Here is a 56,900-nt window from a genome sequence, read left to right as displayed (position 1 = left end):
GCCCAGAAGTCCCGCCAGGATGAAGAAACGCGCGCCGCGCGTCAGCAGCGACAGCACCACGAACCAGAAGAGATCGTAGTGCGCGAAGCCCGACGTGATGGTCACGAGCTTGAACGGGATCGGCGTGAGTCCCTTCAGGAGGATCACCCAGTGTCCGTATTCGGCGTAGGAGGCCTGGAAGGTCGCGGCCTTGTCGGACAGGCCGTAGACCCGGAACACCCATTGCCCGATGGAATCGAACAGCAGGGCGCCGATGGCGTAGCCGACGAGGCCGCCCGCCACCGAGGCCAGGGTGGTGATGAGGGCGTAGAACCAGACCCGGTCCGGCCGGCTCACCGCCATGGGGACCAGCATCACGTCCGGCGGCACCGGGAAGAACGAACTCTCGGCAAAGGCCACCGCGCCGAGGGCGTAGGGCGCGGAGGGCTTGCCCGCGAGCGCGAGGATCCACTCGTAGAGGCGACGGATCATGGAAAGTCCGAGAGGGCTGGAAGGGATGGGCGGCGCCCTTTGACCATACGGCGCCGTTCCTGGCGAGCGCACGTGCACCGCACTGCGAAGAAATCGCCTCTGGCCGAAACCGGGAAGGTGTGCGATGAGGCGAACGCTGCGGGCGTGGTGGAACTGGTAGACGCGCCGGACTCAAAATCCGGTTCCGCAAGGAGTGTCGGTTCGATTCCGACCGCCCGCACCACTCGGCTCCCTTGACAGCTGCGTTTCGATCCGGGGCACCCCGGCGCTCCTTAACCCATCGCACCGCGGCGAGCGACTCGCACGGGACAGGCAGACGGTACCGATCGCGCCGAGCTGCCAAACACAGGTCTCGGTATCGTCGAGGATCAGCCGCTGCAGCCCCTGGTTAGACGTAGGCCCGGGAACGGACCACACGGTTCATCGCCGGTATCGCCCACTTGCGAACCGAGTGCGATGCACCGAAGGCCACCTCCGTATGGAAACCGATCGCCCCGGGGCTGCCCTGAAGACGCGTCAGCCTGCCTTCGATGAGTCGCTTTGCCGGAAGCCCAGCGGGATCGAGCGACGCATCGGCTGGTTCGGACGGAAGTGCCGCATGGGGGGGCCGCTCCCAAAGGCAATTGATCGACTCCCTGCCAGGATCATTCTCGGCATGCCTCCGCACTGGCGCGCTAGACGAAGCGAGGGCGGCCGGGAGCCGATCCGGCGCCGGGTTTCCGTGACGGACAGTCTGGTCGGGTTCGACCCTTGACCGACCCGTCATGCCAGAGCGATCCAAGCGAACATAGTGGGCGCTGGCGCCTATAGACGCCTCACGATTCGGCGCGCGATGCCGATACAGGGGGGGCAGCCTTGTCGCTAAGGGTGAATAGACGTGTCGAGGGGAAACGGACCTGCGGCGCGGGGATGCCGTAAATCCGTTTCCGTCCCGGATTTCCCTCTTAGGCGACGAGCAACACGTCGTGACCCTGGCCCGTGAGGAAATCGAGGTTGGTGACGCCGATGAGCTGGAAGGTCTCGCTCAGTCCACCGTGGGCCGCATCCGCCTTGATCGTGTAGAGGTCGATGCCCCCGGCTGCGTGGCTCAGCGTGGCCCCCGTGCCGAAGCCGTAGAACGCCAGTTGGTCCGCCGGCTCCAGGCTCGACCCCACCCTCACGAAGTCCATGACCCTGTCGCCGTTGGTCTCGCCGGCGCGGAACACGAAGGTGTCGGCCCCGCCGCCGCCGGTGAGCACGTCCTTGCCGCCGCTGCCGTCGAGGATGTTGGCCGCATCGTTGCCGATCAGGATGTTGGACTGGAAGTTGCCCGTCCCGTTGATGGCCTCCCGACCCGTCAGCGTCAGGTTCTCCAGGTTGCCCTGCAGCTTGAACGTCACGGAGGCCAGAACGGTGTCGGTGCCTTCCCCGGCCAGTTCGATCACTCGTTCGGTCGAGACGTCGACGATGTAGGTGTCGTCGCCCGTGCCGCCGTAGAACGTATCGAAGCCCGTGCCACCATCCAGCGTGTCGTTGCCGGCCCCGCCGTAGAGGGTGTCGTTGCCCGCGCCACCGGAAAGATGATTGTCGCCCGCATTGCCGATCAGCACGTTGGCCAGGGCGTTGCCGGTGCCGTTGATGCTGGACGCGCCGGTCAGGGTCAGGTTCTCGACCCCGGCACTCAGGGTGTAGGAGACCGAGGCCTCGACCGTGTCGGTGCCCTGATTGGCCACTTCGATGACCGTGTCGCCGGCATTGTCCACGACGTAGGTGTCGTTGCCGGTCCCGCCTGCCATCGTGTCGGCCCCGAGGCCGCCGTCGAGGCGGTCGTTGCCGGCGCCACCGTAGAGCTGGTTGTTGCCCGCGTTGCCGATCAGGACGTTGTCGAGGTCGTTGCCGGTGCCCTTGAGATCGGCCGTGCCGGTCAGGGTCAGGTTCTCGACGTTGGCCCCGAGCTCATAACTGACGGAGGACAGCACGGTGTCGGTGCCCTCGCCGGTGGCCTCGATGACGACATCGCCGCGCGCGTTGACGACGTAGGTGTCGTCGCCGGTGCCGCCGACCAGGGTGTCGTTGCCGACGCCGCCGTCGAGAGTGTCGTTGCCGCCGAGGCCGACCAGCCGATCGTCGCCGGCGCCGCCCGACAGGGTGTTGGCGGCGTCGTTGCCGGTGAGGACGTTGGCCAGCGTGTTGCCGGTGCCGTCGATGGCCTGCGGGCCCGTGAGCGTCAGGTTCTCGACGTTGGCGGTGAGCGCGTAGGAGACCGAGGACAGGACGGTGTCGCTGCCCTGGTTGGTGTACTCGATGACGACGTCCCCGGCATTGTCGACCACGAAGGTGTCGTTGCCAAACCCGCCGTACATCTTGTCGGCACCCAGGCCGCCATTCAGCGTGTCGTTGCCGAGGCCGCCGGTCAGCGTATTGCTGACGATGTTTCCGAAGATCGTATCGTTACCCGAGCCGCCGATGGCATTCTCGATGAGAGAGGCGATGTTGTCTTCGTACAGGAGGGCATTGGCAATATTGCCGATCGCCTGATGCCCGGCTCCGAGCAAGGCCAGCTGGGCTGCGGAAGTTACCGTCCATCCCCCGGGCGATAGGTCGATGCTGAGATCCGTACCATAGCTCGAGAAATCGTAGGTATCGTTCCCACCACCATCCCAGATCGTCTTGAAAATCCGGTTTTCTGATGGAGTGGAAAATCCCTTTCCATCAATCGAGAGCTGGCCCGTTGTGGGACTCCATCGGTATGAATTGTCGCCAGCGTTGATATTGTAATTCGCTCCATACATGTATTGCAGCGCAGCAATATCATACATCATCAGTGATTGCGGGAAGCTATTGGGTTCATTGTAAGCAAATCTTCCATCCGACCCTACATAGGAATTGTAGGTCATGAGGGAGTATTCGCCCGAATTATGCTCGTAGGTCATGGCGCCGAAGACATCGGTTTCCTGACCGTGTTTTAGGCCAAGCGCATGTCCGATTTCGTGGAAGATCGAATAAAGCGCATAATTTCCAACGACAGGATAATCATACCACCCATTCGTGTTTCCATACCAACTGTCGCCGGCCTGGGGAGTATTGCCTGGATAGTAGGCCCAGGCGGTCGGAGGCGTATCCGACATGGCAAAGCGCAGATCGCCGCCGCCTCCGCCGACTTCGGTAAAGGCGACATTCGCCACCGAAGCAACGTAGCTCAAGATGCTCCGGACAGCCTCCTGCTGCCAGTTGCTAAATGCCTCAAAGTGATTGTTCTTCTCGCCGGTGTATTCGTACTGTGCGGGGTCCGTCGGGAAACTGAACGCGATCTGAGATTTCGTCCAGCGCAAGCCTGACAACAATCCGTCGACATCTTGATTGCCGCTTGCTGAGACAGACGTGGAAGTATTGGCCAATTTACCCTCCAGCCACAGTAAATTTGATTTTGTTCATATTATTTTATTAATGCTTGTGTTTGATTTTCGCGAAGAATGAAGGCAGGGAATGCGATTGAGGTTGCCGAATCGATAAACAAGTCTGCACCAGATTGCATCCTCGGAGAATGTCCAGGCGCGTTTATCCTAAAGAATGTGATAACCATGCTTCGCTTGGTTGGGCTGCGCAGATCTCGCTCCGCTGCCGGCCAGGTCGGATCCGGGTGTATTGCGGCCCGTACCGTCCGCATGACTGGCGTCTCATTTTGACACGAAATTTTGCTTAAGCATTTTCCGGTCGAGATATTCAGGGTAGTCTTGTTTGTTCTGAGTTCGTTGCATGAATTGTTTTCTCACTGAAGCCAGTATTCGCCGATCGGGAAATGGATGATGGCGGCGGATCTGCTCCGCCACCGCGCTGCGCCACCGGTCGGCCTTGGTTTGGCTTGGATGCCGATCGAAACGGCAGCGGTCTAGGATTTCGCGATTTGTTCCGTATCGTCGTCTCAATGCTGCTCATCCTCTCCTGTGGGATGCCTCCGGATGCGGTGGCTCGGCCAACGGTACGTCGCGTCCATCTCCCGCTTCAGAGCACGACGGGGGTTTCGGACGAGGGCGATCCTGCCCGCGCCGGAGGTCATCTCGAGGCGGCCCATGCCAGAGCGGAGGCAGCAATGAATGTCTTTGATCGAAGGATCGCGTCGCGGGCCCGCCGCGCCGTGCTGTCGATCTGTGACGGCTGTGCTTCCCCGCGCCGGAGCGTCGAACCGTCCCTCGAACGCATGGAAGCGAGCGCTCGGACTGAGGGCGAGATCGTCGACGATCCAGCCCAGGCCCCCCTAGATTAGCAATAGGGTTACCGGGTGACCTGCGCCGGATCAATCCTGACGCGATCCGGCCGGGCTCGTCCGGGGGGTGCGGTGATTGGCGGCCAGGAGGCCTCGTTCGCTAGGGGCGCCAGTCCACGATTTGGACCCTGTCCCGCAGCCCCTTTCCAGTTCCGCCAGTCACGCACTTCGGCCGAGTCCAAATCGGATGCGAGGCGACCGATCGACTGCTCGCGCTTGAACCGTCAAGCCAGGCTCGTCTGTTCCAGCGCGGCGGTGCTCTGAAATGGCCCGTCAACTTCTTCGGCGGTCCGCGGCCGAACCGCTGCGCGAATCCGGGGCTACCACCAGCGCGTACTGTCGATCGTGCCTTGCCGAAAGGCTTACCCAACCCCGTTGCGCGGCGCCCCCGCATGGGCTACCAGAGCCACACGGTCAGCACCCGTAGCTCAGCTGGATAGAGCGTTGCCCTCCGAAGGCAAAGGTCACACGTTCGAATCGTGTCGGGTGCGCCAACAAAATCAAGCACTTAGCCTCTGATGGTCTGCTTGTCTCACACAGTGAGCCCACATAGCCGTGCTTGTGGAACGTCATGTGCCCTAGCTCGCTGATTTGGAGAGGCCCTGCTACCGTAGGACAAGTTGTCCCGGAGCACCCTACCGATGCGCGCTCTCACCTTCGCCCTGCCCATCATCCTCGGCCTTGCGGTTCCGGCCCTCGCCCAGGCGCCAACCCCCTCGACAGCGCAAAGCGCTCAGCGTGAGCGGATGAAGAGTTGCAACGTCGATGCGGGCTCGCAGAAGCTCTCCGGCAGCGCGCGGAAAGGCTTCATGGCCGACTGCCTCGCCGGCAAGACAGCGACGCCAGCGAAGGAACTGACGCCGCAGCAGGCCAAGATGAAGAGCTGCAACACCGACGCCTCGGCCAAAAGCCTCAAGGGAGCCGAGCGCAGGACTTTCATGAGCACCTGCCTGAAGGGGTGAGGCCGAGCGGCGGCGGGTTGAGGCAGCGAGCTTGGGGCTGCGACCAGCCTTAAGTCGCTGGGTAATGGGTCTCATCGGTTAGTCTGTGCCTGCCTGTCGTTCGAGCGCTCGATGCCGCCAGCGATCAGGTGCGGGCGCATCGCACGGCGGCCGCTCACTTTGTCGACGACGTCATGCGGCTGGTCGATGGAACGCTTCGCTTCCTAGAGCCAGACCAGAGCATTTGGGAGGCACGCCGCGTGGTCCTCGAGAGGCTGGAAGGCATCTCGCTTCTCGTGGACCCAGAGAGAGGTCCGAACACCGTGGGGGCGACCATCGGACAGTAACCCCGTGCCCTCTCGACAGCCCGTGCTCATGCCATTGAAGCGATCGATCACCTGCGGACGAGGAACCTGGGCCAAGGCCGAGTGAACGCCGCTGGCGACCGGGTTGGGCTCGGGCAGGCAGGCGCGCTCATCGGCTGACGGATGCTATCCGCGATACCTTTCATGCCACCGGCATGCACAAGCGTGCTATTTGGCACCATGCCTCGCTGGTTTTTCCTCCTCTTCACCGTTGCACTCGGCCTGTCGGTTGTCGGTGGCGTGCTGATCTTCCTCCGATCACCGACGCCGGTCGACCAGACCTCGAACTGAACCCTCCGGCGCGGGCTTTTCGCTTCGCGCAAATTTGCGCCGGTAACGCGGCGCGGTGCCGCTGCGGGCGTTTGGTCGGTGAAGCGCCGGTCCACCGTGCTACCCGTGCTGGATGGCTGATTCGAAAGCGACCACGGGCGAACTCTACAAGGCGAAGACGCTGACCGAGGTCGACGTTCAAGCCGCGGTCGACGCCTACATGGCGGATCCGGCGGTGACGGCCTTCCTGTTCGGCGACGGCTACCAGATCGACCTCGCCGAGGCCGTGAGCAGCCATGAATGGGCGAAGGTGACCCTGGCGAATAAGGACACCACCGATCACCTGCGCCGAGCTGCGGTGCGCACCGCGATCCTGCTGGCCCGGCCGGAGAAGCCGTGAATGCCGGTCAGAGGCCGTGTCTCCTCAATCCCGGACTCCGATCGCTGGTCTGTCGACGTCGAGGTGCACCCAAGCGAACCGAACCATTGGCGTTGGGTCATCCGTCTAAACGACGAGCTTTTGTGCTCCGGAGGATGCTACCGCTCCGCACGTCGAGCACAGCTCGTGGCCGCCGGCAGTCTGAGGGTGAGGAAGGCCATCCACTACGGCCAGCCTGACCTGCAGGCAAAGGAATGACCATGACGGACCACACCATTGACGAGACCTTGCTACGGCAGGCTGTTCGCTTTTTGCTCGAGCACGGCGCTTCAATCGATATGATCGGTGACACAGATGTGCCCGTCTTCGAGATGGCGGGCGAAACCGTCAGCGCGAGCCAGGTCATCCTGCGAGCCTATGCGGCCGGCATGGGAGACGCGGCTTAGGCGTGCGCCGTCGGCAGCTCCGTGACCTGTGTGGTGTAGCGCGGGCTGCGCATCTCGAACTTCGTCGACCAGATCCGCTTCTCCGTCAGCCCAGCGCGGGCTGGCACAACGGCACCCCGGCCGAAGCGTGCGTTGCAGGCGTCCACGGCGGCCATCATTAGTGCGTGTCGTGAGAACGTCGACCTCAAGCGCAGCCCGAAAGCCGATCCCCTCCGGTACTGGGACTATGACGTCGGCCCGCCCGCGATCACCTGCGTGGTCGAGACGTGGATCCAGATCAAGGACGGGCGGCAACGTAGGGGCGGAGAGAACGGATTAGAGCGCTGAGATGAGCAGCACGACACATTGCTGCAACTTATGCAGTGCTGTGGGGAACGAGCGCTCCTCAGGCGGCTTCGTACGCACTGTCAACGGTTGTAAGCGACTCGTTCACAGACAATGTGATAGCACTTCGTTCAGGGTTTCTTTTTGGGCAGACATCCTTGCTGTTTCGCCCCGGCGGCAGGAGCGCACAATGAGCTGGCAGGCAGATCAAATTCAGGGCGTGCTGTTTCCTCTTCAGGGAAGCAAGCACTCCGACGCAATGGAGTTGTGGAAGGTAATTTCTGGGGGGGACACTCCAGAAAATTACCAGAAACAAGGTGGAATTATCTCGGGCGGATCTAATGCTAGTGGTTTAATCGGCTCCTTCAACTGTATGATTAATTCTCAGGTGGGCCGAATAGACTTTTTTACAACGCCTATTATGCCAGATGAAGACTTCGACTCTCCGCCTCAAATCGAAAACCTCGACCAAGCCTTGGATAGCCATTGGCAGATGATGTCGCAGCTTCTGAAAGCGGCGAAAGTGACACGAATTGCAGTAGTTCTGAACTTCAGCGAGCTCTGTGCCAGCCCCGAAGACGCTGTTGTTCGACTGACCGAAAGGACGGGAGTCGAATTTCCTAAAGAAAGCAGCGATAATCTCTACCAATATAATCTACCTAAAAGTTTTTCTAAAGTAGCACCACATAGAATGAATAGACTTTTTACTTGGTCAACTGCAACACGGCAGCTGGTCAGCGCTGTTATAAACACGCAAAACTCGCAAGCATCAACTTTCCCAACTAAAATATTCCATGTGGCAAGTTTCAAGCTCGATTTGAACTCAGCGACCGTCAACGATATTTCTGATACATCCCTGCCAATGCTGGCTGAGATGATGGGTGAAGCCAAATCATTGATCAACGCTCATGTCGAGATAAGCTCATGATCAATCGCGCAGCTCCAGGGGGAAATGCTGCTGCGGGTATACCGCGGTACGTCTACTCATTTGCGTCGCACTCAAGCGGAGGTGTCGTGCTTAATGAGGCCGTGCGGGATCATGTGACTTTATTGGTTGACTCGACGAGCGAGAAGACCTTTGCGCGGCCTCTCATGTATATTACGGTTGTCCCTTTCTCTGAGCCCCCCGCTGCAAGCTCGGAAATAAATCAAGCCGCCCTCTTACAATACCAGTATATCGAAGAAGAATTGCGCGAACTTGAGACAGAGGGGCTGGAGGCATCCGATCTTGAAGCTGGTGCGATCACAACTGCTAAGGCAATTGTAGCCAGATTAAAGCATCGCCAGCTTGCCCCACCAGAAATTTCCTGGACCGGCGGTGAAGCAATAATCATGCTTTGGGTGCTGAATGAGAAGAGGCTCGCTCTGACCATAACGGACGGGGAATTTGGCTACACTGTTCGTGTTCCAGGAAAAACGCTAGAAAGAAAATCGAATATTGCAGTCGAGGATTTTGATCTCGTAAGGGTACGTTAATATGCCGATCGACGGGGAGGATTTTCTGTCGAGGTGTATAATTTTCTCGAAAGCGTTCAGAGGCGCAATTCATGTAGACGAAGTCTTATTTGTTTTTGGTGCCAGCGCCCAAGATGGGGCTTCTCATGAATCTGCAGTGCTGCGCAGTCTCGCTCCCGAAGATGCCGATGTTCATCGCGTTGGGTGCAAGATTGCAAGTTTTCAAAACGAACGTATCGGTAATCCGCCACCGGGAAAGAAGCGCAGGTACTATTGTGGATTTAGAACTGCAAATGTTAGTAAACTAGTTCTAACTGGCGACGGTTACGAAGTCCGTCTTACGCTCGATGGTGAAGGTGGCGAGCCCTCACATGTCGACGTTGCTGTGCACATATTCTCAGATGATAAAAATCAGCGCGCTGTCATCAAGACGGATGCCGGGTTGGCACTAGCGGAGGCCTTTGGCCCGGTTACAGAATTCGTGTGTGAGGAAGACACCGCGGATGCCGAGCATCCATTGATTAGAGACCCAGATTGTTTAAGGCGTGGGATTCCACAGGCTTCTACTTACTTGGCTTGATCCGCGCAGCAGGCTTGGATCAAAATATTAGATTGAAGAACTAGCCGTTTTTTGCAGTAAAACAATGAACCAACAAGATGTTCGGGCGCACGCTGATAGATTAAGGCTGCTGGATGGCTGTTCCGAATATAAAAATCCGCCGCGGCCGAGCCGGGCGGGTGATGGGTCGCGTAAGGGCCAAGGCGACGACGCCTATGAGACTTTCGAGGCTGCGGGGCCACGGCGCACCACGGGCATCGTCGTAATTGTCGCCCCGGCTGAATCACGAACGACAATCATCCATTTGTGAGCATCGACCTCATGTTCTTCGAGCTCATCCATCTCCACCATGACCGCTTTGGCCTGCAAAAGAGCGTCATTGAGATCGAGGGCCATCACACCTGTTTCGTCGCTAATCATAGTCGCGCCGTCGGTAAGATCGAAGTAGAAACGTTCGGCCAAAACTGCCCCCGTATTCGTTTTGCACCTATCTCAGGGGCACCTACGGCTCGCTTCAAGCGAAGGTTTCAAAGCCGGTATTATGCATCATAGAAAACCCGCCTCGGATTGCTCCGGGCGGGTGAAGTCAGATGATGGGTCCCTGGAAGGGGAGACCTGATTCGTAGCAGATCGACTGCTGGGCGCTTCCCTCATTTGTGGGATTAGGTCGGCGACGATCGTAGTACGACCCACACCGCAGGTCTCCGAAGGCATTCAGCGCATGGCCGAGTATCTGATCGTCTTCGCTGCTGGCATCCTGCTGGGCATTGCGATCCGCAGAGGATCGGGCGGAAGCCCTTAGACTTGTTGGGCACGGGGAGCCCACAGCAGCTAGAGCCCAGCCGGAAAGGCGTCGATGAACCGCCAAAGGAGGGATTTGGATCGTCGTAGGTCGGTGCCAGAATGCACCTCGCGATTGAGAGGGATTCGCGACGGTCTTCGTTTACGGCTTAGCGGTCTATGTGGGCCGTCCGAAGTTTCGGGTGGCGAAGGGATCCTGTGACGTGAGAGCCCTGTACTTTTTGCGGGTTGTTCTGTTGGGAATGGTGATGGCCGCGACACCGGTACAGGCCAACCTGGATCCCTCGCGCGACGTCCTCTGGCTGGCCCTCCAGGGCTGCCTTCTGACGAAGATGACCACAGGTCGCGCCTTTCCTTGCCTTGCAGTCGACCTCGGCGACAAGGACCGCCCCGGAACGGCCGTGCTCCGCGCGCCTGGGCAACCTACCCATACCGTTGTCATGCCGACCGCAGCGGTGGTTGGTCTGGAGGCACCTCCGCTCCAGCAAGCACCCGGAAACGCCTATTGGAAAGCGGCGCTTGCTTCCCGGTCCCACGTGGTCTCAGCACTCAAAAGAGGTCTATCGGTTGAGCAAGTGGGCATAGCGGTGAACGCCGAGAACGGACGGACACAGGATCAACTCCACATCCATTTGGACTGCATCAAGCCGAATGTCCGCGCTGCCCTACAACGCCATTCTCATCACATACGAGAGGCCTGGAAAGGGTTTCCAGTGCGCCTCGAGTGGAGTTACTTCATGGCCCGGCGGATCGATGCGGCGGAGGTAAACAGCTTCAATCCTTTCGCCGCCTTGATGCAACTGCCCGGTCGCGAACCCGATCTGCGTATGACGAGCTTCGCGATCATCCCCGACGCACAAACTGATCGTGGCAAGAATTTTATCATGCTCGCGTACAGGGCTCCCAAAGCCCATGCCGAGATGCTTCTTGACCATAGTTGCGCGGCCATTCAGAAGACAGAATCACAGTAAGCTGAATCACAGAAGCCGATTTGAATGTATCAAATCAGAATGGCGTGCCTCCGATCTTGAACCGGGTCGCCGTTTCGTCGCGCTTGAGCGGCCAGAAGAAACCCGCCACAGCTTTCGCTGAGCGGGTGAAGGTAGAGATGGGTGCCCTCGGGGGGAGGGGCTCCGTTCCGTAGCAGGTCGAGGGACCATCACCTTTCACATTTGAGGGATCAACCAACGCAGCGGATGTCCCGCATGACGCGCGTCAGCCCCTAGATCGCTTCGACCATCTCGCGGTGCTCTTGGTGGCCGTCCTAGGCGAGGCGCTGCCCGTGCTGCCGGCGCCTCATGGATGGTTCGCCGCGGCGTGGTAGGACCTTGGGATGCGTTCCTGGTCCTGCCTCCTCGTCATGCTCCTGGCCACGCCGGCCCTGGCCGACCCGATCGTCGGTCGCGCCTCGGTGATCGACGGCGACACGCTGGAGGTCCGCGGAACGCGGATCCGCCTGCACGGCATCGACGCGCCCGAGAGCGCGCAGCTCTGCAAGGACGCCGACGGCAAGGACTACCGCTGCGGCCAGACGGCGGCTCTCGCCCTGTCCGACCACATCGGCAAGCGTCTTGTAACCTGCGATCCGCGCGACACTGACCGCTATGGCCGGGTCGTCGCGATCTGCCGGGCCGAAGCCGAGGATCTGAACGCCTGGATGGTCCGGCAGGGCCACGCCATCGCCTACCGACGCTATGCCGAGGACTACGCCAACGCCGAGCTCACGGCGAAGGCGCTGCGTCAGGGCATCTGGGCCGGCACGTTTCAGGAGCCGTCCGAGTGGCGCCGAGAGAAACGGGCCGGCGGCGAGCACGCACGGCCCGAGAGCGTCACGCCGCCGAGCAAGGCGAGCGGCTGCAACATCAAGGGCAACATCTCGGCCGGCGGCGAGCGGATCTATCACCTGCCCGGCTCACGCGACTACGAGCGGACCCGCATCAACGACCGAGCGGGAGAGCGCATGTTCTGCTCGGAGGATGAAGCGAAGGCAGCGGGCTGGCGCGCATCCCGAGGCTGAACAGTGGCCCGTTCTCTGCAAATTGTACGCTATCCGACAGGGCTCTGCTGTGCCAAAGGACATGAAGGTTGAGGCGTGACTGTTTGGCCCCAGCCTCGTAGGGCTGAAACACTTCGGCGATCCTTAGGCTCTGCAGGCCGCATGACCATCGTTCCCACTCTGCACTTCAACACCGATGGTCTTGATCCAGCCGATGCCTTTGCAGCATGGCGGGATCTGATGGCGCCGATCATTCGGGTCGAGCAGAGTGAAGGGGCCGCCCCACCGCGTGGCAATCTCTCCTGCACGATGCTCGGCGACATACTCGCCAGCCGGATGGTTTTTACACCGCAGCGAATGATTCGAGACCGCCGCCACGCAGCGGTGACGCCGGATCATCTGACCTTCATGCTCTACGTCTCTGGGGGGCTGACGGGCGAGATTGCAGGCTGCGCGGTGACGCAGCAACGGAACAGGGTGATGGCCGCCGACATGGGCCGGGAGCTCGATGCGCGGGGCGCGCGCTCCAGTGCGATCGGGCTGACGGTGCCGCGTCGGCTCCTGGCAGATATCGATATCGAGCGCATTCCGATGTTCTTCGATCGCGAGCGCAACAGGCTGCTACTCGCACGCCTTTACGCGCTCTATCGGCATCTGCCCTCGACACGAGTTGAGAGAGCTGAGGAGATTGCGGCCGAGCTGACTGGGTTCGTCCGTCGCCTTCTCGATGGCTCCTCGGCGTCGGACGTCTTGCGAGGTCACGAACTCGACGCGAGCGTCGTGGAGATGGCCGAGCGCCTGATCGACCTACACCTGGCCTCGTCGCAGCTCTCCCCAGAGTGGCTTGCAGAACGATTGGGAACGTCACGGACGTCGCTCTATCGCGCGTTTGAGCAAACTGGCGGGGTCATGCACCGCGTCTGGGAGAAGCGGCTGGAGGCGATCCGGACAGCGCTCAAGGATCCGCTTGAGACCCGGTCGATCACGCGTTTGGCGAGCGAACTCGGCTTCAAGACTTTGGCCCACCTCAGCCGTGGGTTCCGAAGCCGATACGGGGTGGCGCCTCGTGAATGGCGCCACACCCATGTCGAGCACGCGGCACTGACGCTTGAGAGTTCCCCGGCCCTGGCGCACGATTGGTACGAGCGTCTCGGCCGGAGCTGAAGCCTCAGTGAAGTCGGCGGGGGCTGAATCATACGACTGTCGTCGCAGCCTCGCCCGCGTTACGCAGCCTTCGCGCGGCCCCGTCCCGACGATTGCTCGTCCGCGCCCCGATCAGCGGTCCGGCCGAGGCCGATCGACTTCGCAAGCTCGGAACGACGCGCAGCGTATTCCGGGGCGACCATCGGATAGTCGGCAGACAAACCGAAGCGAGCTCGGTAGCTCTGCGGATCCAGACCGTGGGTGCTGAGGTGTCGCTTCAGGGTCTTGTAGGTCCTGCCATCAAGGAAGCTGACGATGCCCTCGGGTGTCACCGACTTGCGGATCTGAGCTGCCGAAGGCTTTTCGACCTCGAACTCAGCTGCGGCTTTCGCGGTCCCGTTGTCGAGACCGCTGAGAGCGCCGTAGACGTTCCGGATCAGGTCTGGCAGATCGGAAGGACGAACAGGGTTGTTCGACACATAGGCAGAGACGATATCGCCGGTCAGATCAAGGAAATCAGTCGATTGGAAATCTAAATTCTCAGTCATAATGCTCTTTGATTTCTGCGCCCCCGCAATGGTCATATCGATGATCTAAGACCAGTAATCAAGCGAAGGCATCCACTTTTGCTCGATTACATGTCTGACGTGCACTCAGCGGATAGTTCGCCTCAGCGAAGTTCTCGAATTCTCAACGGCTGAGCGGCCAGAGGGTCGTCGGCTATGGCTGCACCTCCAAGCCACGCCAAAACGGCGTCGAGCGTGCCGAAGGTGTGGTCGACCTTGCTGAACGGATCCGGCCGTCTGGCCAGCGGTGGATCGCCCAGCAGTTCGGCATGCCAGACGGGGGCGTCGCTGCCAGTCGCAACATCGCGAACCACGCCGCCGACGATCTCGCCGTCGAGATAGAGATCGTAGCTACCGGGCGCGAGGCGGTGCAGGCTGTAGGTCATCGACCGCCTGGCACTTCCCTCAACGAGGCTCACGGCGAACAGCCGCCACCTGCGGCCGCTCCTGTTCGTCGTGGGCCTCGTCGAACAACCGAATGGCTGTGGTGGCGCGCGCCCCGAAGGCCGTCTGCAGTTCCCGGCGCTTGGCCGAGTAGGTCGCGGGATTGTAGTCTTCCAGGAGACGGGCCGCGAGTTCCGGGTTCTGAACCACCTCGTCGCGCAGCCGCGATATCGAGCCGGACTGGATCTGCGCCGACTTCCTGCGCAGGTACGTCGCCAGGAGATCAATGCCCGCGATGGTCGGCGAGAGCTGGCCGCGGTGGACGCTGCGCAGACGGCTTGAGATCGAAGCGGCTGACAAGGCGGCGTCATAGCCGGCCCTCATGCCCTGCGCCGTACCCGAGGATCCGGGCCGCCGGGCGCGGGTGGCGCTGTTCGAGCCGGCCAGCGCATCGAACACGTCCGTGATGTCCCGGAGCTGCTCCGGCTTGTCGCGGTACAGCACCTCGGCCACGGCCTTTGTCTGCGGGTCGTTCAGGAAGTCATTGCCCCGCCGGCCGCTGATCTGCTTCGGCTGGTTGACCCCGCCGTCGACCGTGGCCCGGTCCTTCAGCGCCTTCCAGAACGCCGCTCTGGCGTGCTCCGGGTTCGTGCCGGCCGTCGCCAAGAGCCGCTCGGCCGCTTCCGCCGGCTTGGCCGCGCCGAGCACCGTGCGCATCGAGCGAACCGTCCCGGCCTCATCGTAGCGGAGATAGGCGGCCTCCGGCGAACGGCCCGGGGTCGTGAGATCGCGCCGGGTCGCATCGGCCGCGCCGCGCGCTTCCGCTGCCGTGCGGCTGGCCTGGCCGCCGGCGGCGATCTCGTCGCGCAAGCCGGGCAGCTGGTCGAGCAAGGTCGCGTGCCGATCCAGATAGGCGCTGAGCTGGTCCGGCCGGTCGAGCAGGCCGCGATCCCTGATGTTGGCCAGGAACTGATCCCGCAGAGCTGGACGCACGCGCGCATCGCCGCCAGCCTCGCGCATAAGCTGTTGGAGATCGGAGAGGCGGCCTTCCTCGGACTGCGCGAACCGGGGCGCGACGCCGCTGTCGGGCACATCGTAGACGCCCTGGCGCTCGCCGAGCACCTGCGCCACCGCGTTCTGCGGCCGCTCGAACCGATCGGCGAAGTCCCGCCGGGCCGCGCGCGCCGCATCGTACTGACCCCGCAGGCCCTCCGGGACGGCCTGGTCGAGGTACTCGTCGAGCGCGGTCACGTGCTGGTCGATGATGCGGGCTTCGGCCGGGCGGTTGGCCGTGCGTGCGGCGCGCGCATCGTCCGTCAGGGCCGAGCGCAGCCCCGTGACCTCCCGGAGCGGCTGTCGGCTGTTGCCCGGCGCCGGCTCGCGGGTGATGGGGCGGCCCGAGGCGTCGAGAATGCCGGTATCGACCGGCCCGGCGGCCTCGGCCGGCCCGATCAGCCGATCCGGGATGCTGGCTTCGGCCGGGCGGAAACGCTGGCGCTCGGCCACGCTAAGGCCCTCGTCAATCCCGCTGAAGCGCTCGGCCAGCGGCGCCACGTCCACACTCGCGGTCGCCCGATTGATCGGCTCGTAGGCCTGCCGCACGCCGGCGCGGGCCTCGTCGGCCGCGCGCGCCAGGGCGGCACGGATATCCGCGCCGCGCGCTTCACCCGTCATGGTGGCGGTCAGGCGCTGCGCGTGCTCGTCGAGGGTCCGCTGCGCGATCTCGGCCTGAGTCTCGACCGCGGCAACTTGCCGGTCGACGCCGCCCTGCAGATCGGCGCGAAACTGGCCGGACGAGCCGGTCGGCGCCAGCTCGGCCATGCGGTCGCCGATGGCTTGCTGGTTCGCGGCGCGCCTCACCGTGTCGAGGCCGGGGTTGGCGGCCGTATGGCCGAACACGTAGGCGGCCAGCCCGGGGTCGCCGGACCGGTCCGCGATGTCGGAGCGATAGCCCGGGATGGTCGATTCCGCAGCCGCTGGCCGCCGGAGCTGGTCGGCCAGCGGCTGCGCATCGATGGCGCCGCGGTCGATGCCGCTGGCGACCTGCGCTTGCGCATGGCCGGAATTGGCGATGATTTCGTGGGCGACGGCCTCGCGGGCGACGTCGTCGGCGAAGCGCGTCGAACCGCGCGCGGCCGAGGCGAGCGAGCCGACGGCGCCGAGGATCGGCTTGGCCATGGCGAGGGCACTGACGCCGGCGGCCGAACCGGCCAGATCCGAGATCGGGTTCACGTCGTCGCCGGTGACGGCGCGGGCGGCTTCGTTGGCGATGCCGGCCCCGGTCCCGGCCGCACCAGCGCCGAGGGCCTCGCGCGTCAGCATGCCGGACGGGTTCGCGGCCGCGGCCTCCACCGGGCCGTAGGCCAGGGCGGCGAGCGGGTTCTCGCTCGTTGCCAGCGCCCGAGCGCCCTGAACACCGAGGCGGCTACCCGCGACGAGCGCGCCGGCCGCGGGAACGGCCGAGGCGCCGACTTCCTGGCCGACGCGGTTCACGATGCGCTCGGCCGTGCCTTGCGGCTGGTACTCGCGGGCGCCGGCCGCGCGAGGGCCGGCCTGGATGATGTCGGAGGGCAGGAGCGGCTTGTCGCTGATCGGCCCGAAGGACGGCACGACCTCGCGGCCCATAATCTTGTTGACCAGGGCGCCGTTGATGTTGAGGAGCCGCGGCGCCTGGTTCACCGCCTGGACCGGCGCGTCGGCCAGCATGTTCAAGCCGGACACCACGCCTTGTGCGCCGGCCTTCGCCAGGCCGCCGACCGTCGACAGGAAGCCGCCGGCCTCGGCCGGGGCCGCGGGAGGCGTCACACGTGGCGTCGGGCCGCCGAACGTGTCGCGCATGGCCTTCGACATCACATCGTCGGACGTGCCGGCCGGGAACTCGACGATGCTGCCGTCGGGCGCCTCGACTTCGATGATGCCGGGGGCCGGCGGCATCGCTGCGGCCGGCGGTGTCGACAGGATCTCCCTGATCTCGTCGTCAGTGGCATCGCCCGGAACGCTGATGCGACGGCCTTCGAAGTCGATGAGGCGGGCTGGTTTGGACGCCGCTGCGGCCTGCGGCGCGTCGGGGAATTCGGCGAAGGGGTCGACGGGCTTCGCGGGGGCCTGTGGAGCGTCGGGAAGGGCGCTCCATGGATCGGCGGAATGGGCCGGGGCCGGTGCGGATGCCGGCCGGCCCATGATCCGGTCAACGAGGAGCCGGTTCAGCGCCGGATCGAAGGCGGTTCGGGCGTTCGTTTCCATCACGCGGCTCCTTCGTTGCCGAATGCTTGATGGATCCCCGCCAGCAGATCGTTTCGGCGACGGCTGGCCCGCTCCCGGATCTCTTCGACCAGGGTCATGCTGCGCGCATCGTTCCGCAGCAGCGCGGCGTATGCGAGGAGATCGGGGAGAACATGCGGATGCCGCTGCACCCGTGACGCGTCCGTTTCCGCCCAGTAGATGACCAAACCGCGGGCGGCGTTCATGCCAAGCCGGATCTTGCCCCGGTCGTAGCTCGCCGGCAGATGCTCGATCGCGCCGGCCAGCGCGTTCGCCATGACGCCGAGCAATTCGTCCCGGTCATCTCCCGACGGCCGCAAGCCCTTGCGATCAAGCACATGGGACCGGAGGCATCCGAGTGCGTGGTCGAGAGCCCAGGGCAGGTTGTCGCCACCGGCGATCTGCATCAGGTGCTTGCGAAGGTCGAAAACCTTGTAGTCGAGCTCCTCCTCAGCGCGAGAGGGCGGCGCCGGCTCGTCGAAGTCCGGATCGTCCGGGCCTTCCTGGAAGAGGGCGTCTGTCGCGAAGCCTGCCATTGGCGATCGGGCTTTCATCCGAAAATTGATGCCAAACCGTATGGGCGCCATGTGCGCGATAATAGGCGGGATCTATGGGCTGGAATTCGCGCGCATGGCTGCCCTTATGATAGTCGGCGCCACTGGAGAGCCGAGTTTTTCGGCGGCGGCATTTTTCGTTGGCCGTCTGACGCGGTTCTCGGAACGCCGTTGTGACCGGTACCCAAGGGTGGGGTCCGGCTAGCCACCACCGGGTCAGCAAGGCAACGCAGCCCATTGGCCCAGCGTGTCGGCGGGCGCACAATGTCGGCTTGCCACAGGAGATCGACCCGATGTGCCTTCCGGCCGACATGCGCGCCCTTGTCCTTCGCTCCACCCTCGATGCGGTCGCCGAGACGATTCGCCAGGTCGAACTCACGCCCGCGCTGGCCGTGCGCCTCGCTGGGGTGCTGGATGATGCGCGGCTAACTGCAATTGAGCTTGAGGATGCACTACGGCCCATCCCGGCTGCGATTCTGGCTCCGATCCCACCGAGGCCGTCAAAACGCCTCGTGGGTCACAGGGAGCCTGGGTCGAACGTCATCGCGCTCCGAGCCGGATAAATCCGATCATTTTGTAATGCTCTCAAAAGGGCTTTACCCCCCCTGCATCCATATTGTAAAGCTGTTGCCACAAAATTGAGGGTTACAGCCAATGACCACCTACGGCTACAAGCGGGTGTCGACGGACGGTCAGGAAGACGGCACGTCCCTTGATCACCAAGCCATGAAGATCACTGGCCTTGCCATGATGCAGGATCTGGGGAGCGTGACGTTCTTCGAGGATGTGTGCTCCGGCTCCATTTCGCTCGGTGACCGCGAGGGTGGCAAAGCTCTCCTGTCTGGTCTGAAGGCCGGTGACAATGTCATCGTGACCAAGCTGGACCGCGTGTTCCGCAACGCCACCGATGCTCTGTCCCAGGCCGACTGGTTTAAGGCGAACGAGATCAACCTCTACCTGATCGACATGGGAACAGAGCCTGTGACCAACAACGGCATGAGCCGGATGTTCTTCGGGATGCTCGCCCTCATGGCCGAATTCGAGCGCGAACGCATTCGGGAGCGCACCTCGGACGGCAAGGCGGCCAAAAAGGCTAAGGGGGGCCACATCGGCGGGTCCCGCCCTTTCGGCTATGATGTCGTCGGTCAGGGCAAGGAGGCCGTGCTGGTGCCCCGCGTGGGCGAGCACGAATTCATCGCTCAGATCATCGAGCGCAGGAAGACCCATAGCCTCCGTGCAATCTCGGCTTGGCTCGCAGAACAGGGTGTTCGGCTGTCGCACGTGGCCGTCGGACGGGTCATCTCCGGCGCCGAGGGCTGAAACGCGAAAGGGGCGCCGGTCAGGGCGCCCCTCGGGTCTCTATTCCGGCAGGCGCCTATGCCGGGAACAGCACGCGCTTGCATCCGTGGCGCTGCGCCATCTGCATCAGCTCCAGGATCAGCGCGCGAGGGCCGACGACCTCGATAAGGCGCCATGTGCCGCCCCCGTGGTCGGTGGCGACATCACACACGGGATGCGGGAGGCCGGCAGCTTCGCCGAGGGCGTCGGCCTCGGCCGTAAATGCCGGGGCCTGGTCCTGGTGGACGAGCACCTCAATCGAGGAGTTCGGGGACGGCTCCTCCCCGTCCAAGTCAGGGTATCCGGGGACCAGATAGCCCGGGTACAGGCCGCCCGCGGTGAGGGGGTGTGTGAGTAGGTCGAGCGTGTTCGACTGCGCTGCGAGGTGCAGCACGTTGCTGTTGGTGCCCATGATAGATCGTGACTCCGGGAACCGCGTTTCAGGCGGTTGTTGCAGATCCGGGGTTTGAAACACCGGTCACGTCGGCCCTTGCACGCCTTTAGGCTTTCGCCTTGGACATTCGCGTGAAGACCCCGGACCCGCAGGTTCGTTTATGTGACCGCGAGGTGTTTCAGACCCCTTAAAACTACTTACATCACAGTTTATCAGAATGGAACCACAGTCATATGTCTATTTTGTCCATCGACACATTGGACATATGCTTGCGTGACTCTCGGAAGTGGAGGCTATATGCAAGCGCTTTATGAGCCAGATCGTTCTCTTGACGCTTGACGAGGTCGCGTCGCGCCTTCGTTGCACCGTGGCGAAGGTTCAGCGCCTCTGCCTCGATGGTGATTTGACGTTCCTGCCCGGTCGACCGCTGCTGGTGCCGGAGGAAGCTTTGAACGCTTACATCGCGGGCAAGCTCAGACACGGCTGCGAGAGTGCCTCACCAGCTATCCCCGATATCAGATCAGCCGAAGACATAGCTTACGATGAGGTGGAGCTCACGCTCCAAGCTATGGCGAAGCGCAATGGAGGTAAGCTATCCTCGACGCCACAAATCAGAAAAATGATCGAGCCCTTCATGCATCGTCCAGGAATGGTACGAGCTCGAAGGCGCGGCATGATAGCCCGGTATGAATTGGAGAAACAGGAGGCGGCGTCAGCACAGAAAGAGGCCGCAGCTCGGGTGAAAGCGGAAAAGGCGGGGCGCGATCCTAACGCAGAACCGAAACGCCGTAGCAGAAAGACGCGAAAGCCGCGGAGTACGCGCCGTCAGTCGAAAAGGTCCGATCCGCCCTCATCTTGATCAAGGGGCGCCTGGCCCTGCAGCAGGGCGATTAGTGCCTCCGTATCCTGCAGCGTCATCTCGGAAATTGGCTTGTCGCGATCGGGCGCAGGCTTGCCGTCGTAGCCGCCGACGTACAACAGCGCCTTGAGGGCCGAGGCCTTCGCGGTCGCCGGCGCACGCGTGTCGCGACAGATCGCGACGGCGGTTTCGTAGGCGAGGAGCGCCCCTTCCGTCTCCATCCGTTCCCGAAGGTGCCGGCGGACTTGTGCCGGCGTCATCTCATGCGTGTGCTGGCTCATCCGAATATCCCTTCGCTGTATGTCACTGCGATCTGAATCGCCGCCACGGGTTGCTCTCGCTTCAGCCGCGCGACCAACCCTTCCACCTCGGCGATCTTTGCGGCGTTGGCGCCCGGCGCCTCCGGCCGCGCCAAGATCTCGGCGATAGCGTTGTCCTGCGCCGCCCGGTATCGCGCCGCCGACCGTGCGCTGGCCGATCCCGGCTTGTGCGTGCGTCGCCAGCGGTCGTAGCGCTCCCGCTGTTCTGGCGTCATCGCAGCGAGACGCTTCGCCAGCTTCCGTGCCCGCCGGCTCACGTCGGTCAGCTTCCGTTCGAACCGCTCTGTGTCGACCGGTGGGAGTTGGGTGACGTGCCATTGATCCTGTCGAGGGCTTGCGCCGCCATGGAGCCGGCACCGGCCCGAACCGTTCGCCATTGGCGGGTTCTGGCAAGGCTGGCCGTCCGAACGCTTAGTGGCTTCGCACTTCGGCCTCGACCTGTGGAGGGCGTTGAAGCGTAGGCATGCGGCCCGACCCATCGCCCGGAAGCGGGCCGAGCGACGCCAGGCAATTTGGCGAGGCGATGCAGGCGCGTTCGTCCCGAAACCCCGCTTCACGTTGCGGCCCCGTGAGCTATGCGACTTTCGAAGATCCTGCCCGGCCTACGATTACATGGGAGGGCGCGCGATAGCGCCTCCCCTCTCTGTAAGAGTCCCATCGTTCGCATGACCCCCATCGTTGAAATCATTGAGCTTTTTTCCGATGCAAATTGACCTCCGCAGCTCGCATGGCTCGCATCGCCCCCTCCAGCGCAAATTGGTCAACAATTTCAACGATGAGGGTCATGCGAACACGTCCGATTTCGCATCGTTCGCATCATCCGCATTGCCTGAGTAGCGATGCGTTGGCTCGGCTGTTTCGACCGGGCTTAAGGCGACGTGCCACGGCGCTTTGACGCCTACGCCGCTCTGGTAAGCACGCAGCCGGACATTTTGTCCGTCAACTGTGACTGTCATCTCGGCGCCGACGGCCCTGGTGACCAAGCCTATGATGTGAGAGCGATCCTTGGATCGTGAGACGCCAACCTGACAGAGGCGCTCGCACAGGTCGGACAGAATGTCCGTCAGACGCACGTCGGATCGATCATGCATCACGTGAACGACGGCTTGCCCGATTCGGTCGGCTCGGTTGCGCGCCTCTGCCGTTGGATCAGGTTGGCCTACGTGCGGGCGGCTAGACGCAAGGTCGACCAACTCCAGAACCGGAGCGTAGTCGCCCATGAGAACCGGATCATCGCTGAACAGGTCGCTCGCCGTCGGCATGCTCAGGCGCCCATTTCCGACCGGGACGGACATGCGCCTATAGATAAGCGGCGTGGTTGGTTTGCGGCTGTGGCTCACCTTCGCGAAGGTGAGACATACAAAGTCATGGGGTAGGCCGCCGAGCGCCTCAGCCTCTTCCTTACCCACGTGGGTCAGCGTGGTCATGCTCCGGAATTTACCCGCCTGCGCAAAGGCGCCGCGGCCGGCGCCCATGTCGCCCGCCTTTTCACGCGTTGTCTTGGAAGTGTGATGAACAAGCTGAATCGAGATTTGCAGGCGTGCGGCCATACGCGCGAGCTCTTGCGTCAGCGCGTTCATGTCATCGGTGTCATTCTCTGAAAGCCCGCGGGACAGGCTGACCTGGGGATCTAGAATCACCAGTTTGACCCCGTGCTCCTTGATGTACGCTTCGAGTTCGCCGGCACCCGGAGCGCGCTTCACCGGTGAGTTCGCACCGCCGCCTTCGCGATGCACGATCACGATCTCACCGTGATCTAGGCCTGACCAGAGGATGATCGGGTGGCGCAGTTCTTCGACACCGAAACGGTTCATTGATGCAGTGAGCCGGCGCTGCATTTCGGCGTGGCTGTCTTCCGCGTTGTAGACCAGCACGGGGCCGCTGCTGCGGAGCTTCAAGGGCGAGCTGTTACCGGTGCCACAGAGGTGTTTCCCCTCGCCGGTCGCGACGGAGAATGCGACCAGCAAGGCAAAGGTCGATTTGTTGATCGCAGGCTCGCCAACGAGCTGTGCAACGTCGCCGAGCGGCAGCAGCGGCTCGATGAGCCATTGCCGGGTTGGAATCGTCGAAACGTCAGGTTTGCGCGTGATCGGCAGTGCTTTGGGAGGTGGCGCAGCTCCCGCGTTCAAATCCGGTGACGTCGTTGCCGTGGAGGCAAGTGAAGAAGGCGGCGTGATTGCATCAGGGTCGAACCACTTTTCGGAAGCGGTCTGTGGAGCCACTCTACACCGGCCCCAGTCGCGAGCGAGCGTGCGCTCGTCGAGGCCGTCGATGCCGTGAACAGCCGGCCAGCCCGGCGGCCAAGCGTGGATGATGCAGGCGTAATCCTGTGCCTTAAATCCGGCCAGAGACAGGTGCGCCACCAACGAGGCGCGCAGTCCGGATGGAGAAACATCGCCTTCGCCCTTGGCGGTCGGACCGTCCCGGAGAAGTGCATCGAGCTTCCGGTTCGTCGTCCGTGCCGCCTTCAGCCGCTCCGATAGGTCTCCCGGGAGGACGTCAAGGCTTTCACACTGCCCGGCCTCGCCGAGGTCCATTGCCTCCGCCGCCTCCGCGACGGCTCCGCTGAGATCTTCCGCGGGCTTGATGATCGGGGGAACCGCATTCGCAAGTTGGTTCGGCGTATAGGCCACATGCCGCCTATCGATGACGCGAGCTTCGCACTGGGCACGCCCCCACGACAGCTTCTTGACGCTCGGGATATTCTGCGTGAACGGCAGTCGCATGATGCGGTTGATGTCGATGACCGCATCCCCGCCGACCAGACCCGCCATGCCGCGGTTCTGAGCCTCTGCCCACGGCTGCTTGTCAGCGGCCAGCACTTTCTCCTTCAGGCACCAGAAGAATTGGACGCCGCCCCCGCTATCAAGCGTGTACGTGGCAGGGATCTGGGAATTGATGTCCGCAGCGAGAGCCGCAAGGCGCGCCTTTCCGCTTTCGAGCGGCTCGTGCGGTTCGAGATCACGATCCGCACAGATCGCGCGAAGGTTGGCGATGTGTTCTTTGCTCAGCTTTTTGTCCGGAGCTCCAGGGACTGGTTCGTTGACGTGAAAGTAGATGTTCCGCTTGCCGTCGTGCTCTTTTAGCCAGGCATCGATGCCAGCGCGGTCGCCCGGCTTGAACGTCTTACCGGGCCAATCCTGACCGCCGAGGACAAGATTGTGCCAGCCGGTGGGGTCCAAGCTCATTAAAAATTCGACTGCCCGATGCTCTTGCGCTATCGGCGCCAGCACAGCCGACGGAGCGTGCCCGTTCATCAAATTTCCAACGATGTCCCCGAGCTGTTGCGTCGACGGTGTCGACGCGCTTATGCTTCCATTAGCCATTTGAGACCTTTCCGGCCGGCGCCCCTGCCAGGGCGACCGGCCGTTTTTCAAGAGTTTGTGTTGTCGACGATCAGTCTGAGGTAGGCGCCGCGACGGCGCGGTCGGCTGATCTGCACTCCTTCAGGGCCGAGCCGATCGATCAGTGCGGCGATGCTGCTGACGGTGATTTCGGTCGGACTGCGGACAGGAGAGTGAAGGACTGCCAAGCTGCGATCGGTAATGCGGTCGCGGACCCATGAGGTGGATCGGCGGAAGACAGCTGCGGTCTCGCGGACGGAGAGCGAAGTACGCTCGCGCCAGAATTCGAGATCGTTCGAAATTGCGGGCATGCGCGGTCCTGCTGATTTGGCGGAATGGAAGCAGGCAGACTGACGAGGCTTTGCGCGCGATACGAGATGCTCTGAGCAGGCCGCGAATCGCGCGTCTGTCGATCAGGCGACGTTCGGGATCTGCGAGCGCGGGATCGTCGACACGGCCCGATCCATGACGCTCCAGAGATCACGGCTCTCGTGGATTGCCTCAGCCAGCTCACGGCCCCGGATTCCCTTGAACTCGGGGCGCCGGCTGGCATCCAGTCGCACGCGTTCCAGTCCGAGGAAGCTCGTCGAACACAGCAGAATTTCTGCCTGTAAGACGATTTTCGTACGACCGGGCAGGCGTTTGAAGGCGTGCATCACCCGGTCGATGTGATTGCGATCGAGACCGCCTTGAACGCCCGTGGGCAATCCGCCGTTCAGCGCCTCGGCGGCCTTCGTCGAGCCTCCACGGCCGAGCCAGGCGCCGACGATCACCCGGTGATGGGGCGGCAGGGGGCTAAGATCCGATCTCGTTGCCGGCGGGCGCTTGAACGTCTCATCTTTCAGCAAGAAGCCGTGACGTGCGCCGCGGACGTAGTCTGCGACCAGGGCTTCGACTTCCGGTGAAAACGGCGGTGTCAGCTTCGATGCCGGCACACCAGCTGCCGCAAGCTTCGCGACCGCCTCGTCCTCGATCTGCTTGCCGATCAGAACCAGGAGTGGGTTGTGTCGCTTCCAGAAGCTCCGCACCTGGGGCGACATATCTTCGCTGTCTGGCACCGGGGACCACCCGATCGACAGCATCGGCTCTTCGTCGCAGATCTCCGTCGCGGCGACGTGGAACTCGAAAACCGTGCCCGGCACAGGCTTCTTGGCGAAGGAGGAGTAGTGGCGTCGGTTGTTCATGACGCCGCCCCCTATCGCAGGTTCGCACGAGCGACTTCGGCCCGCTTCGATCTCGCAGCGCCACCGCGCTTTCCTGGCCTCCAGGGCTCGGCGTTCTGCACCAACGCGACGACACCCGGCGTCTCGACCACGACGCGGCCTGCAATGCGTTTCAGGGTCAGCTTACCTTCCGCAGCCAACCTGTAGATTGTCGTGGGGGATAGACCGGTAACATCCGTGGTCACGGTCATCCGAAGATGAGGGCGTTGATCCCAGGGGATCGTTTCCGACTTTCGCGGCTGAGAGTTCGAAGGCAGGGGCATCATCTGTCCGTTCTGTCCATAGTGTCGATGGACAGAGACAAACAGGACGGACAGGGAGGGTCACGGGACAGAATTGTGGGGGTTATTTGTCCGTCAAATCAGGCGGTGGAGCGTAGAAAGCACCTAAGCCCTTCGGGACGTGCTCGTCCTGCCACCCATGACGCGACATGCGGCGGTAGGTAGCCCTGTACATCTCCGGTCGCTTCAGGCCGGGGTCTCCCTCCCAATCGTCGCGCTGATCCAACTGTGCCGCGAGATGGAATTCGTCCGGTGCACCCGTATCGAGGCCGGAAGACAGACGTCGTTTCGCCATCACGACAAGCACGAACCGTCGCCAGTTCTCTTGGATATCGACTCTCCTGCCGCGCTTGAGCTGCGGCGCTGCTGAAAGCACGCTGCGCACCAACTTGGCGAGTGGGCCGCCATGCCTGAAATCTCTGATCACCGGGTCAGGGTCTAGCCCTTGCAGAATGGCCCATTCGCGAAGGAGAGCCTCGGCGTCCCGGCTCACGCTGCCACCGCGCCGACCTGAATTGGGTCTTGGGTGTTCATCGAGCCGAGCGACATCACAGCCCGTCGAGCGAGCTCTTCCGTCGCGTCGACGATAAAGGCCGCGTAGTGCTGCTCGATCATCTGGACGCTCGTGTCATGGAGGGCACCGACCAAGCGGACTGGCAGGCCAGCACGGAGGCCTCGGACGATCGAACTATGACGCAGCGAGAGCATTACCGTGTCTGCCGGGACGGCTGCCGCAGAGATCGTCGCCGCCCAGAGCTTGTCGACCTCGTAAGCCTCACGCCACGCTCGTCGGCCATCCCGTTCCCAACGTCCAGGCTGATCCGTCGCCCTGTGCGTCCAGCGGAGAAGCAGCGGCTCGCGCGAGCTTCGATCGCGCAGAATTGGCCCGAGGCGAGACAGCACGTCTGCCCCTACGGGGACAGCGATATGCTCCGTCGGCTTCACAGATCGTCCCTTGCGAGAGGTCGGGACCATGATGCGAAGACGATCGATCTGGACGTCTCCTACCGTCAGCCGAGCGATCTGCGAGAACCGCGCGCCCGTCGCAGCCGAGACCATGACGAGATTGCCGAAGTCACCGGTCGGATCTACGGCGCATGCTGATTCGACGATCCGTCGGACGGCGGCATCCGTGAGGATCTGCTTCCGGGCGTTAGACGGCGTGGGCGTAGCCTTGGTGCCGCTCTTGATCTCACCCACCAACCCAGCCGGTAAGCCTCGGCGGTGCACTTCGGCATCGCTGTTCAGCGCGGCCCGCAGGTCATTCAGCAGCCGATTGATGGTGGAGGGCGCCAAGCGCGTCGGTAACGTTCGGCGCCAGGCTAGAATCACCCCCGCCGTGAGCCGCGACAGATGCGTGCTTGCAAAAGTCTCGTCGGCAAGCACGTACTTCGCCAACCTGCCTTCGGCGTTTCGCCCTGCGCGCTCGGTTCTCGCCTTCCGACCTGCAGCATAGTTGGTCACCGCCGATCGTACAGTCGGAGCCCTAGAGGTTTCTTCGGCGTCTGCGGCCGCTTCGAGACGGGCAAACTGCTGTCTCGCCCACGCCAGCGCTGCTGTTACCGCAGCCGGGTATGTGATCGCGTCTGCAGTGCTGCGAGCATCATCGGCCGGTGCGATCCGCTCCTCAATCCGCTTGCCGTCGATGACGAGCTTCGCGACCCAAGTCCCCCCGCCTTTCTCCGGCTTCCGGTAGCCAAGCGAGACGCCGCCGCGCCCGCCGGACACGCCATGCCAGTACGGGTTTTTGCGGGACGGGAGCTTCGACCGTTTCGCGGCCGTATCAATCGGCAAAGCCTTCGCCATCGGGCGTCCCACACTACGTCTCACACAGGGGACAGGTTACTGAGGACGAATAAGTTTAGCAACAAGAGCGTACTAGATCGTGCCTGTACGTCTTATTTGACTATCAATTGCCCTCCGAAGGCAAAGGTCACACGTTCGAATCGTGTCGGGTGCGCCATAAGCTCATAATCGTCGATGTGAACGTGTCGTCCGCTCTTCTCTGAAGACAGGCTGCCGGCAGCCGCTGTACGGAGCGGGGTCCAATACGGTTTGGGTTTGTTTGACCGCAAAGCTGGGACCTGGTCGCCAGATGAGCGTTTCCATCCGGCCTATTGCGTCGCTGCCTGGTGCATCAAAATATCGTTCGGCTCATCTTGTCGAATTCCGTTCGTCGGGGAGGCTATCACGGCCTTGAACTCTGGGTGGAGGCGCCCAAGCATGGTTCGGCAGACTCTTCGAGGAATCGCCGGATCCATCCGTCGACGCGTGCGCCGTCGGCCGGCGCATCGAGGGAGGCCAGGGCTCGCGCGCGGACAGTCGCGTCGAGGTCGTTCGGGCGGTGGCCGGCGATCAGGGTGCGGGCATAGTCGGTCGTGAATTCCGGATGACACTGGAACGACAGGGCGCGCCGCTCGGAATAGGCGAGGATGCCGTGGGGGTGAAGGCGTTGCCCGCCAGCGTTCGGCTCGCCGGCGGTGTGGCCACCACCTGGTCCTGGTGGATGGCTGGGACGGACACCTGCGGCGGCCCGTCCCTCCAGTCCGCCGTCTCATGGATGGCATAGGTGTGCAGCCCGATCCCCCAACTCTTCGGCGATTTCTCGACCCGGCCGCCGAAGGCGGCTGCCATGACCCGATGCCCGAAGCAGATCCCTACGAGGGGCTTTCCCGGATCGAGCGCGCGCAGGACACCGATCAGCGTCCCGATACAAGGCAGGAGATCGTAGGCGCCGGCCGGTGGGCCCGTCACCAGGGTGGCGTCGAAGGCGTCCGGATCGGCGGGCAAGTCGTCCCGGTTCACCCGGAGAACCGAGACCTCGTGCCCGGGGTCGAGCCGGTCGGCGGCCATCCGGCCGTAGCCGGGGTATCGTCCGGCGAGGCACTCCGGGGGGGGGTGCTTCGAGAATCGCGATCTTCATGCTGGGGATGCTGAGCCGGCATGGGTCCCCCGATACCAGGGCTTCCCCCGCGCGGCCCTACGTTTCTCGCGCGAATCGCGGCGTCGGTGGTCCTTCGCATTCCAGGCATCGGCCGGCGCCATGATCGATCGATGCGGAGATCCGGGGCAGGATCTGGTTTCGCGCGGGCCAGCGTTGTGCGACAGTTCAGGAATACGCCCACATGGTCTTCGCCCACGGGTGCTGTCGCATGGCGTCAACGCGCCAACTTGGGCTAAGTGACTTCATTCGAAACGGAGGATACAACGGCTGGCCGCCGGGAAAGTTCCCTTCATGAGCTATCATCTCGATCAGGGTATCAGGCCAGATACATCCGATCCGCAGCGGCTTGCTAAGCTGGCGGCGCTCGACATCCTCGACACGTCTCCGGAGCAGGCGTTCGATGATGTCGTACAGCTGGCCCGGCTGCTGTGCGCATCGCCCGTGGCCCTGATCAGCCTGGTCGACAGCGATCGCCAATGGTTCAAGGCCCGCGTCGGCTTTCCGCCCTGCGAGACCGACCTGAACGCGTCCGTCTGCGTCTACGCCCTGAGCGAACCCGACCTGCTCGTGATTCCCGACCTGACGGGCGATCCCCGCACGTCCCGGAATCCCCTGGTCACGGGCGATCCGCATATCCGCTTCTACGCCGGCGCCCCCCTGCGGATGCCCAGCGGTCACGTGCTCGGCAGCCTGTGCGTGCTCGATCACCAGCCGCGCCCGGAGGGATTGACGGAGGATCAGGCGGACGGCCTGCGGCGCCTGGCGCGTCAGGTCACGACCCTCATCAACGAGCGCCGGCAGATCGCCCTGGTGAAGGCCGAGGAGGTCTATGCCCGGGCGGCCTCGCTTCGCCGCGCCGCGCTGATCGAGCTCGGGGATTTCCTGCGGAACGAGGCCTCGATCCCGGCGATGACCCACCGGGCGGCGGAGATCGTCGGCCGGACCCTCGATGCCAGCCGCACCGGGTACGGCGAACTCGACGGGGCCGGCGAGCACATCACCATCCATCGCGACTGGACCACCGTCGGCTCGGACAGCCTCGTCGGGCGACATCGCTTCATGGACCACGAGACCCTCGGGCCCTGCCTGTCGCGCGGGGAAACCCTCGTGGTCGATGCCGTCTCCGAGGATCCACGCACCGTGGAGACGGCCGCGCTCCTCTCGCGGATCAATGTCGGCGCGATGCTCAACGTCCCGGTGCGGGAGCGCGGGCGCAGCGTCGGCCTGTTCTTCGTGCACAGCGATGGTCCGCGCACCTGGCGGCACGAGGAGGTCGCTTTCGTCCGCAACGTCGCGGATCGCGTCCAGGTGGGCATCGCACGCCTCCGGGCCGAGGAGCAGCAGGCGGTGCTCAATCGGGAACTCAGCCATCGCATGAAGAACATGCTGGCCATGGTCCAGGCGATCGCCACCCAGACCCTGCGCAGCGCACCCGACCTCGAAACCGCCCAGGACGTGCTGGCCGACCGCCTGATCGCCATGAGCAAGGCCCACGACCTGCTCCTCAGCGGGACCCGCGAGAGCGCCAGCATCGAGGCGATCATCCGCGCGGCGCTCGAGATCCACGACGATGCCCGGTCGGAGCGGCTGCACCTGGACGGTCCGTTCGTCCAGGTCGGCTCCAGGGCCGCCCTTTCCCTGGCCCTGATGGTCCATGAACTGGCGACGAACGCGGCCAAGTACGGGGCGCTGTCGCGATCCGAGGGCTCGGTCGCCGTGATCTGGAGCATCGAGACCGAAGGGCCGGAAGCGATGCTGTCCCTGTGCTGGACCGAGCGTGGCGGGCCTGCCGTCGTCACCCCGACGCGCCGGGGCTTCGGGACCCGCCTGATCGAGCGGGGCCTCGCCGGCGCCGTGGGCGGGGCGGTGCGCACCACCTACGCGCCTACGGGACTGGTCTGTCACCTGGCCGCGCCGCTGCGTGGGATTGAAGCGGAGGAGTAAGGCGCGTAGGGTCCGCCGGCTTGGAGCGCTGGACTTGAGGGTCGCTTGAGGCAAGTGGCGGCAACATGGCCGCTATGCCGGACCTTTCTCGACAGCGAAGCATTGAGGTTCATGACCTACTCCACCTCCTCCAAAGGCTCTCACGCTCTCGTGGTGGAAGATGACGGTCTGATTCGCATGGACGCCGTCGATATTCTCGAGCGGGCCGGCTACGCCACCCTCGAGGCCCAGACCGCCGATCAGGCCCTGGACCTGCTGCGCCGCTGCCATCGCGACGTGTCGGTCCTGTTCACAGATGTCCGGATGCCCGGCACGCAGGACGGCTTCTCCCTGGCGCGGGAAACCGCCCGGACATACCCCCACATCGCCATTCTGGTCTCGTCGGGAATTGCCCGCCCGGTCCTCGGCGACATGCCCGACCTGGCGCATTTCATCGAGAAGCCCTTCAGCGCCCGCATCGTCAAACGCCATCTGCAGCAGATGATCGACGAGAACGGCGTGAAGGTTCAGTAGATCGGGGATCGGATCCGCGTCCGGCTGCTTGTGGGGCGTTCCCGCAGGTCCGCTGTAATTATCCGCCGCTCCTCGCCACCCCAGATCCGCCGAGCGCTCCGGCAGCGTCGCGACCCTCGACGACTTCCACCCGGATTGCGAGCTCGCAGCACCGATCGTGGACCGGCCTGCCGACCATCAAGGCCGGCTTCGTTAGCCCCTTCGCGGCGAGAATGGCGGGCGCCATCCGAACGAGAAGGATCGCGAAGCTCACCGGATCGTAAACCGCCAGACCCGCGAGGTGGAATGGTAGAGGCGTCCGGGTCGAATTCGAAAGCCGAGAGGCATGGGGGTTCGAGTGCCCCCGCCGGCACCGGTGTCGGCCGAGGCGCACCTGATGACGGGCTGGCCGTAGGGTGCCCGCCGAGCCTTTCCGGATCGGGGGGGGGCTATCGCCGCAGGGCCGCCGCCAGGGATCCCGGCGAATGGTATGCCGTGGTGGTCGTTACCTCCACTTCCTGCATGAATCTGGCGACCGTCATCGTCGCAAGATCCATCGCCAGCATCTCTTTGACGATCGAATCGTAGCGATCATGGAGGAGCGTCGAGGTTGGATCCAGGCGTGATATCAGCACTAGGGTCTGTCGTCGCCTGAACGGATTGGTTTGGCTTTCGTTTTCGTCTCTCTGATGCAGGAGGGGTGATGCTGAGCGACGCGCAGTGGTCTGAACTGGAGCCCCTGGTGGAGGCCTGCCGGCCCAAGGCCAAGACGCCCCCACAGGATCTTCGGCGCACGCTCTCAGCCATCCTCTGGCGGCATCAGAACGGGGCCAAGTGGCGGGCTATTCCGGGGGATCTGGGTCCCTGGTGGCGCGCTGCGCAGATCTTCATCCGCTGGTCCCGTGCCGGCGTCTGGGAGCGACTGCTTGGCCTCGTGCAGGAGCGGGGCGTCCAACTCGGGATGGTGTTCCTGGACGGCACGAACATGCGAGCGCACCAAAAGGCGGCGGGAGCTGCCAAAAGGGGGGATCTGGGCCCGAGCGAGATGCTCGTGAAGCTCTTGGCCGCTCACGTGGCGGCTATGGCACCAAGGCTTGCGTGATCGCGGATGGACGGGGTCGCGCCATCGCCTTCCGGCTGGCGCCCGGTCAGGCCCATGAACTGCCCCATGCGGTTCCGCTGCTCGACCAGCTTCCGGGTGTGCCCAAGTGGGTCGTCGGGGACCGCGGCTACACCAGCCACGCCTTTCGTGAGCACATCTGGGACATGGGCGCGCGGCCCGCGATCCCGCCTCAGCGCCACGAAGCACCCGTCGCCTGCCCGGACTGGATCTACAACAACCGCAACCAGGTCGAGCGCCTCTGGGCCAAGCTCAAGGAGTGGCGCGCCATCGCCACACGCTACGAGAAGACGACCGTCAGCTTCATGGGCGTCCTCTGTCTTGCCGCGGCCCTCGATTGGCTCAAGCGATGACAGACCCTAGTCCCGTGGGTGCTGAATCCAAGCAGATGATGTTGAGATCTGTCCGGTGACGCTTGAGCGCGAGAATCGTCCTCCAGACGTCGCCGGTCCACCAGCCGCCCCTGTGCGGCGCGTTCGGCGGTGTTCCGTTCTGGGTTCGATCCGTCATGGGTATCTCGACCGGAATGCAGTCGTGAAGGGCGATGACACCGCACGGCGCCGAATGTCGTTCCGCGTTCATGAAGTCGCGGAGCAGAAACTCGCAGCGATGCATGCCATCGAGGAACGTGAAATCGAGCGCGGATCCTAGCAACGCCTTCGGTGTATAATCCCGAAAGAATCTGTCGCTCTCGAGTTGATAGAACAGACACACAGATTTTTCGCCGATCACTTCCGAGGTGATCTGGAATTTAGGATCGATTGCAATGGATGGGGATCGCGAGAGCGCCAGTGTTCCTCCGGTCAGAGTGCCGATTTCAAGATAGGCTGCGGGGCTCAGTTCGTGATGAAGCTTTATCAATGTGTCTCGATAGCTTTCTCCGGCTAGATCGGGCAAGCAATTGTCGTTGTAAATCATATTTGAACCCTTGAGCGAGTTGTCTGCAAAGGCGAGTCCGGGAATTTTGTTGCGTGTCGGGAGACTGGAAATTTCCAAAAGCTCTTGGGCGAACCGGTTTACATCTTTGATTTTCCGGGAGCAGCTATAGCCGGAAATTTCCAGACTATCAATATTGTCGAATGGATAGAGATATCTTGTGTCTGAGTTATTGAGTTTGTCAAGTATTAAAAAGTTGGTATTGATGAGCTTGTCTAGAGTTATGCAAGTGATTCGAGGTCTTTGCCGTGAAAAGATGTGATTGTGAAATGCCGAACCTGCGAAACCAAAAATATTCTGACGATTTGAAAATAAATCGATCTGTTGCGGAAGTGTAAGTTGTTCCGGGTAAACGATATCGAATCCGAGCGAGACAAGAACATCTTCCAGTTCGACCTCGTTTGCAATGTGGGCGACGCTATTGATACCCATGCGGGATTTGGAAAGCCAGACCGGTCGGGGCTCGCTTGCCAAGGGAGCACCTCTTCCCAGTGCGTCCCCGATCCGCCGCATGGGGGGAAGAAATGCCTCATGGGCGAGTTTCTGTTCGAGGAACGCAGGACCGGGGATCGTTAGCTTCCGGAAGCGCACCTCGTTCGTTGGTGCCACGAAGCGTTCGGGCCTTAAGCCCAATGCGGACGTGAGAACGCCCATATACCCGCGAAAATGGTCGTGGATCGCATGGTCGGAATGGCATAGCAGAGGCCGATCGACGTTGTCCGGCTGAGCGGCGAACCAGGCTCTCGCGAGGCTGCCGACGAGAAAATGGCCGTAGTGCGGGATCATGGCGCCGAAATAAATGTGCTCGGCCTGTTCGACATCGAGGTTCCGATCGCTCAAGTCGCGTGAGGGGCTTTGGCCGATCAATTGTAGTTCTGGGCCGCGTCGGTAGGCTGCATCAAGTATGAGAGTGCCATCCGTCGTATAAACGCCCCAAGACGGATCGCTGGCGAAAAAGACATCTCGTGAGAAGGGCGCATATACACAATCGACATCGTGTAATACAGCGGGATTTTCCGAATTAACTTCTGCCTCGCCGAAGTATGACAAAGAGGATAAAAAGGGCATCAGGCATCCGCCGCATGTGTCTGAGATGACTAGGCAACTTCTAGCAGCTAAACTATCAACTTCAACCGCTGCCCGAAGCTGGGATAGCCTTCCAGATATCCGGTGGTTGGATAAGCTCGTTACTGTTGTCCCCACGTCCCTCAGGGCCTTCACAGGCATGCGCCCATGAATGGGTCGGCTCCCTTGATTTTCGCTTTTCCTGACGGAGGAGCGTTGGGCGACGCTCAAGGGCCTGGACTGGCGGCCCTGGCCGAAGCTTACCCGAAGGATGTCCAAACCGCCTTCCAGAGAACTTTTGGAGGCGCCTGAGCGGGGTCAAGTGGCGGGACATTCCCGAGGGGTTGAGGTCCTGCTGGCGAGCGGGCTGGCTTTTCCTTCGCCGTTCCGCAACGGCTTCGTTGCCTCGCCGCAACCATCGACTGGGCGAACGATGAGAAGTCCGAGGAAATCCAGGACCACGCCCTCAGAGCACCGCGTCATAGACGGGCTTGCCCGCCGCGGCCGCCGGGGTTGCCAGAGCTTTCGCGGCGAGCACCGCCAGACCCATCAGGACGAGGAAAATCGCGAAGATCACCGGGTTGTAGACGACCAGGGCGACGAAGCAGATCGCGGCCATCAGGAGCGCGAAGGCGGGCGCCGCCGGGTAAAGGGGCGCGCGATAGGGCCTGACCAAGCCCGGCTCGATCCGGCGCAGCCGGAACAGGCTCGCCAGGCTCATCCCGTACATTACCAGCGCGCCGAACACCGCCATGGTGACGATGCTGGCGGTCAGCGACTGCCCCGCGATGGTCACCAAGTTGTCGCTGTAGATCGCCGCGATCCCCACGACGCCCCCCGCGAGGGTGGCGATGTGCGGCGTGCGGAAGCGCGGGTGCAGGCGGGAAAGCCCGCGGGGCAGGAAGCCAGCCCGGGCCAGGGCATAGATCTGCCGCGAATAGCCCATGATGATGCCGTGGAACGAGGCGACGAGGCCGAACAGGCCGAGCCAGACCAGCATGTGCAGCCAGCCGCTGGATTCCCCCACCACGCTCTTCATCGCCTGGGGCAGGGGATCGTTGAGGTTGCTCAAGCTCCGCCAGTCGCCCGCACCGCCGGCGAAGATCATCACGCCGAAGGCCAGGGCCGTCAGGGTCAGCACCCCCGTGATGTAGGCGATAGGGATGGTGCGCCTGGGGTCCTTGGCCTCTTCGGCGGCCATTGCCACGCCCTCGATGGCGAGGAAGAACCAGATCGCGAACGGGATGGCGGCGAACATGCCACCGATGGCCGGCAGGCCGAATTGGTCCGCGCCCGCCCAGCCGTTGGCCGCGAAGTTCGACCAGGCGAAGGCCGGAGCGACGACGCCCATGAAGACCAGGAGTTCGGCCACCGCCAGGATCGTGACGAACAGCTCGAAGGTCGCGGCGATCTGAACCCCGACGATGTTGAGGGTCATGAAGACGAGGTACGCGCCGAGGGCCGCGTGCTTCGGATCGAGGCCTGGAAACTGCACGTTGAGATAGGCGCCGATCGCCAGGGCGATGGCGGGCGGGGCGAAGACGAACTCGATCAGCGTGGCGTAGCCGGCGATGCAGCCGCCCACCGGCCCGAAGGCCCGTCGGCTGTAGGCGAAGGGGCCGCCGGCCTGCGGGATCGCCGTGGTGAGTTCGGTGAAGCTGAAGATGAAGGCGACGTACATCGCCGCCACGGCCGTGGTGGTGATGAGGAAGCCCATGGTCCCGGCGGAAGCCCAGCCGTAGCTCCAGCCGAAATACTCGCCCGAGATGACGAGCCCCACCGCGATGCCCCAGAGGTGGAAGGCGTTCAGGCCCTTGTGGAGGCTGCTCGTCTCGGTCTGCATCGCCCTGGCTCCGTCCCGTCGTCCGCCGCGGGCGGGGGAGCCTCAAGCAAGAGCGCTGCCGCTCCGGCGCCGCGGGTGGACGACCGGCCCCGGCGCGCTCAGGCGGCGCTGGCGCGGGGCCGCGGCCGGCGCCAGGGGGCCCGGCCCGCGGGCTCGGACGCCTTCGTCCGGATGTCCATGGGATTGCCGCGCCACACGATGGCGCCCCGCATCCAGGCGCTGACCCAGAGGGCGGGCACCAGGGCGTCGCGGATTAGGAAGGCGAGGAGCAGCCGGGGGTGCCGGTACCAGCGCGCCCGGGCGGCCAGGGCGATCTCGGCCCCGTACCACAGGCCGGTGAGCCCGAGGAGGAGGCCCGCCAGGGGGATGGACGGCACGGCCGCGAGGGCGAGGGCGAAGGGCAGGAGCGGGCTGCTGCCGATCTCGGGGGCAAAGAACAGCGGGAAGGTGACCCGGCGCAGCCGGGCCCAGCGCAGTTGCCGGGACCAGACCTCGGCGAGGCTGCGCCGTCCGAGGGGCTGGTCGAAGGGCGCGGCCACGAGGTGGACCCGCGCTCCCGCCGCACGCACGAGCTTCGTTGCCGCCGCATCCTCGGCGATCTCGGCCGCCAGGGCCCGGATGCCCCCGCGGGCCTCCAGGAAGGGCTTGTGCCAGAGCATGCTCTTGCCCTGGGCGAAACCGAGGCCGAGGGCCTCGCCGGTATATTGCCAGCGCGCCTGCAGGGTGTTCAGGAAGGCGCATTCCACCGCGGCGAACAGGCCGCTGGGGCGCGCCCCGATCGGCGTCGAGCAGACGAGGCCGGTATTCGGGCGCCAGGCCGCCTGCAGCTGCTGCAGGTAGTCCGGCGGCATCGCGACGTTCGAGTCAGCGAGCACGACCCAGTCGTGACGGGCCGCTTCCCAGCCGCGCACGCAGTTGTTGAGCTTCGGGTTGTCGCTGATCCGCTCGTCGCCGACGATCAGGCGGGCCGGCACGCCGGGATGCGCCGCCATCAGGCGCTCCAGCAGCGGCACGATCGGGTCGGCGCCGTGGGCCACGCAGAAGATCAGCTCGTAGGCGGGATGGGCGAGGGTGAAGCCGCGGGTCAGCAGCTCCTCGCTGAAGGGCTCGACGCCGCAGACCGGCCGTACCAGGGAGACCGGGGCGCCGCCGGGAAACACCGAGGCGCCGTTGCGCCGGCCGATCCGCAGGGCTGCCACCGCGATGCCGACGAGGTTGATGAGGGTCAGGGCGACGCAGAGCCAGAGGGCGACCGCGGCGCCCGGCTCCGACAGCTCCTGCATCGCCTGATCCCACATCCGCGACGTCTCCCGTTCGCGCGGCCCCACCATCGCAGCCCGGCGCGGGTTGGACACCGCGTCGCGTCCCGGACTGCACAGCGCCCCTAACAGCCGTGATGCTTCAGTCGTATGACAGCCACGGATCACGAGGGGGGATGCGGGTGGCGGGACCGGCGCAAGGGACGAGACCGGCACGCGTGGCGATCGTGGGGGCCGGGATGGCGGGGGCGAGCGCGGCCCGCCGTCTCCACGAGGCCGGATTCTCCGTCGCGGTGTTCGACAAGGGCCGGCAGCCCGGCGGCCGCATGGCGAACCGCCACGACCGCGAGACCGGCCTCCGTTTCGACCACGGCGCGCAGGTGATGCGGGCGCACGGCCCCGCCTTCCGTGCCCGCCTCGCCGCGTGGGAGGCCCGCGGTCTCGTCGCGCCCTACGATGCGCCCGGCCGTTTCACCGCCGTGCCGGACATGACCGCCCCCGTTCGCGACCTCCTCGACGGACTCGACGTGCAGGTCGGCCGCACCGTCGCCGGCCTGGCCTGCGCCGCCGACGGATGGCGGCTCTCCCTGGCGGAGGCCGGCGAGGACCGGGTCTTCGACGCGGTCGCCCTGACGCTGCCGGGACCGCAGGCCCTGCGCCTCCTGGGTACCGGCGGCTTCGTCCTGCCCGGGGTCGAACGGGCGGCCTACGCGCCCTGCTGGTCGCTGATGCTCGCCTGCGCGCGGGACCTTCCCATCCTGGACGACCTCCCGGGCGACGTCCTGCGCCCCACGGCCGGGCCGGTCGGTGCGCTGTTCCGCGAGGGCGCGAAGCCCGGACGCCTGACCGCGCCCGCCGCCTACACCGTCCATGCCACGCCCGACTGGTCGCGGACGCATCTCGAGGAGACCCCGGAGACGGTACGGGACGCCCTGCTCGCTGCCGTGGGCGACCTGTTCGGCGGCCCCATCGCGGTCCTGCAGGCCCGCGCCCATCGCTGGCGCTACGCCCTCGTGGAGGAGACCTGCGGCGCGCCTTGCCTCTACGATCCGGGCCGGCGCCTCGGCTATGCCGGCGACGGCTGCCTCGGCCCGCGCATCGAGGCCGCCCACGACAGCGGCCTCGCCCTGGCGGACCGGCTGATCGCGGACTTCGCATGAGCCGGTCACAATGAGCCTGCCCCAATGAGCCTGCCCATCGTCTTCCATCCGGCCTACGAGGCGACCCTGCCGGAGGGCCATCGCTTCCCGATGCGCAAGTACGGCCGCCTGGCCGAGCTCCTGACGGAACGGGGACTGGCGCCGGACGGCTTCGCGCGGCCGGAGCCCGCCGGGGCCGATCTCCTCGCCGCCGCCCATGACCGCGCCTACGTCGAGGCCGTGCTCGCCCTCGACGTCTCCCGCGAGATCGAGCGCAACATCGGCCTGCCGGTGGGCGCCTCGGTGGTCGCCCGTTCCTGCGCCTCCGTGGGCGGCACCCTGCTGGCGGCCCGCCTCGCCCTGGCGCACGGACTCGCGGGCAGCACGGCCGGCGGCAGCCACCATGCCCGGCGCGAGACCGGCGCCGGCTTCTGCATCTTCAACGACGTGGCGGTGGCCGCCCGCACCCTGCACGCCGAGGGCACCATCGGCCGGGCCCTGGTGGTGGATTGCGACGTCCACCAGGGCGACGGCACCGCCGATTGCCTCGGCGGGACGCCCGACCTCTTCACCCTCTCGATCCATGCCGAGAAGAACTATCCGACGCGCAAGATCGCCGGTGACCGCGATGTCGGCCTGCCGGACGGCGTCGACGATGCCGGCTATCTCGCCGTGCTGGCGGCCCATGTCGGGCCGCTGCTCGATGCCCTGCGCCCCGACATCGTGTTTTATAACGCCGGCGTCGACCCCCATCGCGACGACCGCCTCGGCCGCCTCGACCTCACCGATACGGGCCTGCTGGCGCGCGACCGCTTCGTCGTGGGCGAGGCCCATCGGCGGGGCATCCCCTTCGTCGGGGTGATCGGCGGCGGCTACTCCACCGACATCGACGCCCTCGCGGCCCGTCACGCCCTGGTCTTCGAAGCCATGGCCGAACGGGCGGCCTGACCGGGCGCCCGCCCCGTCATAGCGGCGGTGCCCGCGGCTCAGGAGGCCGACAGCACCGCGTGGCGGCCGACGATCCGGTTGATCGTCCGGCCCAGCTGCTCGGCGGAGTAGGGTTTGTGCAGCAGCTCGAAGCCGTGGGCATCCTCCTGTGCCAGGATGTGGCTGTAGCCGGAGGCGAGCAGCACCGGCAGCGTCGGATGACGCCGCTTCAGCTCCTGCGCCAGGGCGACGCCGCCCATGCCCGGCATGACCACGTCCGAGACGACGATGTCGAAGGGCGTGGCGTCCCGCTCGACTTCCGCCAGCGCGCTCTCGGCATCGGTGTGCCAGGTCGGCAGGTAGCCGAAATCCTCCAGGATCTGGCGCGCGAAGCGGCCGACCTCGAGATTGTCCTCGACCAGGAGGACGCGCAGGCCGTCCCCCGAAACGGCCGGGTGCTCGGCGGCGGGGGGCGAGGCCGGAAGCTGGCCGGCCGCCACCTCGGGCAGGTAGAGCGTGAAGGTGGTTCCGACTCCGACCACGCTGCGCACCGCGATGTCGCCGCCGGACTGCTTGGCGAAGCCGAAGACCTGGGACAATCCGAGCCCGGTGCCCTTGCCCACCCCCTTGGTGGTGAAGAACGGCTCGAAGATGCGGTCGAGCTGGTCCGGCGGGATTCCGCTGCCGGTGTCGGTCAGGGAGATGGCCGCGAACCGGCTCGCGCTGCCGCCATGGTTGCGCAGGGGGGGCAGGGGCGCCCGGCATTCGAGCCGGATGGTCAGGGTCCCCTGCTCCGCCATCGCGTCCCGGGCATTGACGGCCATGTTGATCAGGGCGGTCTCGAACTGGCTGAGATCCGCGCGGATGTAGCAGGTCTCGTCGGGCAGCTCGGTGACGACCCGGATGCAGGCGCCCGTCACCGTCTCCAGGAGTTCGGCGACGGCGACGAGCCGCGCCCGGACCTCGAACACCTCCGGCTTGAGCGCCTGGCGGCGCGCGAAGGCCAGGAGCTGGCCGGTCAGCTTGGCGGCCCGGTCGACGGTCTCGGAGACCGCATCGAGGTACCGGCTCTTGCGGGCCTCGGGCAGGTCCGGCCGGCGCAGGAAATCGACCGACGAGCGGATGATGGTCAGGAGATTGTTGAAGTCGTGCGCGACCCCGCCGGTGAGCTGGCCCACCGCTTCCATCTTCTGCGCCTGCCGCAGGGCCTCGTGGGTCTGCTCCAGCTCCGCCGTCCGCCCCGCCACGCGCTCTTCGAGGGTGGCGTTCAGTTCGCGCAGGGCCGCCTCGGCCTCCGCCTGCGCGTAGGCCGACCAGGTCCGCGCCGCGACCTCCATGGTCAGGCGCACTTCCGCATCGGTCCAGTGCCGCGGTTCGGCGGAATGGACGTAGAAGATGCCGCCGAGGGTGAGGCTTCCGCCCTCCTGCCCCCGCATCATCGGCGCCACGATCAGCGCCCGCGTGCCGATGCTGTCCCAGGTGGCCTGGAAGGCGGCCGCCCCCGTCCGCGGATCCGTCCGGCAATCCGTCACCACCAGGGTCTGGCCCCGGCGCAGCTCCGCGATCAGGACGGGGCCGAAGGCGTCCAGCACCCGGGTCTCGCCGGCGAGCGAGCGCATGCGTCCGTCGCACCAGTCGCGCTCGACGGAGATGACCTCGCCCCCGTTCTGGAGGTGTCCGTAGCCCGCCCGCCCGACGCCGAGATGCGCGCCCAGGCCGGCGGCGGCGATCATCTTGAGCTCCAGGGGCATCCCGGCCGTGCGGAGGCGATCCGCGAGGGCGATCTGGAAGCGCAGGTGGCCCTCGTCGGACTTGCGCGCCGTGATGTCGACGGTCGTCCCCAGCGCCCGGACGCAGCGCCCGCTGCCGTCGAAGACACCCCGGCCCTTGGCGGCGACCCAGCGCATCCGGCCGTCGTTCAGGCCGATGGTGCGGTATTCCACGTCGTAGGTCGCCCGCAGGGCGGGATCGAGGGCCGAGGCGAAGGCTTGGCGCGTGGCCGCCAGATCCTCCGGGTGTAGCCCGGCATAGAAATCGTCCATCGTCACCGCGGCTTCCGGCCCGAGGCCGAACATCGCCTTGGTCCGGTCCGACCAGATCAGGGTGCCGCCGATCGGGTCGAGGTCCCAGGTGCCGACCTCCGCCGCCTCGGTGGCCAGCCGCAGCTGCTCCTCCCGCCGCTGGAGCCGCATCTCGGCCTGCCTGCGGTCGTGGATGTCCTCCACCACGCCGTACCAGCGCAGGATCGTGCCGTCCTCGGCCCGGCGCGGAAAGGCCCGGGCCCGCATCCAGCGATGCTCCCCCGATGCCAGGCGGATGCGATAGTCGACGTCCACCGGCTCGCCCGAGGCGAGGCAGGCGGCGAACACGGCGAGGGCCTTCGGCAGGTCCTCGGGGTGGATCGCCCGGGTCCAGCCGTCGCCCAGGGGTTCGCCGGGGGCCTGTCCCGTCAGGGTCAGCCAGCGCGTCGCGTAGGAGGTGATGTTGCCGTGCGGATCGCAGGTCCAGGGCACCTGCGGGTTCAGCTCGACGGCGTGGCGATAATGGTCCTCGCTCTCGCGCAGGGCCGCTTCGCCGATCACCCGGTCGGTGGTTTCCGCGGTGACGCAGAACAGGCCGTTGATCGCGCCGGCATCGTCGTAGACGGGCGAGTAGGTGAAGGACCACCAGCTCTCCTCGGCGCGGCCGGTGCGGGCGAGATCGAGCTTCATGTCGGTGAGGGTGCGCGTCTCCCCCGCGAGCGTCGCCTCGACCAGGGGGCCGATATCGTCCCAGATGCTGCCCCAGACCTCGCGGAACGGGCGGCCGAGGGCCTGGGGCAGCCGGTAGCCGAGGATCGGCCGATAGGGATCGTTGTAGAAGCAGAGCAGCTCCGGCCCCCAGGCCAGGAACATCGGCCGCGGGCAGGCCAGCATGAGCGCCAGCGTGTTGCGGAGGGCCGGCGGCCAGGTCTCGGGCGGCCCGAGCGTCGTTCCCGACCAGTCGCGGGCGCGGATCTCGGCGCCGGTGGCGCTGCCCGCGTCGAGGAACGCCAGGGAAAAGGTCACGCGGCCCGCATCCCGGAGCGATCGCGCGCGCCAGGGATCGCCGCTCCGGCACGAAGGTTGCGAAGCTCGGGCGCAGCGATCCTCCGCCTCGCAAGCGGATACGGCCTTCCCGAGAAGACCGGCATCTCGGAGATTCGGGAATTCGACGCGGTCAGTCCGGATGGCATCTGCAAGACATAGCGCCGCCAAGGCGAACCGTACAGCGATCATCGGTCGCGGGACAGAACAGATCCCGGAAATCCCAACTAAATCTGGCCGGTCGATCTCTTGCGCAATCTGACTTTGCGAGCGCCGAGCCGCGGCCGGCAAGTATCAACCATGAAGCTGCCCGCCAGCATTTCGTTGACCATCTTCTCGATCACAGCCTTGCCAGGGGCCGGCGGCGAAATTCGTCTGCGCCAATACGCAGCAGGGGTCTGCGTCGGCTTTCGTTCATCCTTGTCCGGAAGCGAACGCGCGCTGCATCCGGTTTCAGGCCGGGAGCGGCTTTGGCAGGCTCTGGGCGGCGTTCTCCATGGCGTCGAACAGCTTTTCCAGCTCCGCGCCCTCGAGGCAGTGGAAGCCCAGGGTGCGGGTGAGCAGCAAGCCCAGGGTGGCGAAGGTCAGCATCGCGCCGGCCCCCGGGCAGCAGGCCACGTCCTCCATCTGGGCGAGGCGCTGCTTCAGGAAGGCGTTGAAGCCCGCGAAGGCCTCGGGGTTTTCCGCCGAAGCCAGCAGGAGCGCGCGGGGAAACCCGTCCTCGTCGGCGTAGACCTGACGTGCATGGGCGATCAGGGCGAGGGGGAGGGCGGCCGGGCCCGGACCCTGCTCGGCCTCGTGCGCGGCCACGCTCTCGCGGATCTCCCGCAGCTTGCGCTCGGCCAGCGCGGAGATCAGCGCGTCCTTCGAGGCGTAGTGGTGCAGCACGCCCCCCTTGCTGAGCGAGGCCTCGGCCGCCACCGCATCGATGGTGAGCGTTCGGGTGCCCACGCGCCGGATCAGGCGTTCGGCGGCGTCCAGGATGACCACCGGTCGGTCTTCGCGGCGGGTACGCGCCTTCATCATCGACGATCCAGCCGGTTCACCGGCGGTTTCGGGGGCAGGAGATCTGGTGCCAAGTCCGGCGTAAAGATCGGGAACGACACCGGGATATCGGGGAACGATGGCGCGGGGAAGACGGTTCGCCGAAAAAAGAAACCGTCTGGACGGTCGGTATCGCAGCCGATATGGGTGGCGCCAGACAGGGGCCTTTCGAGTTCGAGGACGCGATGGTGGGTAGGCTGACCGTGTGGCCGCGCAGGTGCGGGGCCGTGGCCCTCGTGCTCGCGGCCTGTGCCGCCGTGCCGGCCCCGGGCGCCAAGGCGGCGACCGAGGCGACGCCCAAGGACGCCGGCAAGGCGACGGACCAGGAGGCCGGGAAGGAGGCGCGTCAGTCCCCAAGTCCCGCCATCGCCGTCGTGCGCACGGCGGTGGCGCGTGCCACCACGATCGCCTCCGACCTGATCTTCACCGGCGACATCCAGGCCCAGTCCCAGGTGAACGTCGCGTTCCGGACCAACGGCAAGATCGCGCAGCGCCTCGTGGAGGTCGGCGACCACGTCACCGCCGATCAGGTGCTGGCCAGGCTCGATCCGCAGGAGCAGCGCGCCAACCTCAACAACGCCCAGGCCGCGCTCACCTCCGCCGAGGCGCTGTTGACCCAGGCCAAGCTGAACTTCAAGCGTCAGGAGCAGCTCCTCGCCAGCGGATACACCACCCGCCCGAGCTACGACGATGCCGAGCAGCAGCTGCGCACCACGCAGGCCTCGGTGGATTCCGCCAAGGCCGCCCTCGGCAGCGCCGAGGAGCAGTATTCCTACACGGACCTGAAGGCCGGCGTGGACGGCATCGTCCTCAGCCGGACCTTCGAGGTCGGCCAGGTGGTGCAGACCGGCCAGACCGTGCTGGCGATGGCCCAGGACGGCCCCCGCGACGCGGTCTTCAACATCTTCGAGGCGGTGCTGGCCGCGCCCCCGGAGAGCAAGACCGTGGAGGTCACCCTCCAGGCCGACCCGCGGGTCAAGGCCATCGGCCGAGTGCGGGAGATCTCGCCGAGCGTCGATGCCGCCTCCGGCACGGTCCGGGTCAAGGTCGGGCTCGACGCGACGCCCAAGGCCATGACGCTCGGCGCCGTCGTGATCGGCACCGGCAAGTTCCGGCCGCGCCAGGCGATCGTGCTGCCCTGGTCGGCCCTCTACCGCTGGGAGAACAACCCGGCCGTCTGGGTCCGCGATCCCGCCGACAGCACCGTCGCGCCCCGTCCCGTCGTGATCGAGCGCTACGGGCCCAACACCATCGCGCTGAAGAGCGGCGTCGAGCCCGGCGAGGAGGTGGTCATCGCGGGGATCCAGCTCCTGCGCCCGGGCCAGACCGTCGCCGTCTCGCAGACCCTGGAGGCGGCGCGATGAACCGCCCGACCCTGATCCGCCCGACCCTGATCCAGCCGATTTTCGGCGCCCTGGCGCTCGGCCTGCTCCTCGGTGCCTGCCAGGCCGCCGAAGAGGCGCCCCCGCCGCCCGTGCGGCCGGTCCTGTACCGGGTCGTGAAGCCGGTCTCGGCCCAGGTCTTCGGCCCCTTCGCCGGCGTCGTGGCCCCGCGCTACCAGTCGGAGATCGGCTTCCAGATCGCCGGCCGGATGATCGCCCGCGACGTCACCATGGGCGACATCGTCCACAAGGGCCAGCGCATCGCCGCCCTCGACCCCGTGGTGACGCGCTTCGCCCTGACCCGCGCCGAGGCGGAGCTCGCCGACGCCAAGGCGCAGGCCGAGAACGCGAGTGCCACGGAAGCGCGGCGCCGGCGCCTGCTGGCCGGCGGCAACGTCACCCAGGCCCAGCTCGACACCGCCGTGGCGAGCCGCGACACCGCCCAGGCCCGCGTCTCCCAGGCGGAGGCGAACCTGCAGCGGGCCCAGGACCAGATGGGCTATACCGAGCTGCACGCGGATTTCGACGGCGTCGTCACGGTGCGCAGCGCCGAGGTCGGGCAGGTGCTCAGCGCGGGCCAGGCCGTGGCGACCCTGGCCCGGCCGGAGGAGCGCGAGGCCGTGGTGGACATCCCCGAGGAGCTCATCGGGACGATGCCCACGGACGGCCAGTTCACCGTGGCGCTCCAGAGCGCCCCGGACGTGACGGCGGCGGCGCGGGTGCGCGAGATCGCCCCCTTCGCCGACCAGACCACGCGGACCCGGCGCATCCGCATGACCCTGATCAAGCCCTCCGAGGCCTTCCGCCTCGGCTCGACCCTCACCGTCACCCTGGCGCGGCCCGAGGCCCCCTACGTGGACCTGCCCGCCACCGCGGTCCTGACGGAGGACGGCCGTGACGCGGTCTGGGTCGTCGCGCCGGACGGGAAGAGCGTCCACAAGCGGCCCGTCAGCGTCATCCGCCGCGACCCGGAGCGCGTCAGCATCGGCACAGGCCTGGACGCCGGAGACCGGGTGGTCCTGGCCGGGGTCCACTCGCTCCAGGAGGGGCAGCCCGTGCGCCTGCCCGACCAGGCGCCCTGATCTCCGGCCCGCCGCCATCCATCATCAGCCGCCACCCCGGTGAGGCGAGAGCAATCCCGTGAAGACCTTCAATCTCTCCGAATGGGCCCTGGAGCATCGCTCCTTCGTCTGGTTCCTGATGCTGATCTCGGTGGTGGCCGGCTTCCTGGCCTACGAGCGCCTGGGCCGCGAGGAAGACCCGCCCTTCGCGATCAAGACCATGATCGTGCAGGCGCGCTGGCCGGGCGCCACCATCGGCGACACCCTCGATCAGGTCACGGAGCGGATCGAGAAGGAGGTGCAGCAGATCGATGCCGTCGATTTCAGCCGCAGCTACACCACGCCGGGCCAGGCCACGGTGTTCGTGCAGCTGCGCGAGACGACGCCGCCCAAGACCATCCCGGCGATCTTCTACCAAGTGCGCAAGCGCATCGGCGACATCCAGGGCACCTTCCCGCAGGGCATCCAGGGGCCGTTCTTCAACGACGAGTTCGGCGACGTCTTCGGCAACGTCTACGCCTTCACGGCCGACGGCGTGACCCCGCGCCAGCTGCGCGACTACGTCGAGCGCGTCCGGGCCGAAGTGAAGAAGGTGCCGAGCGCCGGCAAGATGCAGCTCCTCGGGGCGCAGGACGAGGTGATCTACCTCGACTTCTCCACCCGCAAGCTCGCCGGCCTCGGCCTCGACACGAACTCGGTCATCCGCACCCTGCAGTCGCAGAACGCCATCGCGCCCTCGGGCGTGATCCAGGCGGGCCCCGAGCGGGTCTCCGTCCGGGTCGGCGGCCAGTTCGTCAACGAGGAGAGCCTGCGCGCCGTCAACCTGCGGGTGAACGACCGCTTCTTCCGCCTCTCCGACGTGGCCGAGATCTCCCGCGGCTTCACCGACCCGCCCACCGACCTGTTCCGCTTCAACGGCCAGCCGGCCATCGGCCTCGCCATCGCGATGCAGCCCTCCGGCAACCTGCTCACCTTCGGCCACGACCTGAAGGAGCGCATGCGCAAGCTCGAGGGCGAGCTGCCGGTGGGCGTCGGCATCCACCTCGTCTCAGACCAGCCCAGGATCGTCGAGGAGGCGGTGGGCGGCTTCACCAAGGCCCTCGTCGAGGCCGTGGTGATCGTGCTGGCGGTGAGCTTCATCTCGCTCGGCTGGCGCGCCGGCCTCGTGGTCTCGCTGTCGATCCCGCTCGTGCTCGCCATCGTGTTCGTGATCATGCAGATCATGGGCGTCACGCTCCAGCGCATCTCCCTCGGCGCCCTCATCATCGCGCTCGGCCTCCTCGTCGACGACGCAATGATCACCGTGGAGATGATGGTCGCGCGCCTGGAGGTCGGCGACAGCCTGAAGAAGGCCGCCACCTTCGCCTACACCTCCACCGCCTTCCCGATGCTCACCGGCACCCTGGTGACCGTGGCGGGCTTCCTGCCCATCGGCTTCAACGGCTCGTCGGCGGGCGAGTACACCTACTCGCTCTTCGTCGTCATCGCCGCCTCGCTCCTGGTGTCCTGGGTGGTGGCGGTGCTGTTCGCGCCCCTCATCGGGGTGAAGCTCCTGCCGAAGCAGATGAAGCACAAGGACCACGGCGCCCCGAGCCGGTCCATGCGGATCTTCACCGGCCTGCTGCTCGGCGCCATGCGCTGGCGCTGGACCACCGTGATCGCCTGCGTGGGCATGCTCGGCGCGGCGATCGTCGGCATGGGCTTCGTGCAGCAGCAGTTCTTCCCGGCCTCCGACCGGCCCGAGCTCCTCGTCGACATGACGCTGCCGCAGAACGCCAGCATCGCCGAGACCAAGAGCCAGATGGACCGCTTCGAGGCGACCCTGGTGGGCGATCCCGAGATCGTGCGCTGGTCGTCCTATGTCGGCCAGGGCGCGGTGCGCTTCTACCTGCCCCTCGACCAGCAGCTCGGCAACGCCTTCTTCGGCCAGATCGTCATCGAGACGAAGTCGATCGAGGCGCGCGAGCGCATGAAGCTGAAGCTCGACAGGCTCGCCCGCGAAAAATTCGTCGGCACCGACTTCCTGATCCACTCCCTCGACCTCGGCCCCCCGGTCGGGCGCCCGGTGCAGTACCGCCTCAGCGGGCCCGACCTGCAGACCCTGCGGGCGTATGCGCTCACCCTCGGCAACATCGTCGGCGGCAACCCGCATCTCGACGTGCCGACCTTCGACTGGAACGAGCCCGGCAAGGTGCTCAAGGTCGACATCATCCAGGACAAGGCGCGCCAGCTCGGCGTCACCTCGGAGGATATCGCCGGGCTCCTCAACGGCATCGTCGGCGGCCGCTCGATCACCCAGGTCCGCGACTCGATCTACCTCGTGAACGTGGTCGCCCGCGCGCAGGCCGTGGAGCGCAACTCCCTCGATACGCTCCAGAGCCTGCAGGTGCCACTGGCCAACGGCAGCGTGGTGCCGCTGCTCGCCTTCGCCACCATCGGGTACGAACTGGAGCAGCCCATCGTCTGGCGCCGCGACCGCCTGCCGACCATCACGGTGCGGGCCTCGATCGCGGACGACACCCAGCCCGCCACGGTGGTGAACCAGCTCGCCGAGAAGATCACGGCCTTCCAGAAGAGCCTGCCGGACGGCTACGTGCTGGCCGTGGGCGGCGCCGTGGAGGAGAGCGCCAAGGGCCAGGGCCCGATCGCCGCCGTGGCGCCGGTGATGCTGCTCACCATGGCGATGTTCCTGATGATCCAGCTCCAGAGCTTCCAAAAGCTCTTCCTGGTGGCGAGCGTGGCCCCCCTCGGGCTGATCGGCGTCGCGATCGCGCTGCTCACCTTCAACAAGCCGATGGGTTTCGTGGCGATCCTGGGCGTCCTGGCCCTGATCGGCATCATCGTGCGCAACTCGGTGATCCTGGTGACCCAGATCGACGAGTACGAGCGCGACGGCCTTCCCTCGTGGGACGCGGTGGTCGATGCCACCTGCCACCGCATGCGCCCGATCCTCCTCACGGCTGCCGCCGCCAGCCTCGGCCTCGTCCCCATCGCCCGCGAGGTGTTCTGGGGGCCGATGGCCTACGCCATGATCGGCGGCATCCTGGCGGCGACCTTCCTGACGCTGTTCTTCCTGCCCGCGCTCTATGTCGGCTGGTACCGGATCAAGGCGCCGCCGAAGGGCACGCCGCGCAAGGTCCACGGGGCGGACGGACAGGTCCACGGGGCCGAGGCGCCGGCAGCTGCGGGCTGATCCGCGGACCTGCGCCCGCGCGATGGTTCAGCGCGGGCTCGTCCCGGCCCGGTCCACCGTGGCGCCGGGGCGCGAATCCGTGGTCGCGAAATAGGGCTTGATGTCGAGGAGCGGGGTGCCGTCGCGGCAATCGAGGCCGCGCACCCGCAGGGTCGCGCCGTCCCGCTCCAGGAGCTCGACCACCGAGAGGGCGATGGGGTTCGGGCGCACCGGCGAGCGCAGGGAGAAGGTGCCGCGGCTGCCCTCCGCGTGGCGGGGCCGCTGCAGCGCCAGGTCCCGGGCGGCCTCGTCCATCCAGTAGAGCACGATGAGGTGGCTCGCCCCCTCGACGTTCTGCAGGGCCTCGGCGAAGGGCGCGTCGACGGCGAGCGTGCAGACCGCGTCGGTCTTCAGGCCGTTCTTCGGGCATGCGCCCCGCGTCGCCCAGGGCGTGCGGATGCGGCCGATGAAGTAGAGGCCGGCGTCGAAGCTGTCGGGCAGCGGGATCGCCACTTCGCCGGGACGATGGTCGGTCTCGTCGGTCATGCGCGGCGTCTCTCCTCCGGTGCGGGCCGACGCGCCGGGCCTCTCGTGTCGGCCAAGTCGCGATCGCGGGCAAGCTGGAATGGCGGGCAAGCCGGGATCGCGGGCAAGCCGGGATTGCGAGCTCGCGAGCCTCAGGCCGCCACGGGCGACCGGTGCCGCGCGCCGCGGGTCTGCTGCTCGAATCCGCTGATCGGACCGGGCCGGCCGATGAAGTAGCCCTGCGCGGCGTGGCACTTCTCGGCGACGAGGAAGCCGAGCTCCTCGGCAGTCTCGACCCCTTCGGCGATGACCGGCAGGCCGAGGCCGGCGCCGAGCCCCAGCACCGAGCGCACGATGGCGGCGGCCTGCGGATTCGAGTCGACGGCCGCGATGAAGGAGCCGTCGATCTTGATGGTGTCGAAGGGGAAGAGCCGCAGGTTCGAGAGGGACGAGTAGCCGGTGCCGAAATCGTCCATGGCCAGGCGCAGGCCCAGCGCCTTCAGCTGGCGCAGGTTGGTCAGGGCCCGGTCGGGGTCGCGGATCAGGGCGGTCTCGGTGATCTCGAGTTCGAGGCGCGCCGGATCGAGGCCGGTCTCGGCCAGGATCGCCTGGACCGCCGGCGCGAAGCCGGAATCATGGACCTGAATGCCCGAGACGTTGACCGCGACCGCCAGGGGCGCCGCCCAGCGCGCGGCCTCCCGGCAGGCCTCCCGCAGCACCCAGGCGCCGATCTCCCGGATCAGCCCGCTTTCCTCGGCGATGGGGATGAAGACGGCCGGCGAGACGAGCCCGCGCCCGGGCTGGTGCCAGCGCAGCAGGACCTCGAAGCCGATCACGGCCCCGGTGCGGGTTTCGATCTGTGGTTGGTAGACCAGGCGCAGCTGGTCCTCCGCCAGGGCGCGGCGCAGCTGCTTCTCGAGGACGCGGCGCTCGCGCACGTCCTGCCCCATCGAGGCTTCGAAGAAGCGGTAACTGCCGCGCCCCTCGGACTTCGCCAGCAGAAGCGCCGTATCGGCCGCGTTCAGGAGGTCGTTGCGGTCGCGGGCGTCGTCCGGGAACACCGCGATGCCGATGGTGGCGGCCGGCACGGGTTCGCCCTGGGGGGCGTTCTCCGCCGCCGCCTGGAGGGTCGCCCGGATGGTCTCGGCGAGGCGGCCGGCCGCCACCGCATGGGTGCAGGGCGTCAGCACGGCGAACTCGTCGCCGCCGATCCGCGCCATCGTCTGGGTCTCGTCCAGGAGGCCGCCGACGAGGCGGGCGACCCGCACGAGGGTGGCGTCCCCGATCGGGTTTCCGAAAAGGTCGTTGATCTCCTTGAACCCGTCGAGGTTGATGTGGAGGAGCGCCAGGCGTCCGCTCCCCGCCTGCCGGATGTCCCGATCCAGGCAGTCCTGGAAATGCCGGCGGTTCGGCAATCCGGTCAGGAGGTCGTGCCCGACTAGGAACCGGATCTGGCGCTCCGCCCGCCGCCGCGTCGTGAGGTCCCGCACCGCCAGAGCGACGTGCGGCGTCCGCCCATAGGCGACCGGGCGCATGATGAGCTCGACCGGGAGGTCGGACCCGTCGAGCCGGTACAGGGTCCCCTCGACTACGTCGTCGGGGTTGTCGGCGAGGCTGCGGCGGGTCGCGCTGTCCGGAACGAACTGCGCCAGGGGCAATCCGCTCAAGGCCTTCGCCTCGCCGCCGACCAGGGTCGCGAAGCTGTCGTTGGCACTGACGATGACGCCGTCCTGGCAGATCACCAGGCCCTCGACCGCGGCGTTGGCGAGGCTGAGCAGCCGACCGCGATAGACCTCGCGCTGGCGGTCGCGCAGGTCGACCACCAGGGTCGTGCAGGCCATGATCAGGATCGTCAGGCTCGCCAGCCCCACCGGGAGGGCGAGCCAGAGCGAGGGAACGGTCTCCTCGGGGACGACCACCGCGGGGTCCGGCACAAGCGTCAGGGCCATCATGCCGAGGACGTGGTGGCCGCAGATCGCGCCGGCGAGCAGGGCGGCCCCGACGACCCGGCCCCGGGCGCGTCTGCTGGTCAGCCCGATCCACAGGGCCGCCATGGCGAGCCCGACGCCGAGGGCGACGGAGAGCGTCACCAGGGCTGGGCTCCAGACCCTATGGCCGGCGACCTGAAAGGCCGCCATCCCGGTATAGTGCATCGCGGCGATGCCGAGGCCGACGATGGCCCCCCCGACCAGGGGGGCGCCGCGGGCGCCCCAGAACACCGCGGTCGCGAGGCCGATCCCGCTCACCAGGACGGCGAAGACCAGCGACAGCACCGTCAGGCCGACCGCGTAGGCCGCGGTCAGGCCCGGGTCGGCGGCCAGCATGCTGAGGAAATGCGTGGCCCAGATTCCCGAGCCGCCGGCCAAAGCCGCGACCGCGACCCATCCGCTGCGCCAGCCGATCCGGGTCTGCTGCGCATGGTGCAGAAGCGCGACCGTAGACGTCGCTGCCAGGGCACAAATGATCGCCGCCAGCGTCAGCAGCCACGGATCGTGTTCGGTAATGAAGCAACCGATGACAGTGAGCATCGACGCCTTGTTCCCCCTGTCGTCACCGCTTTTGCCAGTCCGAGGACCCAGTCTTCGTCTCTCCGAGACGAGTCGGATACCTCGCATATGTTAAGGAAATCGGAGCCAAAACGGAATGGTTGTATCGCAACCAAACGGCAATTTGGAATCTCTCAGTCAGCGACGATTTTGGAAAACGCGCCGATCCGCCGTGCGTTCGCGTCCCGGGTTCGCCGGGTGTAAGACCCTGGGGACCGAAGGACCTGGGCAGGAGTCACCGTGATCCGCGACGAGTTGCGACCGATGGAGTCCGTCTCCGATCCCGAGACCGCGGTGGACCGCCTGGCGGCGCTCCATGCGGGGGCGATCGAGGCGCTGCGCTCGGCCCTCGCGCGCTACCTCGACGGCGGGCCGCCGCCGGACGCGACCGAGCGGCTGCAGTTCCGCTATCCGGAGCTGCGCCTCACCTACCAGCCGGCCGGGCCGATGCCGCAGGTCTCCCGCGCCACGGCCAAGCTCCAGGCGCCGGGCACCTACGCCACCACCGTGACCCAGCCGGACCATTTCCGCGGCTACCTGCTGGAGCAGTTGCGGCCGCTGGTGCGGGACTACGCCGTCACCCTGGAGGTCGGCCTCAGCGCCCAGGAGATCCCCTATCCCTACGTCATCGAGCCGGGCGCCGATCTCGGGCGCAGCGGCGTCACCCCGCGGGATCTCGCCACCTACTTCCCGGTGCCGCTGCTCTCCGTGGTGGGCGACGAGATCGCGGACGGGCTCTGGCAGGACCTGCCGGACGCGCCGCGCCCGCTCGCCCTCTTCGACGCGATCCGGACCGACTACTCGCTCCGGCGCCTGGTGCACTACACCGGCAGCGACTGGGGCGACGTGCAGCCCTGGATCCTGCTGACCAACTACCATCGCTACGTGGACGGCTTCATCCGCCACGGGCTGGAGCGCCTCGCGCGCGGCGACGAGGGGTTCGAGCGGATGATCTTGCCGGGCGGCGTCAGCGTCTCGCGGGCGGAGGCCGCCACCGTCGATCCGGCGGCACTGATCGCCGCCTCGCCCTGGCACAAGTACCAGATGCCGGCCTACCACCTCGTGGCGCGGGGGCCCGACGGCAGCCAGCAGGGCACCACCCTGGTGAATATCGGCGTCGGCCCCTCCAACGCGAAGACGATCACCGACCACCTCGCGGTCCTGCGCCCGCATTGCTGGCTGATGGTCGGCCATTGCGGCGGCCTGCGCCAGTCGCAGACCATCGGCGACTACGTCCTCGCCCACGGCTACCTGCGCCGCGACCGCATCCTCGACGAACTGGTGCCGCCGGACGTGCCGGTGCCGGCGCTGGCCGAGGTGCAGCTCGCCCTCCAGGCGGCGGCCGCCCACGTCACCGGCGAGACGAGCGAGGACCTCAAGCGCCGGCTGCGGACCGGGACGGTGGTCACCTACGACGACCGCAACTGGGAGCTTCGCTTCAGCCAGGAGCGGCGGCGCATCAACCTCTCCCGGGCCATCGGCGTCGACATGGAGAGCGGCACCATCGCGGCCCAGGGCTATCGCCTGCGGGTTCCCTACGGCACCCTGCTCTGCGTCTCCGACAAGCCGCTCCACGGCGAGATCAAGCTGCCGGGCGCCGCCAACGCCTTCTACGAGCGCGCGGTGGCCGAGCACCTGCTGATCGGGCTCGCCGCCCTCGACAACCTGCGGGCCGAGCGGCACGGCCTGCATTCGCGCAAGCTGCGCAGCTTCGACGAGCCGCCGTTCCGCTAGAGCGACGTCTCAGGCCGGCTCGGCGAGAACGTCCGGGGGCTCGACGGCCTCGAATTCCGGGAAGACCGCCCGCACGGTGGTGCCCTCGTCGGGCACGCTCTCGATCAGCAGCCGGCCCCGGTGCCGGTTGACGATGTGCTTGACGATGGCGAGGCCGAGGCCGGTCCCGCCCTGGTCGCGGCTCGAGGCGACGTCGACCCGGTAGAACCGCTCGGTCAGGCGCGGGATGTGCTCGGCGGCGATCCCCGGCCCGTAGTCGCGCACGGCGAGCTCGATGCTCGTCCGCTCGGTGGCCGCCTGGGTCTGGCGCCGGAGCGAGACCTCGACGCGTCCCCCGCCACCGCCATACTTGACCGCGTTCTCGATCAGGTTCTCGACCACCCGCAGGAGCTCGTCGCGCTCGCCCAGGATGGGGAAGGCGCCCTCGGCGGCGACGCTGAGCATCACGCCGCGGTCGCGGGCCAGCGGCCCCTGGGTGTTCACCATCTGTCGGGCGATCCGGGTCAGGTCGACGGGGCGGGTCGGCGGGACGTGCTCGCGCAGCTCGATCCGCGACAGCGACAGGAGGTCGTCCACGAGGCGCGCCATCCGCTGCGCCTGGGTCTTCATGATGCCGAGAAAGCGCTCGCGGGCCGGCGGGTCGTTCCGGGCCGGGCCCTGCAGCGTCTCGATGAAGCCGAGGAGGGAGGCCAGGGGCGTGCGCAGCTCGTGGCTCGCATTGGCGACGAAATCGACCCGCATCGCCTCCAGGCGCCGGGCCGAGGTGAGGTCGCGCAGGAACAGCACCACGTTGGGCTGCCCGCCCACCACCCCGTCCGGCATCGGCAGGGCGCCAATCTGCACCTCGAAGGTGCGCTCGGTGGGGACGCGCGTGGCGTAGAGCGTCTTCAGCGAGGCGCCGGTGCGCAGGACCTCCTCGATCCCGTCGAGGACGTCGGGCGCGCGCAGGGCGAAGGAGAGCGGGTGGCGCAGCTTCAGGGCCGGCAGCAGGGCGCGGGCGGCGGGATTGACCTCGATCACCACGGCGCGCCGATCCACCAGGATGACGGGATCGGGAATGTTGGCGAGGAGCGCTTCCGCCACCGAGTGGCGGCTGGGTCCGGGGGGCTCGGGCATCCGCACGATGCGGGGCCGCCCGAGGCTGCCGACGACGCCTCCGAGGCAGAGGACGACGAGGGAGGCCGCGATCATCGGCGCGTCGAGGGTTCCCCGGCCGGCCGCGAACACCCCGAGCCCCACCGTGGCGATGGCGGCGGCGGTCCAGGATGATCGGCGCGCGCCCCGTGCCATGCAGACCCTCCCGGCTCAGCTCCGCGCCTCAGGCCCGGGCCTGCCGGGTGCGCTTGAGGATCTCGTAGACGGTCAACATGGCCAGTGCGATGACAAAGGGCACGAGATAGTAGCAGACCCGGAACAGCAGCAGCGAGCCGAGCACCTGGTCGCGGGGCAGGCTCGACAGCGCCAGCAGGATCGTCGCCTCGAACACCCCGATGCCCCCCGGCGCGTTCGAGGCGATGCCCAGCATGGCCGCCAGGACGTAGATCGCCACGAAGGTGGTGAAGCCGATGGAGGTGCCCGCCGGCAGCAGCACGTAGAGCGTCGCGGCCGCCGCGCAGACGTCGCCGATGCCCACCACCATCTGGCTCAGGGAGACCGAGGCGCCGGGCAGCTCGAGCCGCCAGCTCTTCACCCGGACGTGGCGGCGCTTCAGCGAGACCCAGAGCAGGTAGGCCACGACGGCGAGGAGGGCGCCGAAGCCGACCCCCTGGTTCAGGGCAATGCTGGTGAAGGTGAGGGCGGCGAGCTGGCCGGCCTCCACGATCAGGCTGAGCCCGAGCACGACGCCCATCCCGAGCCAGAAGGTGAAGCCGGCGATCACCGTCAGGGCGGCGATCTTGGCCGCCCCCAGGCCCTTGCTCGAGTAGATCCAGTAGCGGATCGTCCCCGCGGTCAGGAGCGGGAAGCCGAGGGTGAAGCTGACGGCGTAGCTCGTGAACGAGGCCAGGGCCGTCGTTCGGTACGGCACCTTCAGCTTGAGCTGCCGCAGCGCCAGGGCGTCGTAGCAGGTGAGGAACAGGTAGCTCAGCCCGACGAACAGGAAGGCGAAGCCGAGCTGTTCGGCCGAGGCCCCCGTGAAGGCCGCGTGCATCTCGGCCCAGGTAACGGTCTGAACCAGCTTCCACAGGACGAACAGCGAGCCCGCCAGGATGGCGAGGCTGGCGATGGTGCCGAGCCAGGCGTAGCGTCCGCGCATCCCGGATTTCGCCGGTGCCGCCTCGGCCTCCGTCGCGTCGATCGGCGACGCCTCGGGCGCGAGCGCCTCGGCCGTCTCGATCTGCTTCTGCTGTCCCGCAAAGTTCATCGTGTCGGCGTCCGCCTCCGCCGGGTTCCCCGCGCACGGCCGCAACGGCGGCATGGGTCAACCCGAGCTTGTGCCGGACCACGGCCCGTCGCCCGCATTTAGGGGCATCGGCGGGCAATTGCCAGCGAGGGAGGCGCAATGCCCACCGGCGATGCACGCCTGCGCCTCCGCCAGGCCCGCCCGGATGCGCGCGGCCACGGTGGGGGACGTGCAGACATAGGTCGGGCTCGGGTGCGGGATCGCGATCAGCCGCAGGTCCGGGCGCAGGGCTTCGAGCGCCGGCCGCGCCAGGCCCGCGACCCGCCCAGAGAGGACGACGACGCCGAGCCGCGGCAGGCCGGCGAGGAGCGGGGCGAGGCTGGGCAGGGCCTGCCGCACCTCGGACCGGCGCGGGGCGCGGTTGCGGGCGCCGGGGGCGTGGAT

General features: G+C 66.1%; 46 protein-coding genes, 3 tRNA genes and 1 pseudogene (2 of these 50 running past the window's edge). 23 read left to right on the top strand and 27 right to left on the bottom strand.

The genetic code is table 11. The features are described 5' to 3' along the window. Positions 1-471: the 5' portion of a YqaA family protein gene (locus tag AC1MGR_RS22470; RefSeq protein WP_056215313.1), read on the bottom strand. 111 nt of this gene lie to the left of the window's left edge; 471 of the gene's 582 nt are visible here — the first part of the coding sequence; its start codon is at positions 469-471; its stop codon lies beyond the left edge, outside the window. A 138-nt stretch (positions 472-609) separates the two neighbouring features. Here AC1MGR_RS22470 and AC1MGR_RS22465 point away from each other — a divergent pair. Next, positions 610-694: transfer RNA gene (locus AC1MGR_RS22465), tRNA-Leu, on the top strand. A 721-nt stretch (positions 695-1,415) separates the two neighbouring features. On the opposite strand, the gene AC1MGR_RS22460 is transcribed toward AC1MGR_RS22465, so the two are convergent. Next, positions 1,416-3,848, bottom strand: coding sequence for a M10 family metallopeptidase (locus tag AC1MGR_RS22460; RefSeq protein ID WP_480233011.1), 2,433 nt, complete (start codon positions 3,846-3,848; stop codon positions 1,416-1,418). A 1,283-nt stretch (positions 3,849-5,131) separates the two neighbouring features. On the opposite strand from AC1MGR_RS22460, the gene AC1MGR_RS22455 reads away from it, so the two are divergent. The 4 genes from AC1MGR_RS22455 (at position 5,132) to AC1MGR_RS22440 (ending at position 7,115) form a co-directional block, all read left to right on the top strand. Next, a tRNA-Arg gene (locus AC1MGR_RS22455) sits at positions 5,132-5,208 on the top strand. Between the two features lie 147 nt (positions 5,209-5,355). Then, a complete protein-coding gene (locus tag AC1MGR_RS22450) occupies positions 5,356-5,676 on the top strand; it encodes a PsiF family protein (RefSeq protein WP_480233010.1) in 321 nt (106 codons plus the stop codon). 747 nt (positions 5,677-6,423) lie between these two features. Further along, positions 6,424-6,690, top strand: a complete 267-nt coding sequence (locus AC1MGR_RS22445) for a hypothetical protein (RefSeq protein WP_480233009.1) — start codon at positions 6,424-6,426, stop codon at positions 6,688-6,690. Positions 6,691-6,929: 239 nt separating this feature from the next. After that, entirely contained in the window at positions 6,930-7,115 is a 186-nt protein-coding gene (locus AC1MGR_RS22440) for a hypothetical protein (protein WP_480233008.1), read from the top strand. On the opposite strand, the pseudogene AC1MGR_RS22435 reads toward AC1MGR_RS22440, so the two are convergent. Then, positions 7,112-7,276: pseudogene (locus AC1MGR_RS22435) on the bottom strand (DUF4113 domain-containing protein); the annotation flags it as partial. The gene AC1MGR_RS22440 and the pseudogene AC1MGR_RS22435 sit on opposite strands and share 4 nt — an antisense overlap. A 353-nt stretch (positions 7,277-7,629) precedes the next feature. On the opposite strand from AC1MGR_RS22435, the gene AC1MGR_RS22430 reads away from it, so the two are divergent. Genes AC1MGR_RS22430 through AC1MGR_RS22420 form a run of 3 tightly spaced genes read left to right on the top strand, consistent with a single transcriptional unit; the run spans position 7,630 to position 9,474 of the window. Further along, entirely contained in the window at positions 7,630-8,367 is a 738-nt protein-coding gene (locus tag AC1MGR_RS22430; protein WP_480233007.1) for a hypothetical protein, read from the top strand. Next, positions 8,364-8,915 (top strand): hypothetical protein, encoded by a 552-nt coding sequence (locus AC1MGR_RS22425; RefSeq protein ID WP_480233006.1) that lies wholly within the window; start codon positions 8,364-8,366, stop codon positions 8,913-8,915. The genes AC1MGR_RS22430 and AC1MGR_RS22425 overlap by 4 nt, the downstream gene beginning before the upstream one ends. A 1-nt stretch (position 8,916) precedes the next feature. Continuing rightward, entirely contained in the window at positions 8,917-9,474 is a 558-nt protein-coding gene (locus tag AC1MGR_RS22420) for a hypothetical protein (RefSeq protein ID WP_480233005.1), read from the top strand. A 192-nt stretch (positions 9,475-9,666) separates the two neighbouring features. Here the strand turns inward: AC1MGR_RS22420 and AC1MGR_RS22415 are convergent, their stop codons facing one another. After that, positions 9,667-9,915 (bottom strand): DUF6894 family protein, encoded by a 249-nt coding sequence (locus AC1MGR_RS22415; protein ID WP_480233004.1) that lies wholly within the window; start codon positions 9,913-9,915, stop codon positions 9,667-9,669. A 542-nt stretch (positions 9,916-10,457) separates the two neighbouring features. On the opposite strand from AC1MGR_RS22415, the gene AC1MGR_RS22410 reads away from it, so the two are divergent. The 3 genes from AC1MGR_RS22410 to AC1MGR_RS22400 all read left to right on the top strand — a co-directional run bounded on the left by AC1MGR_RS22410 (position 10,458) and on the right by AC1MGR_RS22400 (position 13,414). Next, positions 10,458-11,225: a CDP-diacylglycerol diphosphatase gene (locus AC1MGR_RS22410; RefSeq protein ID WP_480233003.1), complete on the top strand. Its 768-nt coding sequence runs from the start codon at positions 10,458-10,460 to the stop codon at positions 11,223-11,225. 362 nt (positions 11,226-11,587) lie between these two features. After that, positions 11,588-12,271 (top strand): thermonuclease family protein, encoded by a 684-nt coding sequence (locus tag AC1MGR_RS22405; protein ID WP_480233002.1) that lies wholly within the window; start codon positions 11,588-11,590, stop codon positions 12,269-12,271. A gap of 141 nt (positions 12,272-12,412) precedes the next feature. After that, positions 12,413-13,414: a helix-turn-helix domain-containing protein gene (locus tag AC1MGR_RS22400; protein WP_480233001.1), complete on the top strand. Its 1,002-nt coding sequence runs from the start codon at positions 12,413-12,415 to the stop codon at positions 13,412-13,414. 59 nt (positions 13,415-13,473) lie between these two features. Here AC1MGR_RS22400 and AC1MGR_RS22395 read toward each other — a convergent pair whose 3' ends face one another. From AC1MGR_RS22395 to AC1MGR_RS22380, 4 genes are all read right to left on the bottom strand, one after another. Then, complete coding sequence (locus tag AC1MGR_RS22395) at positions 13,474-13,941, bottom strand: Ros/MucR family transcriptional regulator (RefSeq protein WP_480234874.1); 468 nt, start codon at positions 13,939-13,941, stop codon at positions 13,474-13,476. Between the two features lie 122 nt (positions 13,942-14,063). Then, positions 14,064-14,345: a hypothetical protein gene (locus AC1MGR_RS22390; protein WP_480233000.1), complete on the bottom strand. Its 282-nt coding sequence runs from the start codon at positions 14,343-14,345 to the stop codon at positions 14,064-14,066. Between the two features lie 19 nt (positions 14,346-14,364). Next, positions 14,365-17,586 carry a hypothetical protein gene (locus AC1MGR_RS22385; RefSeq protein WP_480232999.1) on the bottom strand — a complete coding sequence of 1,074 codons (3,222 nt, stop codon included), beginning with the start codon at positions 17,584-17,586 and terminating at the stop codon, positions 14,365-14,367. Next, positions 17,586-18,140 carry a hypothetical protein gene (locus AC1MGR_RS22380; protein ID WP_480232998.1) on the bottom strand — a complete coding sequence of 185 codons (555 nt, stop codon included), beginning with the start codon at positions 18,138-18,140 and terminating at the stop codon, positions 17,586-17,588. The genes AC1MGR_RS22385 and AC1MGR_RS22380 overlap by 1 nt, the downstream gene beginning before the upstream one ends. 672 nt (positions 18,141-18,812) lie before the next feature. Between AC1MGR_RS22380 and AC1MGR_RS22375 the strand changes: the two genes are divergently transcribed. Further along, on the top strand, positions 18,813-19,478 hold the full coding sequence (locus tag AC1MGR_RS22375) for a recombinase family protein (RefSeq protein WP_480232997.1): 666 nt from the start codon (positions 18,813-18,815) through the stop codon (positions 19,476-19,478). A gap of 55 nt (positions 19,479-19,533) precedes the next feature. Here AC1MGR_RS22375 and AC1MGR_RS22370 read toward each other — a convergent pair whose 3' ends face one another. Further along, positions 19,534-19,908 carry a hypothetical protein gene (locus tag AC1MGR_RS22370; RefSeq protein ID WP_480232996.1) on the bottom strand — a complete coding sequence of 125 codons (375 nt, stop codon included), beginning with the start codon at positions 19,906-19,908 and terminating at the stop codon, positions 19,534-19,536. 292 nt (positions 19,909-20,200) lie between these two features. Between AC1MGR_RS22370 and AC1MGR_RS22365 the strand changes: the two genes are divergently transcribed. Next, positions 20,201-20,749 (top strand): helix-turn-helix domain-containing protein, encoded by a 549-nt coding sequence (locus AC1MGR_RS22365; RefSeq protein ID WP_480232995.1) that lies wholly within the window; start codon positions 20,201-20,203, stop codon positions 20,747-20,749. Here the strand turns inward: AC1MGR_RS22365 and AC1MGR_RS22360 are convergent. The 7 genes from AC1MGR_RS22360 to AC1MGR_RS22330 all read right to left on the bottom strand — a co-directional run bounded on the left by AC1MGR_RS22360 (position 20,716) and on the right by AC1MGR_RS22330 (position 27,723). Beyond that, positions 20,716-21,030 carry a hypothetical protein gene (locus AC1MGR_RS22360; protein ID WP_480232994.1) on the bottom strand — a complete coding sequence of 105 codons (315 nt, stop codon included), beginning with the start codon at positions 21,028-21,030 and terminating at the stop codon, positions 20,716-20,718. The genes AC1MGR_RS22365 and AC1MGR_RS22360 overlap by 34 nt on opposite strands. Continuing rightward, positions 21,027-21,548 (bottom strand): HGGxSTG domain-containing protein, encoded by a 522-nt coding sequence (locus AC1MGR_RS22355; RefSeq protein WP_480234873.1) that lies wholly within the window; start codon positions 21,546-21,548, stop codon positions 21,027-21,029. The genes AC1MGR_RS22360 and AC1MGR_RS22355 overlap by 4 nt, the downstream gene beginning before the upstream one ends. Before the next feature lie 303 nt (positions 21,549-21,851). Then, the gene (locus AC1MGR_RS22350; RefSeq protein ID WP_480232993.1) at positions 21,852-24,326 is read right to left on the bottom strand and encodes an AAA family ATPase; all 2,475 of its coding nucleotides are present in this window, start codon (positions 24,324-24,326) and stop codon (positions 21,852-21,854) included. Positions 24,327-24,442: 116 nt separating this feature from the next. Then, complete coding sequence (locus AC1MGR_RS22345; protein WP_480232992.1) at positions 24,443-24,724, bottom strand: hypothetical protein; 282 nt, start codon at positions 24,722-24,724, stop codon at positions 24,443-24,445. Positions 24,725-24,826: 102 nt separating this feature from the next. After that, the gene (locus AC1MGR_RS22340) at positions 24,827-25,597 is read right to left on the bottom strand and encodes a hypothetical protein (RefSeq protein ID WP_056485339.1); all 771 of its coding nucleotides are present in this window, start codon (positions 25,595-25,597) and stop codon (positions 24,827-24,829) included. Positions 25,598-25,981: 384 nt separating this feature from the next. Next, positions 25,982-26,410, bottom strand: coding sequence for a hypothetical protein (locus AC1MGR_RS22335; RefSeq protein ID WP_480232991.1), 429 nt, complete (start codon positions 26,408-26,410; stop codon positions 25,982-25,984). Continuing rightward, the gene (locus AC1MGR_RS22330) at positions 26,407-27,723 is read right to left on the bottom strand and encodes a tyrosine-type recombinase/integrase (RefSeq protein WP_480232990.1); all 1,317 of its coding nucleotides are present in this window, start codon (positions 27,721-27,723) and stop codon (positions 26,407-26,409) included. The genes AC1MGR_RS22335 and AC1MGR_RS22330 overlap by 4 nt, the downstream gene beginning before the upstream one ends. Before the next feature lie 79 nt (positions 27,724-27,802). On the opposite strand from AC1MGR_RS22330, the gene AC1MGR_RS22325 reads away from it, so the two are divergent. After that, a tRNA-OTHER gene (locus AC1MGR_RS22325) sits at positions 27,803-27,880 on the top strand. 392 nt (positions 27,881-28,272) lie between these two features. On the opposite strand, the gene AC1MGR_RS22320 is transcribed toward AC1MGR_RS22325, so the two are convergent. Further along, positions 28,273-28,770, bottom strand: a complete 498-nt coding sequence (locus AC1MGR_RS22320) for a type 1 glutamine amidotransferase (protein WP_480232989.1) — start codon at positions 28,768-28,770, stop codon at positions 28,273-28,275. A gap of 382 nt (positions 28,771-29,152) precedes the next feature. On the opposite strand from AC1MGR_RS22320, the gene AC1MGR_RS22315 reads away from it, so the two are divergent. The 3 genes from AC1MGR_RS22315 (at position 29,153) to AC1MGR_RS22305 (ending at position 32,770) form a co-directional block, all read left to right on the top strand. Continuing rightward, entirely contained in the window at positions 29,153-30,805 is a 1,653-nt protein-coding gene (locus AC1MGR_RS22315; protein ID WP_480232988.1) for a sensor histidine kinase, read from the top strand. Positions 30,806-30,859: 54 nt separating this feature from the next. After that, positions 30,860-31,318 (top strand): response regulator, encoded by a 459-nt coding sequence (locus tag AC1MGR_RS22310; RefSeq protein WP_480234872.1) that lies wholly within the window; start codon positions 30,860-30,862, stop codon positions 31,316-31,318. Between the two features lie 682 nt (positions 31,319-32,000). After that, positions 32,001-32,770, top strand: a protein-coding gene (locus tag AC1MGR_RS22305) for an IS5 family transposase (protein ID WP_480232987.1) whose coding sequence is annotated in 2 segments (ribosomal slippage) — positions 32,001-32,316 and positions 32,316-32,770 — 771 coding nt in all. Because the reading frame shifts where the segments join, the coding sequence is not laid out codon by codon here. Here AC1MGR_RS22305 and AC1MGR_RS22300 read toward each other — a convergent pair. From AC1MGR_RS22300 to AC1MGR_RS22290, 3 genes are all read right to left on the bottom strand, one after another. Beyond that, on the bottom strand, positions 32,760-34,421 hold the full coding sequence (locus tag AC1MGR_RS22300; RefSeq protein ID WP_480232986.1) for a glycosyltransferase 61 family protein: 1,662 nt from the start codon (positions 34,419-34,421) through the stop codon (positions 32,760-32,762). The two genes, AC1MGR_RS22305 and AC1MGR_RS22300, sit on opposite strands and share 11 nt — an antisense overlap. Before the next feature lie 463 nt (positions 34,422-34,884). Then, a complete protein-coding gene (eat, locus tag AC1MGR_RS22295; protein ID WP_480232985.1) occupies positions 34,885-36,261 on the bottom strand; it encodes an ethanolamine permease in 1,377 nt (458 codons plus the stop codon). Between the two features lie 98 nt (positions 36,262-36,359). Then, a complete protein-coding gene (locus AC1MGR_RS22290) occupies positions 36,360-37,544 on the bottom strand; it encodes a ceramide glucosyltransferase (protein ID WP_480232984.1) in 1,185 nt (394 codons plus the stop codon). Positions 37,545-37,657: 113 nt separating this feature from the next. Between AC1MGR_RS22290 and AC1MGR_RS22285 the strand changes: the two genes are divergently transcribed. Both AC1MGR_RS22285 and AC1MGR_RS22280 read left to right on the top strand, forming a co-directional pair. Then, positions 37,658-38,680 carry an NAD(P)/FAD-dependent oxidoreductase gene (locus AC1MGR_RS22285; protein ID WP_480232983.1) on the top strand — a complete coding sequence of 341 codons (1,023 nt, stop codon included), beginning with the start codon at positions 37,658-37,660 and terminating at the stop codon, positions 38,678-38,680. A gap of 24 nt (positions 38,681-38,704) precedes the next feature. Continuing rightward, complete coding sequence (locus AC1MGR_RS22280) at positions 38,705-39,607, top strand: histone deacetylase family protein (protein ID WP_480232982.1); 903 nt, start codon at positions 38,705-38,707, stop codon at positions 39,605-39,607. Between the two features lie 38 nt (positions 39,608-39,645). On the opposite strand, the gene AC1MGR_RS22275 is transcribed toward AC1MGR_RS22280, so the two are convergent. Then, positions 39,646-42,480: a PAS domain-containing protein gene (locus tag AC1MGR_RS22275; protein ID WP_480234871.1), complete on the bottom strand. Its 2,835-nt coding sequence runs from the start codon at positions 42,478-42,480 to the stop codon at positions 39,646-39,648. Between the two features lie 624 nt (positions 42,481-43,104). Further along, positions 43,105-43,677 (bottom strand): TetR/AcrR family transcriptional regulator, encoded by a 573-nt coding sequence (locus AC1MGR_RS22270; RefSeq protein WP_108040143.1) that lies wholly within the window; start codon positions 43,675-43,677, stop codon positions 43,105-43,107. A 254-nt stretch (positions 43,678-43,931) separates the two neighbouring features. Between AC1MGR_RS22270 and AC1MGR_RS22265 the strand changes: the two genes are divergently transcribed. The 3 genes from AC1MGR_RS22265 to AC1MGR_RS22255 are packed head-to-tail and all read left to right on the top strand — an operon-like array spanning position 43,932 to position 49,331. Then, positions 43,932-45,059 (top strand): efflux RND transporter periplasmic adaptor subunit, encoded by a 1,128-nt coding sequence (locus tag AC1MGR_RS22265; protein ID WP_480234870.1) that lies wholly within the window; start codon positions 43,932-43,934, stop codon positions 45,057-45,059. Then, on the top strand, positions 45,056-46,159 hold the full coding sequence (locus AC1MGR_RS22260; RefSeq protein ID WP_480232981.1) for an efflux RND transporter periplasmic adaptor subunit: 1,104 nt from the start codon (positions 45,056-45,058) through the stop codon (positions 46,157-46,159). Before AC1MGR_RS22265 ends, AC1MGR_RS22260 begins: the two co-directional genes overlap by 4 nt. 58 nt (positions 46,160-46,217) lie before the next feature. Then, complete coding sequence (locus tag AC1MGR_RS22255) at positions 46,218-49,331, top strand: efflux RND transporter permease subunit (RefSeq protein WP_480232980.1); 3,114 nt, start codon at positions 46,218-46,220, stop codon at positions 49,329-49,331. A 27-nt stretch (positions 49,332-49,358) separates the two neighbouring features. Here the strand turns inward: AC1MGR_RS22255 and tsaA are convergent, their stop codons facing one another. Together tsaA and AC1MGR_RS22245 are read right to left on the bottom strand one after the other, a co-directional pair. Continuing rightward, the gene (gene tsaA / locus AC1MGR_RS22250) at positions 49,359-49,856 is read right to left on the bottom strand and encodes a tRNA (N6-threonylcarbamoyladenosine(37)-N6)-methyltransferase TrmO (RefSeq protein ID WP_108040149.1); all 498 of its coding nucleotides are present in this window, start codon (positions 49,854-49,856) and stop codon (positions 49,359-49,361) included. A 131-nt stretch (positions 49,857-49,987) separates the two neighbouring features. Next, entirely contained in the window at positions 49,988-52,363 is a 2,376-nt protein-coding gene (locus tag AC1MGR_RS22245; protein ID WP_480232979.1) for a bifunctional diguanylate cyclase/phosphodiesterase, read from the bottom strand. A 258-nt stretch (positions 52,364-52,621) separates the two neighbouring features. Here AC1MGR_RS22245 and AC1MGR_RS22240 point away from each other — a divergent pair, with 258 nt between their 5' ends. Continuing rightward, positions 52,622-54,115 carry an AMP nucleosidase gene (locus tag AC1MGR_RS22240; RefSeq protein WP_108040153.1) on the top strand — a complete coding sequence of 498 codons (1,494 nt, stop codon included), beginning with the start codon at positions 52,622-52,624 and terminating at the stop codon, positions 54,113-54,115. Between the two features lie 9 nt (positions 54,116-54,124). Here the strand turns inward: AC1MGR_RS22240 and AC1MGR_RS22235 are convergent, their stop codons facing one another. The 3 genes in view from AC1MGR_RS22235 to AC1MGR_RS22225 are tightly spaced (at most 57 nt apart) and all read right to left on the bottom strand, a layout consistent with a single transcriptional unit that may run on beyond the window. Beyond that, positions 54,125-55,405 (bottom strand): ATP-binding protein, encoded by a 1,281-nt coding sequence (locus AC1MGR_RS22235; protein ID WP_480232978.1) that lies wholly within the window; start codon positions 55,403-55,405, stop codon positions 54,125-54,127. A 28-nt stretch (positions 55,406-55,433) separates the two neighbouring features. Beyond that, positions 55,434-56,477 carry a lysylphosphatidylglycerol synthase domain-containing protein gene (locus AC1MGR_RS22230; protein ID WP_108040157.1) on the bottom strand — a complete coding sequence of 348 codons (1,044 nt, stop codon included), beginning with the start codon at positions 56,475-56,477 and terminating at the stop codon, positions 55,434-55,436. 57 nt (positions 56,478-56,534) lie between these two features. Next, positions 56,535-56,900 carry the 3' portion of a uracil-DNA glycosylase gene (locus tag AC1MGR_RS22225; RefSeq protein WP_480232977.1) on the bottom strand. 345 nt of this gene lie beyond the right edge of the window, so 366 of the gene's 711 nt are visible here — the last part of the coding sequence; the start codon falls outside the window, past its right edge; it ends in the stop codon at positions 56,535-56,537.

The sequence above is a fragment of the Methylobacterium sp. BI1 genome (genome assembly GCF_056680125.1).
Note: the sequence above shows the minus strand (reverse complement) of the source record. Positions and strands in the feature narration are given on the sequence as shown.

Coding starts and splice junctions, on each gene's coding strand:
- AC1MGR_RS22450 (WP_480233010.1), top strand. CDS start 5,356: ATGCGCGCTCTCACCTTCGCCCTGCCCATCATCCTCGGCCTTGCGGTT.
- AC1MGR_RS22445 (WP_480233009.1), top strand. CDS start 6,424: ATGGCTGATTCGAAAGCGACCACGGGCGAACTCTACAAGGCGAAGACG.
- AC1MGR_RS22440 (WP_480233008.1), top strand. CDS start 6,930: ATGACGGACCACACCATTGACGAGACCTTGCTACGGCAGGCTGTTCGC.
- AC1MGR_RS22430 (WP_480233007.1), top strand. CDS start 7,630: ATGAGCTGGCAGGCAGATCAAATTCAGGGCGTGCTGTTTCCTCTTCAG.
- AC1MGR_RS22425 (WP_480233006.1), top strand. CDS start 8,364: ATGATCAATCGCGCAGCTCCAGGGGGAAATGCTGCTGCGGGTATACCG.
- AC1MGR_RS22420 (WP_480233005.1), top strand. CDS start 8,917: ATGCCGATCGACGGGGAGGATTTTCTGTCGAGGTGTATAATTTTCTCG.
- AC1MGR_RS22405 (WP_480233002.1), top strand. CDS start 11,588: ATGCGTTCCTGGTCCTGCCTCCTCGTCATGCTCCTGGCCACGCCGGCC.
- AC1MGR_RS22400 (WP_480233001.1), top strand. CDS start 12,413: ATGACCATCGTTCCCACTCTGCACTTCAACACCGATGGTCTTGATCCA.
- AC1MGR_RS22395 (WP_480234874.1), bottom strand. CDS start 13,941: ATGACTGAGAATTTAGATTTCCAATCGACTGATTTCCTTGATCTGACC.
- AC1MGR_RS22390 (WP_480233000.1), bottom strand. CDS start 14,345: ATGACCTACAGCCTGCACCGCCTCGCGCCCGGTAGCTACGATCTCTAT.
- AC1MGR_RS22385 (WP_480232999.1), bottom strand. CDS start 17,586: ATGGAAACGAACGCCCGAACCGCCTTCGATCCGGCGCTGAACCGGCTC.
- AC1MGR_RS22380 (WP_480232998.1), bottom strand. CDS start 18,140: ATGGCAGGCTTCGCGACAGACGCCCTCTTCCAGGAAGGCCCGGACGAT.
- AC1MGR_RS22375 (WP_480232997.1), top strand. CDS start 18,813: ATGACCACCTACGGCTACAAGCGGGTGTCGACGGACGGTCAGGAAGAC.
- AC1MGR_RS22370 (WP_480232996.1), bottom strand. CDS start 19,908: ATGGGCACCAACAGCAACGTGCTGCACCTCGCAGCGCAGTCGAACACG.
- AC1MGR_RS22365 (WP_480232995.1), top strand. CDS start 20,201: ATGAGCCAGATCGTTCTCTTGACGCTTGACGAGGTCGCGTCGCGCCTT.
- AC1MGR_RS22360 (WP_480232994.1), bottom strand. CDS start 21,030: ATGAGCCAGCACACGCATGAGATGACGCCGGCACAAGTCCGCCGGCAC.
- AC1MGR_RS22355 (WP_480234873.1), bottom strand. CDS start 21,548: ATGGGTCGGGCCGCATGCCTACGCTTCAACGCCCTCCACAGGTCGAGG.
- AC1MGR_RS22350 (WP_480232993.1), bottom strand. CDS start 24,326: ATGAACGGGCACGCTCCGTCGGCTGTGCTGGCGCCGATAGCGCAAGAG.
- AC1MGR_RS22345 (WP_480232992.1), bottom strand. CDS start 24,724: ATGCCCGCAATTTCGAACGATCTCGAATTCTGGCGCGAGCGTACTTCG.
- AC1MGR_RS22340 (WP_056485339.1), bottom strand. CDS start 25,597: ATGAACAACCGACGCCACTACTCCTCCTTCGCCAAGAAGCCTGTGCCG.
- AC1MGR_RS22330 (WP_480232990.1), bottom strand. CDS start 27,723: ATGGCGAAGGCTTTGCCGATTGATACGGCCGCGAAACGGTCGAAGCTC.
- AC1MGR_RS22320 (WP_480232989.1), bottom strand. CDS start 28,770: ATGGCCGCCGACCGGCTCGACCCCGGGCACGAGGTCTCGGTTCTCCGG.
- AC1MGR_RS22315 (WP_480232988.1), top strand. CDS start 29,153: ATGAGCTATCATCTCGATCAGGGTATCAGGCCAGATACATCCGATCCG.
- AC1MGR_RS22300 (WP_480232986.1), bottom strand. CDS start 34,421: ATGCCCTTTTTATCCTCTTTGTCATACTTCGGCGAGGCAGAAGTTAAT.
- eat (WP_480232985.1), bottom strand. CDS start 36,261: ATGCAGACCGAGACGAGCAGCCTCCACAAGGGCCTGAACGCCTTCCAC.
- AC1MGR_RS22290 (WP_480232984.1), bottom strand. CDS start 37,544: ATGCAGGAGCTGTCGGAGCCGGGCGCCGCGGTCGCCCTCTGGCTCTGC.
- AC1MGR_RS22285 (WP_480232983.1), top strand. CDS start 37,658: ATGCTTCAGTCGTATGACAGCCACGGATCACGAGGGGGGATGCGGGTG.
- AC1MGR_RS22280 (WP_480232982.1), top strand. CDS start 38,705: ATGAGCCTGCCCATCGTCTTCCATCCGGCCTACGAGGCGACCCTGCCG.
- AC1MGR_RS22275 (WP_480234871.1), bottom strand. CDS start 42,480: ATGTTCCTGGCCTGGGGGCCGGAGCTGCTCTGCTTCTACAACGATCCC.
- AC1MGR_RS22270 (WP_108040143.1), bottom strand. CDS start 43,677: ATGATGAAGGCGCGTACCCGCCGCGAAGACCGACCGGTGGTCATCCTG.
- AC1MGR_RS22260 (WP_480232981.1), top strand. CDS start 45,056: ATGAACCGCCCGACCCTGATCCGCCCGACCCTGATCCAGCCGATTTTC.
- tsaA (WP_108040149.1), bottom strand. CDS start 49,856: ATGACCGACGAGACCGACCATCGTCCCGGCGAAGTGGCGATCCCGCTG.
- AC1MGR_RS22245 (WP_480232979.1), bottom strand. CDS start 52,363: ATGCTCACTGTCATCGGTTGCTTCATTACCGAACACGATCCGTGGCTG.
- AC1MGR_RS22235 (WP_480232978.1), bottom strand. CDS start 55,405: ATGGCACGGGGCGCGCGCCGATCATCCTGGACCGCCGCCGCCATCGCC.
- AC1MGR_RS22230 (WP_108040157.1), bottom strand. CDS start 56,477: ATGAACTTTGCGGGACAGCAGAAGCAGATCGAGACGGCCGAGGCGCTC.